The sequence below is a fragment of the Phaeospirillum tilakii genome, assembly GCF_042683125.1.
GTDB classification, from domain to species: domain Bacteria; phylum Pseudomonadota; class Alphaproteobacteria; order Rhodospirillales; family Magnetospirillaceae; genus Phaeospirillum; species Phaeospirillum tilakii.
On the sequence record NZ_JBHUIY010000011.1, the window covers coordinates 52,677 to 105,829 of the forward strand.

Here is a 53,153-nt window from a genome sequence, read left to right on the forward strand (position 1 = left end):
GTTCGTGATGATGGACCCGACCCTGGCCGAGGCCCAGCGCGAGCGGATCGCCGCGATCTATCACGCCGGCAGCCATCTGCTCGAACTGATCAACGACATCCTCGATCTTGCCCGGGTCGAGGCCGGCCGGATCGACCTGACGCTCGATCGGGTCGAACTGGTGCCGGTGCTGCGGGAATGCGCCGACCTGATCCAGCCGCTGGCGCGCGAGCGCGGCGTCAGCGTCGAGCTGGCCGCCGGTGCCGATCTCGCCGCCCGGGCCGACCGGCTCAGGCTGCGTCAGGTGCTGGTCAACCTGCTGTCGAACGCGGTCAAATACAATCACCAGGGCGGCTCGGTCCGCCTGTCGCTCGGCCGCGATCCCACCGGCCGGGTGCGGGTCAGCGTCGCCGATACCGGCCCCGGCATCCCGCCGGAACGGGTGGCGGAACTGTTCACCCCGTTCAACCGCCTCGGCGCCGAACGCTCCGGCATCGAGGGCACCGGCATCGGCCTCGCCCTCAGCCGCCGCATCCTTGAGGAGATGGAAGGCGCGGTCGGAGTCGAAAGCCGGCCCGGACGCGGCAGCCTGTTCTGGATCGATCTGCCCCCGGCCGTCCCGCCGTGAGGTAAGGTTACGCGGGCTCTGCCCGCCCCCGCCAAGGGCCGAAGGCCCTTGGAACCCTTTCCTTGCCCTTCGCGCGGCAAACATCCGCGCCCAAGCTGACAGGCCGCTCCGCGCCCGACCACCAAAGGGTTCCAAGGGCCTTGCGGCCCTTGGCGGGGGTGGGCGGAGCCCACATCACTCTGAACGGTGCATGTTCGCGCGCGAGGTTCAGTAGACCATCGTGCTCATGGTGATGTCCTGCCACACCTGCTTGACGGTCAGCGACATTTCGACCGCGCGGTCGGTGTAGTAGGTGTGCAGCAGCCCGTGCGCCTTCTCCGAATAGGGGGTGCCGAGGAAGTCGCGGTAGAGCGCCTGGATCTGCGGGTTGTTGTGCGACTGGCGCACCGGGGTGGCGCGGTCGATCGCGAACAGGGTCTCGCGCCGTTTGAGGGCGTAGGGCAGGTAGGCCTTCTTCGAGCGCAGGGTGCCGCCGCCATCGACGCAGCCGCCGGGGCAGGCCATGATCTCGATGAAGTCGAAATCGGCGGTGCCGGCCCGCACCGCCTCGCAGATCGCCCGGGTCGGGCGCAGGCCGTGGCACATCGCCACCTTGACCGTGCCGACCGCGCCGCCGACCGGGATGGTGGCGATGCGGGCGCCGTCGAAGCCGCGCAGCTGGTCCAACTCGATCTGGGGCAGTTCGCCGCCATTGACGAGGTGGAACATCGTCCGCACCGCCGCCTCCATCACCCCGCCGGTGGTGCCGAAGATCGCCCCGGCGCCGGAATAGGCGCTCATGTAGGGATTGTCGAAGCTCGACGGCGCCTGCTGGCGCAGATCGATCCCCTGGCGGCGCAGCAGGCGGGCGAATTCGCGGGTGGTCAGCACCACGTCGATCTCGGCCACCCCGTCGGCGGACAGTTGCGGCCGGGTGCGCTCGTCCTTCTTGGCGGTGCAGGGCATGATCGAGATCACCCGGATCCGCGCCGGGTCGATCCCCATCCGCTCGGGCAGGTAGGTCTTGGCGATCACCCCCAGGCATTGCTGCGGCGACTTGGTCGAGGACAGCAGCGGCAGCAAATCGGGGTAGTGGCGTTCGGCGAAATTGATCCAGGCCGGACAGCAGGAGGTGAAGGTCGGCCGCCGCTGCCCGCCCAGCCGGCGCAGCAGTTCGGCGCTTTCCTCCATCACCACCAGATCGGCGGCGAAATTGGTGTCGAGCACGATGTCGGCGCCCAGCCGGCGCAGCGCGCCGATGATCTGGCCCTCGACATTGGTGCCGGGGGGCAGGCCGAATTCCTCGCCGAAGCCGACCCGCACCGCCGGGGCGAACTGGACCACGGTGACGATCTCGGGATCGAACAGGTAATCGAGCACCCGCTCGGTCTCGTCGCGCTCGCCCAGCGCCCCGGTCGGGCAGACCAGCACGCACTGGCCGCAGGCGACGCAGCTCGACTCCCGTTGGCTGAGGCCGTGATGCAGCCCGATCGCGGTATCCTGGCCGGTGCCGGTCACCACCAGCGCATCGACGGTCTGGCCGTCGCGGCAGACGGTGACGCAGCGTTGGCAGCGGATGCATTTGGTCATGTCGCGGATCATCGCCGGCGACGTATCGTCGATGCCGCGCCCGAAGGTGCGGGCGCGGTCGAAGAAGCGGTTGCCGGTCACCCCGACATGCTGGGCGACGTCCTGCAATTCGCAATTGCCGTGGCGGACGCAGGTGGCGCAATCCTGATTGTGGTCGGCCAGCAGCAGTTCGACCTGGAGCCGCTGGGCGTCGCGCACCCGGCGGCTGCGGGTGCGCACGCTCATCCCGGCCCGTACCGGGGTGGCGCAGCTCGCCACCAGCTGGCCGGGCTCGTGGCCGGGGCTGTCGATCTCGACCACGCAGACCCGACAGGTGCCGGGGGCGTGGTCGATGTCGTTCATCTCGCACAGGGTGGGGATGATCACGCCGTGGCGGCGGGCGCAGGCGAGGATGGTCTCCTCCGGCCGGGCGGTGACGGCGCGCCCGTCGAGGGTCAGGCCGATCGCCCCCGCGCCGACGGGGGCGGCGGTTTCGGCCGGCGGGGTCGGGGTCGGGCTCATCAGGCGGCTCCTTCCGGGATCGGTTGCGCGGTGATCGCCGTGTAGATGCGGTAGCAGCGCATGCAGCGGCGGGCTTCGCGGTAGGCCTCCTCGTCGGAGATGGTCGCCTCGACCTCCTCGAACATGGTGCGGCGCACCTCGGGATCGAGTTCGGGGTGGTGGACGCGATATTCCAGCCGCACCGGCACCTCGACGCAATCGGCCGCCAGCAGCCTGTGCTCGGTCAGGATCTGCCGCATGCGCGAACGCGGGAAGAAGCGGGGATGGCCCAACTGGAGGTAATCGTCGATGTTGCGCGCCGCCTTCAGCCCGGCCGCCATCGCGTGGATCAGGGTCGAGGGGCCGGAAACGCAGTCGCCGCCGGCGAACACCCCCGGCCGGGCGGTGGCGAGGGACTCGGACTCGGTCTCGACCCCGCCCCAGCGCGAGCGGCCGACCCCGTCCTCGGGGCGCAGGGTGCCCTGGCTGACCTGCTGGCCGATCGCGGCGATCACCAGGGTGCAGTCCATCCGCCGCTCGCTGCCGGGGATCGGCTCGACGTTGCGGCGGCCCTTGGCGTCGCGCTCGGTCTGGCGCATCGACACCACCTCGACCCCGCTGACCCGGCCGGTCGCGTCATACAGCACCCGGGACGGGTTGGTGAGGTAATGGACCAGCACCCCCTCGGCCTCGGCGGCGTCGATCTCCTCGCGGTCGGCCGGCATGTCCTCGCGGGTGCGGCGATAGAGCAGGTGGACCCGCGCCGCCCCCATCCTGAGCGCCGAGCGGACGCAATCCATCGCCACGTTGCCGCCGCCGACCACCACCACGTCGCCCTCCAGCCGGGTCGGCCGCACCCCGGCGATGTGGTCGTGGACCTGGAGCAGGAAGCTGATCCCGGTCTGATAGCCGGGGGCGTCGGCGCGCTCGTCGGCGACGCCCATCGGCGCCCCCTGCTGACAGCCGAGGCCGAGGAACACCGCGCGGTAGCCCCGGGCGAACAGGTCGTCGATCGAGAAATCGCGCCCGAGCGCCTGATCGTAGAGGAAGCGCCCGCCCAGGGTGGCGATGATGTCGGTCTCGGAATGCAGCACGTCCTTGGGCAGGCGATAGCTGGGGATGCCGATCGCCGCCATCCCGCCGGCCTCGCCGCGCGCCTCGAGGATATCGACCGGGTAGCCGTGCAGCAGCAGGTGATAGGCGCAGGACACCCCGGCCGGGCCGGCGCCGACCACCGCCACCCGCAGCTCGGCCGGCTGGGAATGGGCGATCAGGTCGCGGGTGAAGCGCAGGGCGTTCGGCCCCTTCTGGTGGTCGGCGACATAACGCTTGAGGGTCTTGATCCCCACCGCCTCATCGACCAGGTTGCGGCGACAGGCCATCTCGCAGAACCGCACGCAGACCCGGCCGCAGGTGGCGGCCATCGGATATTTCTGCAGGATCACCCCGAGCGAGTGCTCGGGCTTGCCGTCGCGGATGTAATCGATGTAGCGCGGCACGTTGATCTTGGACGGACAGGCCTCGATGCAGGGTGCGGTCATGTAATCGAGCCCGGGCTGTTCGGGCTGCGCCCCGCCCCGGGCGATCTCGGCCTCGATCTCATCGCGGAAATGGGCCAGCGCCGCCAGCAGCGCCACCGGGGTGGTGCGCCCCAGCCCGCACAGCGAGGTGTCGGCCATCTGCCGGGCCAGGGTCTCGATCAGCTCAAGCCCGATCGCCGCCGGCTCGCCCCGCGCCAGCGCCGCCAGCGCGTCGCCGATCAGGGTCGAGCCCATCCGGCAGGGGGTGCATTTGCCGCAGGATTGCTCCAGCGCCTTGACGAACTGGCGGCGCAGCGCGTCGAGCAGGCTGACGCCCCGGTCGAACACCAGGAAACCGCGGTCGCCGATGAAGGCGCGGATCGGATTGCCCGGATTGAATTCCCCAAATCCGGCCAGCGCCGGCAGATCGCCGTCGGCCTCGCCGTTGCCGTCGCGGTGGTCGATCGCCGCGCCGTCCCACACGCCATAGACGATGGTCGCCATCTGCCTCCCTTTCCCTGCTCCGCCCCCCCGGGGGAATGGTCGCGAAGTGCCGGGGCCGATCATGAAGCAGGCGGCGGGGTCTGTCCATCGGCGACGGCGGCGGGGGCGGTCCTGGGGTCGGACCATCTCCCTAAGATTGTAGGTATAATTTCATTGCGTGTTTTGCGACTCAAATAACCATAAATTCTCCTAATCGGCGGTGTACATGATATGATGCTTCACCTCCAGCCGTGGGGCTGGTTTCGGGACCGGGAGGTTTCCCATGAGTGATGCGCAACGGACGGTACAAGCCGGACATGTTTTCACCATCGACCTGTCGTCCTATGACCCCGGTTCGACCGGGTTCCTGTGGGGGGTGAGCCGGATCTCCGGCCCGATCGTGCTGGTCGAGACCAGCCAGAGCCGGGCGGTGTCCGGGCTGCCGGGGGGGACGGTGATCACCCACTTCACCCTCTTCGCCGCCAAGGCCGGTGCGGCGGAGGTGGATTTCGAGCTGATCCGGCCGTGGGGTCCGGGCGAGGTCGCCGACCGGCGCCACATCAAGATCGCCGTGGTGGCGACGCCGGACGAGGCGCTGGTCGCCGCCGCCGGCCAGGAAAGCTTCCCCGCCCTGCTGTTCGCCGAATGTGAGGGCGAGCATGCCGGCAAGGTGACCCTGCCCAGCCGCACCAACTGCATCCAGCCCTATGGCGTGCTGGCCGGTGGCGGCGGCGGGGTCAAATACGGCTTCCCGATCACCCCGCTCTACAACGTCCGCGCTCCGGCGGAGGGGCACACGCCGCCGATCATCGCCTTCTACATGGCTCAGCCGCCCCGCTGATCGCGGGCGGCCCGACCCGACCATTCCTTCGGCCGGCCCCGGTCCGTGGGGCCGGGCCGGCCGGCTTCCAGGGAGTAACGAGGATGAACGCGAGCGAAAAGACGGTGGTCGCCAGCCATGTTTTTTCCATTCCGCTGCCCAGCCATGACGGAACCGGCTTTGTGTGGGGGGTGAGCCACCTGATCGGCCCGGTCGTGCTGGTCGGGGTGACGGCGCGCCCGGCCCTGACCCAGGTCGGCGGCGCGACGATCACCACCTTCACCTTCTTCGCCGCCAAGGCGGGGGAGGCCGAGGTCACCTTCGAACTGATCCGGCCGTGGGGCCAGGGCGAGGTCGCCGACACGCGCAAAGTCCACATCAAGGTGGCGGCCGCGACCGACACGGCGATGGAGGCGGCGGCCGGTCTGGACAGCTTCCCGGCGCTGGCCTTCGCCGAATGCGAGGGCGAGCATGCCGGCCAGGTCTCCCTGCCCAGCCGCCACAACTGTATCGCCGAATATGCGGTGTTCCCGGGCGAGAAGGCCGCCGGCTGCGTGCTGAAATACGGCTTCCCGATCCATCCGCTCTACGCCGTGCGGCCGCCGACCGGCCAGCTTTACAACGTGCCGCCGCCGTTCGACTCCTCCGGGCCGATCATCGCCCGCTACATGGCGCAGCCGCCGGCCGGCAAATAGCCGGACGGCACGCGCCGCCACGCCCCGGCCGGATCCGGGGCGCGGCGGCGCGATCGGGGCAGGATCGAACGGGCCGCCGGCCGGGCGCCGGGGCGGGAGGAACGAGATGGAACATCAGGCGATCACCTGCGTGTGGGAAGTCACCATGGGCTGCAACATGCGCTGCAAGCATTGCGGCTCGGCCTGCACCCATCCGCTGCCCGACGAGCTGACCCCGGACGAAGGGCTCGATCTGTGCGACCAATTGGCCGATCTCGGCCTGGAATGGGTCACCCTGTCCGGCGGCGAGCCGTTTCTGCGGCCGGATTGGGAGCAATTGGTGCGCCGGCTGCGCCAGCGCGGGGTGATCCCCAACATGATCAGCAATGGCTGGCTGCTCGGCCCCGAGCTGATCGCCCGCGCCCGCGACGCCGGGATCGGCACCCTGGCGATCAGCCTCGACGGGGTGGGGGAAACCCATGATTACATCCGCAAGCCGGGTTCGTTCGCCCGCAGCACCGCCGCGCTGCGGGAGATGATCGCCCAGGGGGTCGCCGCCGGGGTGATCACCACCGTCCAGCGCCGCAACATCGACCAGTTGCCGGCGATCCTCGCCCTGCTGCTGGAGATCGGCATCGACAATTGGCAGGTGCAGATCGGCCTGCCGATGGGCAGCTTCGCCGATCCGGCCAACCGCGACATGCTGCTGCCGCCCGAGGCGGTGGACCGGGTGATCGCCTTCATCCACGCCCACAGCGACGATCCGCGCATTCACATCTATCCGGCCGATTGCATCGGTTACTACAATCGCAAGGAAATCGAAGCGCGCAGCCGGGCCTTCCGCAGCGCCGAGCCGGTCTATTGGCGCGGCTGCAACGCCGGCAAGCGCAGCTTCGGCATCCTGCATAACGGCGACGTGCTGGGCTGTACCTCGATCCGCGACCGCGCCTTCATCGAGGGCAACCTCCGCCAGCGGACGCTGCGGGCGATCTGGGAGGATCCCGAGCGTTTCGCCTGGAGCCGTTCGCTGCGCAAGGAGGATCTGGCCGGAACCTGCCGCTCCTGCCGCTATGGCGCGCTGTGCCTGGGCGGCTGTCCCAATACCCGGCTGACCATCCGCGGCGACATTCACGCCGACAATCCCTATTGCTCCTATGCCGTCGCCCTTGACCGCGCCGCCGCCGAACTGGCGCCGGTCGAGGATGTCGAGGAAATGCGGGCGATGGCCGAGCGGCTGACCGGGCGCGGCGAATACCAACTGGCCGGGATGGTGCTGGAAAAGCTGCTGGAACGGCGGCCCGACGACGTCGCCGCGCTGGCCGCCTATGGCTATGTCAGCTACCGCCTCGACAATCTCGACCGCGCCCGCGCCGCTAACGAACGCGCCCTGGCGCTCGATCCCGACAACATCTACGTCACCAAGGGGCTGGGGGTGGTGATGCACGCCCAAGGGCGCAGCGAGGAGGGCATCGCCCATCTGCGCCGCGCGGTGGCGCTGGGCGGCGAATCCCCCGACCTCGATTCCTATCACGATCTCGCGGTGGTCTATCTTCAGAGCGGCCGCGAGGACGAGGCGCGCGACCTGCTCGATCAGGTCGATCGGCTGGCTCCCGGCTTCCGCGCCGCCCACCCCGAACTCGATCCCGCCGTTCGGGTCTGACTCCTCGGACGGGGCTGCCGCCCCGTCCCCCCGCTCGGGGAGCGAGGCTCCCCGAACCCCTCCTTTTTTATCGATGAAAATCAAGGGGGTCCGGGGCATCGCCCCGGCCGGGCCCGCGGGCGGGAGCCCGCGTCACTGATTCAATTGAGCGCGCGAAGCGCGCGGGCGGGAGCCCGCGTCAGGCGTCAGTGCCAGCCGGTGGTGCCGGTGATCATCTGATAGAGGGTCAGCACGATCTCGACCAGGATCAGGAACACGATGTACCACTCGACCTTCATGCTGGAGCGGGTCTGGATCAGGTCGAGCAGGGTTTCGGCGGTATCGGAGATCACTTCGAGCTTGCGGTCGAGGGCGCGGTTGCGGGCGGACAGGTCGTATTCGCGTTCGAGCCGGACGAACAACCGTTCCAGTTCGGGTTTGACCCACAGCACCTCGGGGCTTTCCAGCAATTCGACGCGGCCGACCATCCGGTGTTCGGCCAGCAGCACCTCGCCGATCTGGGCCAGCAGGTCGCGCGGGCGCAGGTGGCGCAGGCTGCCGCGCCCGAGCGAGGCGGCCAGCGGCTCGATCGCGTCGAACACCCGGCCGATCCGGGTCTCGTATTGTTCGAGCACCAGATCGCGCGCCATCATCTCGGCGACCAGTTGCAGCCGTTCCGGGCAGCTGTCGCTGAGCGAGATCGCCCCGGCCTGATCGACCCGGTCTTCCTCGCCGGGGATGATGGTCAAATCGAGGGTGGTGCGGGCCTGCACCGGCAGCGGATCGGCCACCAGCTTCGACAGCGAGGCGAGGAAGATCGCTTCCTCCATCGGCTCCAGCCCGAACAGCACCGCGACGCCGTAGCGGAACAGCACGGCGAAGCCTTCCTTGCCGGCGCGGATGATCAGGGGGGCGGTGCCGAGCACCTGCCCCTCCTCCAGCCGGCGGGTGTCGAGCCGCTCGCCGATCAACAGGACCTGGGCGGTCAGCCGGCCGGTCCGGTCGGACGCGGCGGAGAGGGAAAGATCGACGGTCATGGCGGTCCGGGGGTTGGCAACAGGGGGGCTCCGACCATAGCATGGGGCGGCATCGGCGGGCTGTGCGATCCCGTCCGTCATCGAATTTTCATCGTTGGCGGCCGGCGGGTTGTCGCTGGCGTTCGCGCTGGGGGGTCGATATAGTCCTGCCCGAAGCTAGGGAGCCTTGGTGATGGATTACCGTTTTTCCGAGCAGGGTGGCGTCACCCATGTCGCGCTGGCCGGCCAATTGAACTTCGCCGCCAACGAGGATTTCCAGGCCATCGTCGAGCGGGTTACGAAGCTGCGCGGGGCCAAGGTGGTGTTCGACCTGTCCGGGCTGTCCCACATCGATTCGGTCGGGCTGGGCCTGCTCTACATCGCCCACGAGGAACTGGCTTCGGTCAATTCCAAGCTGGTGCTCCAGCATCCCCGCGACACCGTGCTGCGGATGCTGCAACTGACCGAGGCCGACGAAACCTTCGAGATCATTCTCTGAGTTCCGGCGGGTCGCCACGCGGCGACCCGCGTCACGCTTTGGCTCAGCCCCGCCGCGTCTCCAGCCGGCCATAGCCGGGCGAGACGGGCAGCGTCAGCCCCCACGCCGCCGCCAGCTCCTCCGGGCGGCGGATCACCGTCTCTCCCGCCGGGCCGGGGCTGTCCTCGATCACGATCGCGCCGTTCTCGATCGCCACCCGGCGCCACACCGGGTCGCCGAAGCCGACATGGCGGCCGAGGAAATCCGGGCCGAAGCGCAGCGCCGTCGCCTCGGCGCAATCCTCCAGCCGGAACGGGGCCAGCAGCCGGGCCGGTTCCTCTGCGTCCCGGCGCGGGGCGAAATGGGCCAGCACCGAGCGGTAGCGGTCGCGCGCGGTCAGATCCGAGGTGTAGACGTAGCTGCCGGGATCGCGCGCCCAGGCCACGCCGTCGATCTCGATCTCGACCGCGAGCTGGTCGTTGTGGGCGTGGCCGCCGCGCCCGTTCTGGCCGACCGGGCCACAGCGCACCGCGATCAGCGCGCGCGGGCCGCGCCACAGATACAGACCGAAATCGGCGAAGGCCTGCGGCACCAGCCCGTCCAGCGCGGTGGGGTCGGGCGGCAGGATCCGCGTCACCCGTCCCGCCGGCACGCTGTCCGCCGGCTGGGCCGGCAGCGCCGGCAAGGCCGGGGCGGTGGCGGCGAAGCGGGTGCCGCCGGCCAGCGCCTCGACCAGGGCGGTGGCGAAACCGGCCTCGGCCGGGGCGGGCGGCAGCCCCTCGGGCGCGACGGCGAACAGGCCGCGCCCGGCGGCGAGCAGCTCGGCCGGGTCGAGTTCGCGCTCGACCGGGCCGGCGGGGCCGGGATCGCACAGCGGCGCGGCGCGGACCATCCGCCCGGAATCGGTGTCGCCGATCTGGATCATCGCCCCCGACGGCAGGGTGGTGGCGGCGGCGAAGCGCAGGGCGGCGGCCAGCCGCTGCTGGGCCGCCTCCGACAGCGGCCGCCCCAGGCCGGCCAGCAGGGCGGCGGTGTAGAGCGCCATTTCCGCCGACAGACGGTGATAGGCGATCGAGGCCTCGAAACAGCCGCCATCGGGGGTGAACTGGCGCAGGATCTCGGCATCGAGTTCGTCGGCGGCGAAGCCGAGCCAGCTCTTGCTTTCCTCGGCCTCGGGCAGATAGGCGGCGACGAAGGCCAGCCCGCACAGATCGGCGAGGTAATGGTTGGCGCGGTAGGTCTCGTGCCACTCGATGTAGCGGAAGACGTACTGGCCGTGGGCGCGGGCGGCGGCGGCCAGCTCGGCCTCGAACGCGGCGTCGAATCGCACCCCCTGGGCGCGGAACAGGTCCCAGCCCAGCAGCAAATTGGCGGCGCGCAGGCCGACATCCATCGCGCAGGCCCAATTGACCCCCCAGCCGGGCGGGTTGGCGCCGAGGAAATCGAGCACCTGATGGCGGAACTCGGCCACCAGCCGCTCGGGCGGCGGAAAGCCGGGCAGCCCCTGCACCGCCAGGGCATGGGCCTGGGCCAGGGTGGCGGCATGCTGGAAGCGGGCCAGTTCCCACGGCAGCTTGACGTCGATGCCGGGCTGATGGCCGTAGACGATCGAGCGGCCCCAGGTCGAGACCTCCCAGCGATAGCCGGAGCGGAAATCGACCTGCCAGTCGATCGGCCGCCAGTCGGGATCGTCGATCAGGTCCAGGATCTCGCGCGCCGGCCGGCGGTTGCCGCGCCGGTGCTCGGCGACGATCGCCGCGCGCCAGTCGGCGGGCAGGGCCGGATCGGGCCCGTAACGATACTCGCCGAACCCGGGCGCGGTCTCGCCCCGCGCCACCGTGACCCAGCCCGAGCCGAGCAGGTCGAAGCGGTGGTCGAGATGCAGCGCGCACAGCGCCCGCAGGGTGTCGGCATTGGCGGCGGCGGCGGTGAAATCGATGGTGGCGAGCCGTGGCGTCGGCGCCCCCCCGGCGCTGTCGGGGTCGAGATAGGAACTGCTGCCGCCCGCCATCAGCCCCCGCACCGGCCGGCTCGCCTGCTTGACCAGGAACGACCAGGACTTGGCCAGGATCAAATCGGGCGACATGGTGCGGGCCACTTTCAGCAGCAGCGAAAGACGGCTCGGATTGGTGGCGGCGGGCGCGGTGCGGTCGGTGCTCATGGTGGCGGCGACTATACCCCGCGCGTCCTTCGGTGCCAATTTGGCTTTCGCCAAGCGGGCTGCCGCCCGCACCCGCTTGGGGCGATGCCCCAAACCCCCTTCTTTTTCAAAAACAAAGGGGGGCCGGGGCATCGCCCCGGTTGGGTTTGGGCGAAAGCCCAATCTGTTTCTACGGATTCCGCCGCCGCCGTGCCGGTTGGTGGCGCCAGGGGCGGTTGCCCTGGCTGGCGGCGACGCTCAGCACCTCGACTCCGTCCGGCCGCAGCCACAGCGCGTGGGTGCCGCCGCGCCACAGGTCGAACCGGTCGATCACGGTGGCGGGGCCGCGGCAGGCATGGCGCAGCGGCACCCGGCTGACGACGATCGCGGCCTCGGCGCAGGCGGCGGCGATGTCGCTGTCGTCGAGGATCAGCGCGACGGTACGGCCGTCGGGGCGCCAGCGGCAGCCGGCCGGGGTGCAGGACAGGCGGCTGTCGCGGGACAGTCCGTCCTCGGGCCAGGGTTCGTCGGCGGGCGGGCCGGCGCGGCGGCTCCAGCTGTCGCGCAGGATGCCGCCGCCCTTGCCGTTGAGCAGCAGGCTGCCGTCGGCGGTGCGCAGGGCGAAGGCGGCGGCATGGCCATCGACCAGCAGGTCGGGCGGGGCGGGCCAAGCCATCGTCAGCAGGGCCAGCCCCATCGCCGCCAGCCCCCAGCGGCGCCAGCGGCCCCGCCACAGGCACAGCCAGCAGCCGCCGAGGGTGAAGACCACCAGCCCGGCCAGCGGCAGGGGCGGGGTGGCGATGGCGGCTTCGGGCCAGGCGGCGACGGCGACGGCGACGCGGTTGACCAGCTCGACTCCCCAGCCCATCGGCACCAGCGCCACCGCCTCCAGCCCGAACGGCAGCAGCAGCGCCAGCGCCAGCGCCCACGGCATCACCCAGAACCCGGTCAGCGGGATGGCGATCAGGTTGGCCGCCACCGCCCACAGCGCGAAACGATTGAAATGGTAGATGGCGTAGGCGGCGGTGACCATGCCGGCGGTGAGGGTGGTCAGGCTGATGCCAACCAGATAGAGCCCGGCTGCGGCCAGCGGGCCGGGATGGGCGGCGCGCCACGCCGCCTGATGCGGCGCCCAGGCCTCGGCCAGGGCGATCAGCGCCACCACGGCGGCGAACGACATCTGGAAACTGGCCCCGGTCAGTTCCTCGGGCTGGAGCAGCAGCAGCAGGGCCGCCGCCAGCGCCACCGGCCGCATCGACAGCACCGCCCGGTCGAGCAGCACCGCCGCCAGCACCAGCACGATCATCAGCAGCGACCGTTCGGCCGGCACCGGCGAACCGGCCAGCAGGGTGTAGCCCCAGGCGGCGGCGATCGCCAGCGCCGCCGCCCATTTCTTGATCGGGTGGCGCAGCGCCAGCGGCGGGATCAGCGCCAGCAGGGTGCGCAGCCCGACGAACACCAGCCCGGCGGCGAGGCTGATGTGCAGGCCGGAGATCGACAGGATGTGGGCCAGCCCGGAATCGCGGTAGGCCTGCATCAGCGGGGCCGAGATCGGCATCTGGTCGCCGGTGATCAGCGCCGCCGTCACCGCGCCGCGATCGCCCGACAGCACCGCGACGATGCGGGCGGTGATGCGCTGGCGCAGGTCGTTGACGGCGACGGTGAGACTGCCGGGAGCGGCGGCGGCTTCGACCGGCTCGGGCGGGGACAAGGCGGTGCCGGTGGCGCCGAACTGCTTGAACCAGCAGAAGCGGGCGAAATCGAACCCGCCGGGCAGGGCCGGGGCGGCGGGGGGATTGAGCAGGGCGCGCAGGCGCAGGCGGTCGCCGACCGCGATCTCCGGCCCGCCGGGGCGCAGGCGCAGGCGGATCCGCGCCGGGGTGGGGCCGAGATCGTCGCGTTCGAGCGCGACCCGGTCGAAGGTGACGCGGCGGCCCTGGTCGGGCAGGCGCTCGATCTCGACCACCCGGGCGGTCAGCCACGCCGCCCCGGACCGCTCCAGCACCGGGGCGGCGACCCAGGCGGTGCGCAGGGCGGCGGCGGCGAAGCCCAGCGTCAGCGCCAGGGCCAGCGCGGCGGCGAGGATCGGCCCGAGCCGGTGGCGGCGCCAGGCCAGCACCAGCCCGGCCAGCGCGGCGGGCACGGGCAGGACGCCGGCCAGCGGTCCGGGTTCGACCGGCAGGGCGAAATAGAGGCCGATGCCGGTGCCGATCGCCACCGGCAGCCACAACGGCCAGCGTTCACGCTCGGCCAGGGCGGCGGCGGCGAACGCGGCGGCGGCGGCCTGGACCCGGGCGGCCAGCCCGAAGAGGAATGCATTGTGCGCGGGTGTGTCTCCAGCCATGCCGGCCAACACCAGGCTGTCACCGACCCCAGATTATGGTAAGCATAAGGCAACCCTGTCCCCTCCGGCAAAGGATGCCGAACCCCCATCATGACCGTCGTTACCCGCTTTGCCCCGTCGCCCACCGGCTTCCTTCACATTGGCGGAGGGCGGACGGCTTTGTTCAACTGGCTTTTCGCCCGCCACCATGGCGGCCGTTTCCTGCTCCGGATCGAGGATACCGACCGCGCCCGTTCGACCGAGGCGGCGGTGGCGGCGATCTTCGACGGGATCGAATGGCTCGGCCTCGACTGGGACGGCGAGGCGGTGATGCAATTCGCGCGCGCCGATCGTCACGCCGAAGTGGCGCAAAAGTTGCTTGAACAGGGGCGGGCCTATCGCTGCTACTGCACCCCGGAGGAGCTGGCGGCGATCCGCGAGGAACAGCGGGCCAAGGGCCTGCCGATGCGCTATCCCGGCATCTGGCGCGACCGCCCCGCCGCGGACGCCCCGGCCGGCGCCCCCTATGTGGTGCGGCTGAAGGCCCCGACCGAGGGCGAGACGGTGATCCGCGATCTGGTCCAGGGCGAGGTGCGCGTCGCCAATGGCCAGCTCGACGACATGGTGCTGCTGCGCGCCGACGGTACGCCGACCTACATGCTGTCGGTGGTGGTGGATGACCACGACATGGGGGTCAACCACGTCATTCGCGGCGACGACCATCTGACCAACGCCTTCCGGCAGATCCAGCTCTACCGCGCCTGCGAATGGGAGGTGCCGGCCCACGCCCATATTCCGTTGATCCACGGCCCGGATGGGGCCAAGCTGTCGAAACGGCATGGCGCGCTCGGGGTCGATGCCTATCGCGACATGGGCTTCCTGCCCGAGGCGATGCGCAACTACCTGTTGCGGCTGGGCTGGAGTCACGGCGACGACGAGATCATCTCGACCGAGCAGGCGATCGCGTGGTTCACCCTCGACACTGCCGGCCGCTCGGCCTCGCGGTTCGATTTCGTCAAGCTGACCCAGTTGAACGGCCATTACCTGCGTCAGGCCGAGGATGCCCGTCTGGCCGAGCTGATCGCCCCCCGGCTGGCGGCGGACCTGGGCCGGGAGATCGGCGCCGCCGACATTGCCCGCCTCACCGCCGGGATGGCCGGACTGAAGGAGCGGGCCAAGACCCTGGTCGAACTGGCGCAGTCGGCGCTGTTCTACCTGCGGGCGCGGCCGCTGGCGCTCGACGACAAGGCGGCCAAGCTGCTGGCCGACCCGGCGGCCCAGGCGGTGCTGGCCGCCTTCACCGCCCGCGTCGCCGCCCTGGCCGATTGGGGGCGCGAGCCGCTGGAGGCGCTGGCGCGCGACCTGTCGGTCGAGCAGGGGATCAAGCTCGGCGCGGTGGCCCAGCCGCTGCGGGCGGCGCTGGCCGGGGCGACGGTGTCGCCGCCGATTTTCGAAGTCATGGAGGTCCTGGGGCGCGAAGAAACCCTGGGCCGCCTCGGAGACGCGCTGGGCGGCGATCGGCCGCAGGGTTCGACGCCCGCCTGAACCGCGTCTTCGCCTGAAGTCCGATGACAAGAATAGGGAGCGCTGCGATGACCAATACCCCTCCGTCGCCGAGAGAGACGGTCACTCTCACCAACAACAGCACCGGACAGAGCGTGGAGTTGCCGTTGATCTCGGGCACGGTCGGCCCGAAAGTGATGGACATCCGCTCGCTTTATTCGGACCAGGGGGTGTTCACCTACGATCCGGGCTACACGTCGACCGGCTCGTGTAAATCGGCGATCACCTATATCGACGGTGACGCCGGGGTGTTGCTGCATCGCGGCTATCCGATTGAGGAACTGGCCGAGCATGGCGACTTCCTTGAGGTCGCCTATCTGATCCTCAAGGGCGAGCTGCCCAACGACGCCCAGCGCGAGAAGTTCGTCACCGACATCACCCGTCACACGATGGTGCACGAACAGATCAACTTCTTCTATCGCGGCTTCCGCCGAGATTCGCACCCGATGGCGGTGATGTGCGGCGTGGTCGGCGCGATGGCGGCGTTCTATCACGATTCGATCGACATCAACGACCCGCACCACCGGATGATCGCCAGCTACCGGCTGATCGCCAAGATGCCGACGGTGGTGGCCTGGACCTTCAAGTACGCGATGGGCCAGCCGTTCGTCTATCCGCGCAACGATCTCGATTACGCCGCGAACTTCCTGCACATGCTGTTCGCGACCCCGTGCGAGCCCTACAAGGTCAACCCGATCCTGTCGCGCGCGCTCGACCGCATCCTGATCCTGCATGCCGACCACGAACAGAACGCCTCGACCTCGACGGTGCGTCTGGCCGGCTCGTCGGGCGCCAACCCGTTCGCCTGCATCGCCGCCGGCATCGCCTCGCTGTGGGGCCCGGCCCATGGCGGCGCCAACGAGGCGGTGCTGGCGATGCTGAAGCAGATCGGCAGCAAGGAGCGGATCCCCGAATTCCTCAAGCGGGCCAAGGACAAGAACGATTCCTTCCGCCTGATGGGCTTCGGCCACCGCGTCTACAAGAACTACGACCCGCGCGCCAAGATCATGCAGCGGACGTGTCACGAGGTGCTCGACGAACTGGGCATCAAGGACGAGCCGCTGCTGGAACTGGCGATGGAGCTGGAGCGGATCGCGCTGTCGGACGAATATTTCATCGAGCGCAAGTTGTTCCCGAACGTCGATTTCTATTCGGGGATCATCTTCCAGGCGATGGGGATTCCGACCCAGATGTTCACCAGCCTGTTCGCGCTGGCGCGGACGGTGGGGTGGATCGCGCAATGGAACGAGATGCTGACGGATTCCGAGCAGAAGATCGGTCGCCCGCGCCAGCTTTACGTCGGTGCGCCGCCGCGCCATTATGTCCCGCTGCATCAGCGTGGCTAGGGCAGGCGGTCAGCAGAGTTCCCCGCGCCGGCGCCCTTCGCGGGCGCCGTTCCGGCGGATTCCGCCGCCGGCCAACGACAATGTCCAGCCCGGCGCCCGCCGGCGGATTCTGACGTTGGCGGCGGCGCTGACCATTCTTCTGGCGGCGGCGGCCCTGATCGGGCTGATCTGACCGCGTCGTGTTCGTGTTTCTGCCGCGTCCTCCCGTTGCTCGGAGGCGCGGCCGGTGGGGCCTGTAGCTCAATGGTTAGAGCCGGCCGCTCATAACGGTCTGGTTGCAGGTTCGAGTCCTGCCGGGCCCACCATCCTCAGTGAAATCAATGCGCTAGCTTTCGAATCTGGGTGTCTCGCATATCGGTTTTTCGTCGGTATGCCCATAAGAAGACGGTCGAGTGTAGCACTTGATGCTGGGAAGCCAATTCTCAGCACAAGTAATTTTAGTTGTGCGGCTGTTGAGGTGAGCAGAAGTCTATTTTTTGGACTTGAGAAGTTATGACTCAAAATTGCATTGGAGAATGCTGTGATTCGACCAATAATAGATTTAAATGTTAAGCTCATACCTAGCAATGTGAAGATTTGGCGAGTGTACCCTGGGACGAAGAAGGACTTCGTCAGACAGTTTGTGTCCGAAGGCTGCATTTTTCTTGAACTACCGGGTTTGGAACTGGAGGTCGCCGATTTCTCTAACCTTGAGAGGAATCATCTTCTACTCTCGAAGATAGCCCGAGCGAAGGCCTACGCATCGTGGCACCTGAAGGAATCAGATGCGCGAGGCTCCTATCCCTCGACTGATCTCCAAGACTATTTTGATGATGGGCGCAGTCGCTCGGCAGCCATGTCCTTTCGTAACTTCGAACGTTTGTTTCGAGTGGCAAAGGTTGGTGATATTATCATTGTTCCGGAGGACAACGGATTCCAATCAAAACTCTATATTGGAGAAATTTATAGTGATTTTGACATTGAAGATACCGCTCTAGTTAGGCAGTTTGGCAATCATCGGGTTCCGATCCGGAAGGTTCGCTGGCTCCGCAAGGACTTTGAGCGGCGCCTTGTTTCTGTGAGCCTGTCCAAGCAGCTTGGCGGTCGGCGCGCCGTTCGACCGGTGCCAACCGACACGTTCGGCTATCAGCTCTTTAAGTTGGCGTACCAAAATTTCATATTTGACGGGCAGGCTCAGTACGCATTCGCTGGCGAGAAGTACGATAACGATCCAGCAGCCACCGTGCCGGGCATTCAGTTGCTCACCTACGCCCTGGCTGCTGCCAACGCATCGCTATCGTGCCCCGATCTGATATCCAAACTTGGGCTGGACGAACTCCGTGATACCGGCCTTCACAGGAAAGGGCTGATCACTTTTGAGATTAAGTTTGCGTCTCCAGGTGGGTATGGTGTGTGGCAGCAATCGGCTCGGGTGCTACTGATTGCGCTATCGCTCGTCGCCCTTTCTGGTTGCGACTGGACAAGCGATGAGGCACAAGCCGCTAAGGTTGTCAATTCTGGTGGCGATCTATCTCCAGAAGAAATGCGGCAAATTCAAGACAGTTACCAGCATATAGTGTCCAATCTCTCCCCCTCAAAAATCGATGCTTTGAGGAATGAGCACAGAAAAGCAAAAAAAGGGGTTGGGTTTGAATCAAAAGTTAAGATTTCAAAATGAATGATGGAATTGGCCAAAAAAGCCGAGAACTAATCGGCTCAGCCATCATTGTACTAGTTACTGCTGCTGCAGGCGGCTTAGCTTCGTACATTGCGACATGGAACATTGAGGCGCAGAAAGCTCGCTTTGAAGCCAGCAAGAAGGTGCAGGATGACTTTCAGGGCGAATTGAGTAAAGCCCTACTTGCCGTTCGCAAGTTGTCTGATGGGCTTACCCGAACTAAGAAGATCGACCACAGCCTACGTTCTGAAGCCGTTTCTTGCCTGCTCAGTATGCAGATAATTTTTCATCCTAACAGTGGTCGCTGGCCTTCGGAGCATAAGCAAAAAGCGAAAGAAGTAATGGATGAACTTGAACGCTATCAGGTCGCCATTGACGTTGCTAGCAACGCGGCAGAAATAGATAAGGCAAGCGAAATATTGTACTCATTCTTTAAGAGAAAGGATGAACTGTTCTCCAGCATCAGCCGCGACACGGATCTTAGGATTTATCTTATTTCAGTTGATGCTAATAGATAGATCTGTGTCTAAATTGGCGTCGTAGATACTACAAATCTGCACGTCAAAACTTTGACTAAGCCCCTCATGGGAAGTCTCGCTGGTGCTTGTTACCCTACCAAAAGCCTCTAATACCGCCCGGCCCATGACCTGACCCGTTGAGTCATGTCAGGCCGAGACGGTGACGCTCAGGCGCCGCGCGGGCTGGCCGGCCGCCGCACGGATCATGGCAAAGGGCGGCTGGGATCATCGTCGAGGCGCTGAATTTCGGGGAGGCCGAGACCGGTGTCAAATACCCCCGTGTTGTTGCCCGCCAGGGCAAGGCCCCGCCGCAATATCCGCCCGAGGACTACGACGACGAGGCGGGCTGAGCCTCCGGGCCACCCGGCCCGACATAGTCGCAGAGGCGGCCCAGGGCTACCGTGATGACCCTTTCCGAGACTCGCCCAAAACCTTTGACCACCAAGCTGGCGTTGAGCGTCACCACCCGGTCGGTGCGAATCCAACTGGCGAGTGGCAGACTGCCCTGAACGAGGTCGGCGGCGGTGAGCGCGATTCCATGGTCGGTTTGCGGGCGGGAGGTCACCGCCAGGGCAATGAAGTCGCCATAGGCGTCCGGCCGGGTCAGCACCAGCACCGGCCGCTTCTTGCTTGTCGATAGATCGGAGAAGGGGAACGGGATCAGAAGGAGGTCGCCGCGCTCAAACACGATCCCAAGCCTGATCCTCGGGATTATCCCAAACCGCCTTCAGCGCGGATTCCTGGGCGTTGATCAGGTCGCGTCCCTGCTCGCGCTCCTGGCGTTCCGCCAAATAGCCGACGAAATCCAATACCTCCCGCGCCAAGTGGTCGGGAAGCTTCTTGCTTTGCTCATAAATCAAGTCAGCGATGGCCATGGGACCTCCTTCGACAGTCCAAGCCCTGAATCGCACTGTATCACGCGCTGGCGGCATTGCCCGACTCTCCGTTGGGTTCCGCCACCAGCTTCGCCGCCGCCTTGTGCTCGGGCGCCAGGGGAGCGTACCGCAACCTCATCCCAAGCCACGATGAGTTTTACTCACCGCGGCTTGGTATGATCCGTTCGGCGGCCGGTAAGCCTGCGCGGCGTTTGAGCGTCACCGTCCCGACCCCTGACCTGACCCAACGGGGTCAGGTCAGGGGTCGGGCGGTATCAGAGCCTCAGGCCGATTTCACCCCGAGCAGGAATTCGTCCACCACCCGCTTGAGGTCGGTGCTCTGGCTCAGCAGCGAGCGCGAGGCGGTCAGCACCTGACGGGCGCCGCCGCCGGTCTGGGTCGCGGCGTCGCGCACCCCGGCGATGGTCGAGGACACTTCCTGGGTGCCCACCGCCGCCTGCTGGACGTTGCGGGCGATTTCGCTGGTGGCGGCCGACTGCTCCTCGACCGCCGAGGCGATGGTGGTCGCGATCTGGTTGATCTCCTCGATCCGGCCGACGATCGCGGTGATCGCCTGGACGGTGTTGTTGGTCGCGCCCTGCACCGCGCCGACCTGGGCGGCGATCTCCTCGGTCGCCCGCGCGGTCTGGTTGGCGAGGTGCTTGACCTCGCCCGCCACCACCGCGAAGCCCTTGCCCGCCTCGCCAGCCCGCGCCGCCTCGATCGTCGCGTTCAGGGCCAGCAGGTTGGTCTGGCTGGCGATGTCGTTGATCAGATCGACCACCGCGCTGATCCGGCTCGACGATTCGGCCAGACCCTGGACCAGGTCGGTGGTCTGGCGGGCCTGATCGGCGGTGGCGTGCGACAGCCGCGAGGATTGTTCCATCTGGCGGCCGATCTCGATGATCGAGGCCGACAATTGCTCGGCGGCGCTGGCGACGGTCTGGACGCTGGCCGAGGCCTGTTCGGTGGCGGCGGCCACCGCGGTGACCTGACGGTGGGTCTGTTCGGCATTGGCCGACAGCATCTGGGCGGTGGTTTCCATCTCGTTGCAGGCCGACACCACCACCCCGATCACCGTGCCGACGCTGTGGTCGAAGCCCTGGGTCAGATGATCGACCGTCTGGGCGCGCCGTTCGCGCTCGGCGCGCTGGTGTTCCTGGTCGGCGCGCATCCGCTCGGCCTCGCGGGCGTTGTCGCGGAACACCTGGGCGGCGCGGGCGATGTCGCCGATCTCGTCGCGCCGCTCGGTGCCGTCGATGGCACAGGCGAGGTTGCCGGCGGTCAATTGCCGCAGCACCTCGATGATCCGCAAGATCGGCTCGACCAGACTGCGGCGCGAGATCAGCAGGCCGATCACGATCCCGGCGACGACGCCGAGCCCCGTGCCGCCGATCATGGCGAAGCCCAGGGTCCGGGCCATCGCGTTGGCGTCGTCGGCCACCGCGGTGCCCTCCTTGTCGAACGCATCGACCAGGGTCCGCATCCGCTGCAACAGCGGGTTGGCCTGGGCCCGCGACGCCCGCACGATCTCATAGAGCGCCCGCTGGTCGGCATCGAGCTGGCGGTTGGTCTGTTCCATCGCGGCGGCTTCGGTCCGCCGCGCGCTGTCGAGATAGCTCGAGAACGCGCTGCGGAAGGAGTCGAGATCCTGGCGATAGGCGGGCGGTGCGCTCGACAGCAACTCATCGAGCCGCTTGACGGCCGAATCCGCCGCCTCGCGCATCACCTTCGACGCCTCGCCGGCTTCGACCGGGTTGGCCGCCATCCGGTATTCGGAGCGGTTGATCACCAGCAGGTCCTGATTGAGCCGGGCGCCGTCCTTGACCAGATCGCCATAGGCGTCGATCCGTCGGGCCGCCGCCGCCATCTGTTGCAGGCTGTAGAATCCCAGTACGCTGATCAGCACCATCACGGTGGACAGGACGAGGATGACGATTCCGACTTTCTGGGAAATCCGCACATTCGCGAGCATGGGGCCTCCTGACCGGACCGGAGTGAGCTTGCGCGAACGTGGCTATTACCTATGGCATAGTCAAGGGTAGGTCGGGTCTTTTCCCGTCGGTTGCGGGCTTCGGCACGGGCCGGTGCCGCGATCAGGCGCGGAGGATCCGGCCGAGGAAGCGGCGGGTGCGCTCCTCGCGCGGGTTGGTGAAGATCTCGTCGGGCCGGCCGACCTCCACCACCTGGCCGTCGGCCATGAACACCACCCGGTCGGCGACGGTGCGGGCGAAGCCCATCTCGTGGGTGACGCAGACCATCGTCATCCCCGCCTCGGCCAGTTCGACCATCACGTCGAGCACTTCCTGGATCATCTCGGGATCGAGCGCCGAGGTCGGCTCGTCGAACAGCATCACCCGGGGACGCAGGCAGAGGGCGCGGGCGATCGCCACCCGCTGCTGCTGGCCGCCCGACAATTGGCTCGGATATTTGCCGGCGAGGTCGGCGATCCGCACCCGGTCGAGATGGCCGAGCGCCAGCGCGGCGGCCTCGCGTTTCGGGGTGTGCTTGACCCAGATCGGGGCCAGGGTCAGGTTTTCCAGCACGGTGAGGTGGGGGAACAGGTTGAAATGCTGGAACACCATCCCAACCTCGCGCCGCACCGCCTCGATCGCGCGCAGATCGTCGCCGACCTCGATGCCGTTGACCAGGATCCGGCCCGATTGGTGCCGCTCCAGCCGGTTGATGCAGCGGATCATGGTCGATTTGCCCGAGCCCGACGGCCCCGCCACCACCACCCGCTCCCCCCTTCCGACCGTGAGCGAGACGTCCTTCAGCGCCTGGAAGCCGCCATACCATTTGTTGACCTGCTCAAGGACGATGACCGGGGCATCCATCGGGGAGGGCTCCTGCTCAGGCGCGGCCGTGGCCGGAATCGAGGTGGCGTTCAAGGAACAGGCTGTAGCGCGACATCAGCAGGGTGAACAGGAAATAGAGCAGCGCCGCCACCAGATAGCCCTCGACGAAGAACGGCCGCCATTGCGGCTCGGCCAGGGCCAGCCGGGTGCTGCCGAGCAGGTCGTACAGCCCGATCACGATCACCAGCGAGGTGTCCTTGACGGTGGTGATGAACTGGCCGACCAGCGCCGGAATCGCCATCCGCAGCGCCTGGGGCAGCACCACCAGCCCGGTCTTGCGCCAATAGCCGAGCCCGAGCGCGTCGGCCGCCTCGATCTGGCCGGCCGGCACTGCCTGCAACCCGCCCCGCACCGCCTCGGCCAGATAGGCGGCGGTGAACAGCACGATCCCGGCCTCGGCCCGCAGCAGCTTGTCGACGCTGACCCCCTCGGGCAGGAACAGCGGGAACATCACCGAGGCCATGAACAGCACGCTGATCAGCGGCACGCCGCGCCACAGCTCGATATAGACCACGCAGCAGGCCCGCACCGCCGGCAGGGTCGATCGCCGCCCCAGCGCCAGCAGCACCGCCAGCGGAAAGGCCAGCCCCAGCCCGGCGAAGGACAGCGCCAGCGTCAGCGGCAGCCCGCCCCAGCGTTCATGCGACACGAACGGCAGGCCGAACAGCCCGCCCCACATCAGCCAGGCCAGCGCCGCCCCGCCCAGGCCCCACGCCAGCGCCAGCCAGCGCCGCCAGTGGGCGGGCCGTGCGCTCAGCAGCAGCAGCCCGACCAGCCCGGCCACCGCCAGGGTCGGCCGCCATTGCTGGTCGTAGGGATAGAGTCCGAACAGGATCACCCGGTATTTCTCGGCGACGAAGCCCCAGCAGGCGCCGCCGGCGGCGCGGCAGGCGGCCGGGTCGGGCGCGAGGCAGGCGTCGAGCACCGCCCAGCGCAGCAGCGGCGGCAGCACCGCCAGCAGCAGCCCCGCCGCCGCCACGGTCAAGGCGAGGTTGAGCGGGCTGGAAAACAGGGCGCGCCGGATCCGCGCCGCCAGCGGGGCGTCGTGCGTCATGGCCGGCCGCCCCGCAGCGCCACCCGGGCGTTGAACCGGTTCATCGCCAGCGACAGGCCGAGGCTGAGGGTCAGATAGACCGCCATCAGGATCGCCACGCCTTCGACCGCCTGTCCGGTCTGGTTGATCGCGGTGTTGCCGACGCTGACCAGATCGGGATAGCCGATCGCCACCGCCAGGGTCGAGTTCTTGGTCAGGTTGAGATACTGGCTGGTCAGCGGCGGCACCACCACCCGCAGCGCCTGGGGCAGCACCACCAGCCGCAGCACCCGGCCGCGCGACAGGCCGAGCGCCAGCGCCGCCTCGGTCTGGCCCGGCGGCACCGCCAGGATGCCGCCGCGCACGATCTCGGCGACGAAGGCGGCGGTGTAGACGGTCAGGCCGAACAGCAGGGCGGCGAATTCCGGGGTCAGCGTCACCCCGCCGGTGAAGTTGAAGCCGGCGAGGCGGGGCCGCTCCAGCGGCAGCTCGGCCCCGGCGGCGAGGAAGGCGGCCAGCGGCAGCCCGATCAGCAGGGCGGCGGCCAGCCGGAAGGTCGGCAACTGGCGGCCGCTCCTGGCGCGGATCCGCCGCGCCGCCCAGGCCAGCGCCATCACCGCCAGCGCCGCCGCCGCCACGGCGAGGCACAGCGCCGGGGTCGCCCCCGCCCACAGCGGCACCGGCAGCTTGAGGCCCCGGTTGGACAGGAACACGCTGTCGAACAGGGCGAGCGCCTGACGCGGCGCCGGCAGGCCCTCGGTGATCAGGGCGTACCACAGCAGCAATTGCAGCAGCAGCGGCACGTTGCGGACCGCCTCGACATAGCCGCCGGCCAGGGCGCGCACCAGCGGATTGGGCGACAGCCGGGCGGCGCCGATCAGGCCGCCCAGCAGGGTGCAGAACAGGATGCCGAGCGCCGACACCTCAAGGGTGTTGAGCAGCCCGACCACGAAGGCGCGCAGATAGGAATCGGCGGCGGAATAGGGGATCAGATGCTCGCCGATGCCGAACGCCGCTTCCTGGCCGAGGAAGGCGAAGCCGGTGGCGATGTGGCGGGCCTCGAGGTTGGCGAGGGTGTTGGCGATCAGGAACCAGGCCAGCCCGCCGAGGCCGGCCAGCAGCGCGGCCTGATAGAACAGGGCGCGGCCGCGCGCGTCGTTCCACCAGCGCGGGGCGGGGGGGCGCTCCATCCCGCCGCCGTCAGCGGATCGGCAGCGGGTACATCAGCCCGCCCTGACTCCACAGCGCGTTGAGGCCGCGTTCGAGCTTCAGCTTCGAGCCGGCGCCGAGATTGCGCTCGTAGCTTTCGCCGTAATTGCCGACCTGCTTGATGATGGCGTAGGCCCATTTGTCGTCGAGACCGAGGGCGCGGCCGGGGCCGGGGGTGACGCCGAGCAGGCGCTGGACGTTGGGATCGGGGCTGCGGGTCATCTGATCGACATTGGCCGAGGTGATCCCCAGTTCCTCCGCCGCCAGCATCGCCTGGAACACCCATTTGACCAGATTGAACCATTGGTCGTCGCCCTGGCGCACCGCGATCGCCAGCGGTTCCTTGGAAATGCGCTCGGGCAGGATGTCGTAGCCGGCCGGGTCGGGGGTCTGGTTGGCCCGCACCGCCGCCAGCTGCGAGGCGTCGGAGGTGAAGGCGTCGCAGCGGCCGGCGACGAAGGCGGCGGCGGCGGAGTCGAAGCTCTCGATGGTGACCGGCTTCAGCTCGATCCGGTTGGCGCGGGCGAAATCGGCCAGATTGAGTTCCGAGGTGGTGCCGGTCTGGACGCAGACGGTGGCGCCGTTGAGATCGCGCGCGCTCTTGACCCCAAGCTTTTTCGCCACCAGGAAGCCCTGGCCGTCATAGAAATCGATCCCGGCGAACAGCAGCCCGTTCGAGCCCTCGCGGGTCAGCGTCCAGGTGGTGTTGCGCGGCAGCAGGTCGATCTCGCCGGCCTGGAGCGAGGTCAGCCGCTGCTGGGCCGACAGCGGGACGTAGCGGACCCGGCCCGCATCGCCGAACACCGCCGCCGCGACGGCGCGGCAGACGTCGATGTCGAGCCCGCGCCAGACCCCCTTCTCGTCGGGGGCGCCGAACCCGCCCAGCCCGGTATGGGCGCCGCAGACCAGCTGGCCGCGCTTCTTGACGGTGTCGAGGGTCTGGCCGGCCAGCGCCGGGGCGGTGACCGCCAGGCCGAGCAGGGCGGCGATGGCGAGAGTCCAGGCCTTCATCGTGACGTTCCTTCCCCCAGCCCGGGCGGGCGGATCCCCTCCGGCGACGCACGCATGATGACGGCGCCGGCCGCCGCTGACAAGATTGGCGCGCCTTCGGCCGGTCCGGTGCGACCGCTCGGTGCGGTTCTAGCGACGCGGGGGCGCGAGCAGGGTGAGCAGGGATTCGGTCACCGCCGCGGCGGTGGTGGCGGCGGCGCGCGAGGCGAGCAGCGCCGGCAGATCGGCGCCGGGGGCGGGGCCGACCGACCCGGCCGCCGGGCCGGGCTGAAGGCGGGGGGCGCCATCGGGGGCGAAGGCGACGGTCCGGGTGCGGCCGTCGAGGGTCAGCGCCATCGTCCGGCCGGGCAGGGCCGGGGCAAGCGGGCCGGCGGCCGGCGGGGCGTCCTGGCGGCCCCGCCCGTCTTCCGCCCGGGCCGGCAGGACGGCGCCGGGGAACGGTATCGCGGCCGACATGGCCGGCCTAGACCGAGATGTCGACGCCGCCATCGGCGGACGCGGGGGTGGACAGCGCCGACAGGGCGGCGGCGAGGGCTGGATCGCCGCCATAGCCGCCGGATTCGCGTCCGCGCGGCTGGCCCTGACCCTGGTTCTGGCCCTGGCCGGCCGAGGCGTCGCGGTTGGCGGCCTGCTGCTGCTGCGACTGGGCGTCGCCGCGCAGGTTGAAGCTGGTGGTCGAGGAATCCGGCTTGAGGCCGGCATCCTGCAACGCCTTTTCCAGGCCGCGCTGGTCGTTCTGCAACATCGCCAGGGTTTCCCGCTTGTCGGCGGTGACGGTGGCGGTGACCTTGCCGTCGCTGGCCACCTCGAGCTTGATCTCGATCTTGCCGAGTTCGACCGGCTTCAACTGGATCTTGACGGTGTCGAGCCCGTCCTTGACCGCCTTGTCGATGTGGACGCTGATCTGCTCCAGCACCTGGGCCGGCAGGGTGCGCGGGGTGGTGGCGGTCGCGGTGGCCGGGGCGGCGGCCTGGGCGCGGCCCGGGTTGGCCAGCGGGGCCACCGCCGACAGGCCGGTGACCGGATTGGCCGGGGCGGTCTTGTCGGCGATGCCGGTGGCTTTGCTCTGGGCGGCCAGCAGGGCGGAGAAGCTGTCGCCGCTCTCGGCGGCGTGGGCGGCCTCGCCCTCGGACGCGGCGGCCGAGGCCTGCGCCAGGGCGGCGGCGGTGCCGCCATTGGCCGTCTGGCCGCCCTGGCCGCCGGAGGCGCCGGCATTCTGGTTCCCCTGGCCCTGGGCGGCGGCGGGATCGGCCTTCGCCACCGTTCCGGCGGCGGGCGGCGTCAGGCCGGGGGAAGGGGCGGTGCCGTCATCCTGGACCGCGATCGCCACGCCGGCGCCGGTCCCGGCCAGACGGGCGGCGAGATCGCTGCTCTGGGCCTGGCGGGGATCGGTGGCGTTGCCGCCGGCGGTCTGGGCCGCCTGCTGGGCCTGCTGCTGCGCCGTCTGTTCGGTCTGGGCGTCGAGCTGGGCCTGGGATTGCGCCGGCGCCTGCCCCTGGGGCTGGGCCGCGCCGCCCTGGCCCGGACCCGGCTGGGCCGGGCTGGCCGGGGTGGTGGCGACCGCCGGACTGGCCGGCGTGCCGGCGGCGGCATCGCCCGGGGCGGCGGCGGCCGGGACCACTACCTCCGGCGTCACCAGCGCCAGCGGCTGGCCCGTCTGGTCGGTGTCGTCCTTGTCCTGGTCCTGCCGGTCCTCGTCGTCGTGCCGCGCCACCGGGGCGGGGGCATCGTCGCGCGAGGCGGCGTCGGCGCGCTCGCTGGCGGCGCTGTCGTCGCTGGCGGCGCGGTCATCCTGGTCGCGGCGGACGCGGGGCGCGTCGTCGTCGCGGCGGGCGCGGGCGGCGCTGGTTGCCAGCGCGGTGGCGGTGCGGTCGGAGGCGGCGGTGGCCGTCGCCTGGGCCGAGGCGGCGGTGTCCTGGGTCTGGGCGCGCGAGGCGGCGGCGGCGGTGTCGCGGGCCTCGTCGGCGGCGGCGAGCTGGCCGGTCAGGCCCGATACCGCCGAGGCGATCGCGCCCTGGCCGGAATAACGCTGCGCCGATTGACGCACCAGGGCGAGGAAGGCCGCGCCGGACAGGCCCCCGCTCGTGGCCGATCCCGCCGGGGCGGTCTGGCTCGCGGCATCGTTGGCCGTCTGCTGGCGAATCGCTTGAACGGTCATGGCTTCGTCCCCGCACATAGGATCCCGGCGAGGGAAACGCAAAAGCCGGGCCACCGGGCGAACCGAGCCGGCGCGCGGCTCCGGCGGCGGCGGCCGGCGCGGCGGCCGGGAAAAAACTGCCGGGAGGCGGAAAAGGCTGCCGACCGCCGGGGTCAGTCGGTGGCGATCACGTCCGCCCCGGCCGCGGCGGCGAGGGCGCGGATCTCGGCGGCGATGCGGTCGAGCGCGGCGGCGTCGCGGCCGCGCGCCACCACCGCCACCCGGGGACCCTCGGCGCCGAAGCTGGGATAGGAGCCGATCTCGCTGTCGGGATGGGCGTCCTGGAGGGCGGCGAGGCGCTCGGCGATGTCGCCCTCGCGCACCGCCAGCGTCACCGCGCGCGACAGCAGCGGCGGCCCGGCGCGCAATTCGTCCCGCAGCGTCTCGAACATCGCCTGGAGCACGCTCGGCACCCCGGCCAGCACGAAGACGTTGCCGAGGCGGAAGCCGGGGGCCTGGCTGAGCGGATTGTCGATCAGACGGGCGCCGGCGGGGATCTCGGCCATCTTCAGCCGGGCCGGGTTGAGCGCCTCGGCGCCGTGGCGGGCGGCGAGGCGGCGCACCGCCTCGGCGTTGCGTTCGAGCCGGACCCCGAACGCCGCCGCCACCGCCGCCGAGGTGATGTCGTCATGGGTCGGGCCGATGCCGCCGCTGGTGAAGACATAGCCGTAGCGGTGACGCAGCGCGTCGAGCCCGGCGACGATCGCCGCCGGCTCGTCGCGGACGATGCGGACCTCGGCCACCGGCACCCCCAGCGCGGCGAGCTGGGTGGCGAGATAGGGCACGTTGACGTCGTGGGTGCGGCCGGACAGGATTTCGTTGCCGATCACCAGAATCGCCGCGTCGGTCATCGCCGGTCCTCCGTTGCTTCGGCCGATCATACCCGCCGGGGGGAAATTGACAACGCCGGGGCGGGAAAAGCGGAAAACCCCTGGGATCCAAGGGCCTTGCGGCCCTTGGCGGGTGTGGGCGGCGCCCACGTTTTTTTCCTGTCAGCCCTCTCCCCGCAGGAAGCCGCGCAGCAGGGCCGCCACCTCGCCCGGCCGTTCCAGCAGGCCGAGATGACCGGTGTCGAGCTCGGCATGGCGGGCGCCGGGAATCGCCGCCGCCACGGCGCGGGCCTGTTCGGCCGGCACCATGTGGTCGAGCCGCTGCCCCACCACCAGGGTCGGGCAGACGATCCGCGCCGCCGCCGCCGTGACGTCGAGGACCAGATCAAGCTCGACCTGCCGCGCCATCCCCTCCCAATCGTTGCCGTCGCGGATCAGCCCGAGCAGGTCGTCGAGCCCCGCCGCGCCGAGCTGGCTGACGAAGGCCGGGCTGAAGCCGGTCAGCACGATCAGCCGGGCCAGGGTGGCGCGGTCGCGCCCGATCAGGTCGCGCCACAGCCGGAATTCAAGCTGGAGACGCGGATCGGAAGCCGACAGCAGCGGCCCGAGCAGCACCAGCCGCCGCACCAGATCCGGCCGGTCGGCGGCGATCGTCGCCGCCACCGCCGCCCCGAGCGAGAAGCCGACCAGATCGAACGGCACCGCCCCCGCCGCCTCGGCCGCCGCCACCACCTGGGCGGCGAGGCCGGCGACCGTCAGCGGGCCGCCGCCGTCGCGGGTCTGGCCCGAGCCGGCGTAATCCGGCCGCACCACCGTCCAGTCCCGCGCCAGATCGGGGGTCAGCGCCGCCCAGTTGGTTTCGCCGTCGGCCCCGGTGCCATGCACCAGCACCAGCCCCGGCCCGCGCCCGTCGACCCGGTAGGCGATGCTGACCCCGTCCCGCTCGACCCGTGCGATCATCGCTCCCTCCCGTAGCGGTTCACACCCATTCCCGCAGCAGGGCGACCAGCGGGATGTCGGCCGGCGGCATCGGCAGGTCGCCCAGGCGGGCGGCGCGGACCCAGCGCAGGCTTTGCCCCTCGCGCGGTTGCGGGCTGCCGCGCCACACCCGCAGCACGTAGAGCGGCATCAGCAGGTGGAAGCTGTCGTAATCATGCGAGGCGAAGGCCAGCGGGGCGAGGCAGCTTTCGGTGGCGTCGATCCCCAGTTCCTCTTCCAGCTCCCGCACCAGCGCCTGTTCCGGGGTCTCGCCCGGGGCGACCTTGCCGCCGGGGAATTCCCACAGCCCGGCCATGCTCTTGCCGGGCGGGCGGGTGGTCATCAGCACCCGCCCGTCGCCATCGACCAGCGCGGCGGCGGCCACCAGCACTTGGGGGCGGGCGGCGTGGGCGGCGGCCCAGGTGGCGCGGTCGAGCGCGAAGCGCCGCACCGGGGCGGTGCCGCCGCGCGCCGGCATCGGCTGGACCGCCTCGCCCTGATCGCGCAACCCGAGCCGGGCCAGCACCCGTTGCGAGGCGAGGTTGTCGCGATGGGCCCAGGCGGTGACCCGCGCGAAGCCGAGATCCTGGAACAGGGCGCGCAGCAGCCGGCGCGCCGCCTCGGTGGCGTAGCCCCGGCCCCATTCCGCCCGGGCGATCCAGCAGCCGAGGTCGGGCTGGCCGTCGGGGCCGGGATCGAAGCCGATCCCGCCGATCGGGGCGCCGTCGCTGATCCGTTCCAGCACCAGCGCCGCGCCGCGCCGTGCCCGCCGGTTGGCCTCGGCCCCGGCGAGGAAGGAATCGAGGTCGGCGCGGCGGCAGGGCGAAGGAATCCGCGCGGTGAAGCGGCTGACCTCGGGGTCGTCGAGCAAGGGCACCAGCGCGTCGAGGTCGGCTGTCTCGGCCGGGCGCAGCCGCAGCCGCGCGCTGCGCAGCGGATAACCGTCCCACAAGGTGGCGGGGGTGCGGCAGCCGGCCCGATCGCTCACGATGCTTCCTCCTTGCCTGATCAAACGCGGCCGGCACCATAGCACGGCGCGGCGGTGCCGTGATGGGGGCAGCGTCGCTGCCGTGATGGGTGACAGCGGCGGCGGGGTTGGCTACTCTGCGCCCCTTCTCAGGAACCGAGCCGATGCCGCATCACCGTCCCAAGCCCGATCTGCCGCTCGGCCCCGCCTTCGCCCAGGCGATGGCGGCGTGGGAAAACGGCAATCTGACCGAGGCGCGCCGGCTGGGCCGGCGGATCGTCGAACGGCGGCCGGATTTCGGCGGCGGTCATTATCTGCTCGGCCTGATCGCCCAGCGCCAGGGCCTGACCCGCAAGGCGGTCGAGTTCCTCACCCAGGCGGTGGCGGCCGATCCGACCCAGCCGGTGCCGCGGCTGGCGCTGGGCCGGGCGCTGGAATCCCTCGGCGACGACGGCGCGGCGACGCGGGAATACCGCGCCCTGCTCGACGCCGACCCGGCCCATGCCGAGGCCCATGCCCGGCTGGGCGAGATCCTGGCCCGCCAGGGACGGCGCGACGAGGCGATCGCCGCCTGCCGCGCCGCCGTCGCCGCCCATCCCCGCCATGCCGAGGCGCTGTGCCGGCTGGGGGCGCTGCTGCACGAGGCCGGCCAGTCCGAGCTGGCGGCGGGGTTCCTCGAACGCGCCTTGGCGCTGCGGCCGGACTGGCCGACCGCGCTTTATGATTACGGGCTGGTGCTGGTCGCGCTCGGCCGCTTCGCCCCGGCCGAAACCATCCTGGCCGGCGCCGCCGAACTGCGGCCCGATCACGCCCCGACCGCCACCGCCCTGGCCGGGGTGCTGCGGCGGCAGGGCCGGCTCGACGCCGCCCAGGCCGAGGCCGAACGGGCGGCGCATCTGGCGCCGAAGGATCCGGCGGTGTGGCTGGAACTGGGGCAGGCCCGCGCCGCCCGCCGCCATCACGAGGGGGCGGCGGCGGCGTTCGAGCGGGCGGTGGCGCTGGCGCCCGGTCTGGCCGAGGCGCATTGGTGTCTGGCCGAAAGCTGTCGCGCCCTCGGTCAGGCCGGCCGCGCCGCCGAGCATTACCGCGCCAGCCTGCGGCTCGATCCCGACGACCGGGTCGGCGCCGCCCTCGGCCTCGCCCAGCTCGATGCCGCCGCCTTGCCCGAACGCGCCCCCGAGGCCTATGTCCGCCAGCTGTTCGACGATTACGCCCCGCGGTTCGATGCCGCCCTGGTCGGTCAGCTCGCTTATTGCGGCCCGGAACGGATCGGCGCCCTGCTCGATCTGCTGTGGCCCGACGCGCGCGGCCTCGCCGTGCTCGACGCCGGCTGCGGCACCGGGCTGGCCGGGCCGGTGCTGCGGCCGCGCGCGGCCCGGCTCGACGGGATCGACCTGTCGCCGGCGATGGTCGAGCGCGCCGCCCAGCGCGGCCTGTACGACCGGCTCGACGTCGGCGAACTGGTCGGGCTGCTGACCGAGCGGCCCGACAGCTACGACCTGATCGCCGCCGCCGACGTGCTGGTCTATTTCGGCGACCTCGCCCCGCTGCTCGGCGCGATCGCCGCCGCGCTGCGTCCGGGCGGGCTGTTCGTCGCCACCCTCGAACGCGCCGAGGGGGAGGGGGGCTACCGGCTCGGCCGGGGCAACCGCTATGCCCATGCCGCGCCCTATCTCGCCGCCGCCGCCACTGCCGCCGGGCTGGTGCCGCTGTGCCTCGACCCCACCGTCACCCGGCGCGAGGCCGGCGCCGACGTGCCCGGCTGGGCCTGGGCGCTGCGCCGGGCCTAAACTGAAAGACGTGTCGGCGCCCACCGACCAAGGGGTTCCAAGGGCCTTGCGGCCCTTGGCGGGGGTGGGCGGAGCCCACATCATCCCCCCCAAAAAAGCGCCTGGGCGTCCGCCTCGAATCAAGGGAGTCGCCGCATGTGCGGTTTCGCCGGTTTTCTCGATCTGACCCGTCCCACCCCCGAGCCGCGCGCGACGGCGGCGGCGATGGCGGCGACGCTGATCCATCGCGGCCCCGACGATGCCGATGCCTGGGCCGATCCGGCGGCGGGGATCGGCCTCGGCTTCCGCCGGCTGGCGATCCTCGACCTCAGTCCGCACGGCCGCCAGCCGATGCATTCCCATGACGGCCGCTGGGTGCTGACCTTCAACGGCGAGATCTACAACCACGCCGAACTGCGCGACCGGCTGGGGCGCGACCGGCCCTGGCGCGGCCATTCCGACACCGAGGCGCTGCTGGAGGCGATCGCCGCCTGGGGGGTGGACGAGGCGGTTGGCCGCGCCGACGGGATGTTCGCCTTCGCCGTGTGGGACCGCGCCCGGGGCGAGCTGACGCTTGGGCGCGACCGTTTCGGCGAGAAGCCGCTCTATTGGGGCGAAAGCGGCGGGGCGCTGCTGTTCGGCTCGGAACTGCGCGCGCTCAGGGTTCATCCCGGCTGGGACGGGGCGATCGACCGCGACGCGCTGGCCGCCTATCTCCGCCTCGGCTGGGTGCCGGCCCCGGCCACCATCCACCGCCGCGCCCGCAAGCTCGAGGCCGGCACCCTGCTGACCGTCGCCGCCGATGGCGCGACCCGGTCGCGGCGCTACTGGTCGGCGGCGGCGCGGGCGGCGGCGCTGGCCGGCAGCTTCGCCGGCAGCCGCGACGAGGCGGTCGAGCGGCTCGACGCCCTGGTGGCCGAGGCGGTGCGGCTCAGGATGCAGGCCGACGTGCCGGTCGGGGTGTTCCTGTCGGGCGGGATCGATTCCTCGCTGACCGCCGCGCTGATGAGCCAGGCCAGCGATGCCCCGGTCCATTCCTTCACCGTCGGCTTCGATCAGGCCGGGCTCGACGAGAGCGTCCATGCCCGCGCCGTCGCCGCCGAACTCGGCACCCGCCATACCGAGATCCGGGTCGACGAGGCGGCGGCGCTGGCGCTGGTGCCCGATCTGCCCCGCCTCTATGACGAGCCGTTCGCCGATCCGGCGGCGCTGCCGACCGTGCTGCTGGCGCGCGAGACCCGGCGGCGGGTGACGGTGGCGCTGTCGGGCGACGGCGCCGACGAATTGTTCGGCGGCTACGGCATCTACCGTTCGCTGCCGGGCGACTGGCACCGCCAGCGCCGGGTGCCCCGGCCGCTGCGCCTTGCCGCCGCCGGCGGGGCCGAGCTGCTGGCCGGGCCGGCCGAACTGCTGGCCGGGCTGGCCGGGCGGCTGCGGCGGCGGGCCAGCCATCCCGGCTATCGCCTGCGCCGGGGCGCCGAGGGCTGGCGCGCCGAGGGGCTCGCCGCGCTGCTGGCGCTGCATCACACCCGCTGGCGCGGCATGCCGGCGCCGGTCCGGCTGGCGGCGCCGCCGTCCCGGGCCGAATCGACCGAGATCGCCGCCCTGGCCGGGCGCGATCCGGCGCTGGCGCTGATGCTGGAGGATCTCGCCACCTATCTGGCCGACGATCTGTGCGTCAAGACCGACCGGGCGACGATGTCGGCCTCGCTCGAGGCCCGGCTGCCGTTCCTCGCCCCGGCGGTGGCCGAGTTCGCCTGGAGCCTGCCGCCCGAATTCAAGATCGACGGCGCCACCGGCAAGGCGGTGCTGCGCGAGACGCTCTATCGCCGCCTGCCGCGCGCCCTGGTCGATCGGCCGAAGATGGGGTTCGAGGTGCCGGTCGGGCGCTGGCTGCGCGGCGGGCTCCGGTCCTGGGCCGACGACCTGCTGTCCGAGGCGCGGCTCGACCGCCAGGGCTGGCTCGATGCCGGGCTGGTGGCCCGCTGCTGGCGCGAGCATCGCAGCGGCGCCAAGACGTGGCAGACCGAATTGTGGCACGTCCTGATGTTCCAGTGCTGGCTGGACGGGCAGGGCGGATGAGCGGCAGGATGGCGGCGGAGCTTGCCAGCGGGGGCGGTTTCGTGTTCCTGCTGTGCCGGGCGGCGCGGTCCGCCGTTCTCCCCCTTGGATCCGCGGGAGCGGAGTAGATGCGCCTGTCCCCCCTGTTGAGCGGCTACATCGCCCGCCAGTTCTCCGCCGCCCTGCTGTCGGTGCTGGGGGTGATCCTCGGCCTGATCCTGCTGTTCGACGTGATCGAGCTGATCCGCCGCGCGGCCAGCCATCCCGAACTGGGGATGGGGGTGATCCTGCTGCTGGCGCTGCTGAAGCTGCCGCAGATGCTGCACACCGTGCTGCCGTTCGCGATGATGATCGGGGCGATGGTGTGCTTCTGGCGGCTGACCCGCAGCCATGAACTGGTGGTGGCCCGCTCGGCCGGGGTGTCGGTGTGGCAGTTCATCGCCCCGGCGGTGGCGGTGGCGGTGGCGTTCGGCACGATCGAGATCACCGCCTTCAACCCGCTGGCGGCGGCGATGTACGACCGCTATGACCGGATGCAGGACGAATTGCTGAAGGGTACCCGCAGCGTGTTCGACCTGTCCGAGGTCGGGCTGTGGCTGCGCGAGCCGCACGATCAGGGCGAGATGGTGGTCCATGCCGGCACGGTGCGGCAGGAGGGCTTCACGCTCCATCTCGGCGACGCCGAATTCTTCCTCTACGACCGGCCCGACCATTTCACCCAGCGGATCAGCGCCGAAACCGCCGAGCTGGCCAACGGGGCGTTCGAGGTCCACCGCGCCTGGATGATGGAGGCGGGGCGGCCGTCGCGCTTCGTCGAATCGCTGACCATCCCGACCCAATTGACCCTGCAACGGATCCACGACAATTTCGCCGCGCCGGAAACCCTGTCGTTCTGGCATCTGCCCGGCTTCATCCATTTCTTCGAGCGTGCCGGCTTCACCGCCAACAAGCACCGGCTCTACCTCCATTCGCTGCTGGCCTCGCCGCCGCTCTATGGCGGGATGGTGCTGCTGGCGGCGCTGTTCTCGCTCAACCCCAACATCCGGGCCGGCGGGGCCGGCTCGCGCATCGCCGGCGGGGTCGCCGCCGGCTTCGCGGTCTATTTCTTCTCGCGGGTGGTCTACGCCCTCGGCCTGTCGGCCACCCTGCCGCAGGAGCTGGCGGCCTGGAGCCCGGCTCTGTTCGCCGGGCTGGTCGGGATGGCCGGCCTGTTCCATCTCGAAGACGGCTGACACGATGACCCCTCGCCTCCGGCGCGTCGCCGCCGTCGCGGTGTGGGCGGTGCCGCTCGCGCTGCTCGCCTTGCTGATCGCCGTCCCCGCGATCGAACTCGACCTCGCCGCCTGGTTCTTCGACCCGGCGCGGCGGGTGTTTCCCTGGCGCACCGCCCCGCTCGGCGAGTTCGTGCGCAAGGGTCTGCCGCTCGGGCTGTTCGCGCTGGCCGGTCTGGTGGCCCTGCTGGGCGGGCTGGCCGCGCTGCGCCGCCGGCCGCTGCTGGGGGTGGGGCCCCGGGTGGCGCTTTATCTGCTGGCGGCCTTGGCGCTCGGGCCCGGGCTGGTGGTCAATCTCGGTTTCAAGGACCATTGGGGGCGGCCGCGCCCCTCGACCCTGACCGAATTTCATGGCCCCAACCATTATGTCCGGCCGCTGGTTCCCTCCGACCAGTGCGACGACAATTGCTCCTTTCCCTCCGGCCATGCCGCCCTCGGCTTCTGGGCGATCGCCTTCGCCCTGCTCGCGCCGCCGCGCCGGCGAAGCCTCGCGGTGGCGGCGGCGGTGGGGTTCGGCGCCCTGATCGGGGCGGTGCGGATCGCCCAGGGCGCCCACTTCCTGTCCGACGTGATCGCCTCGGGACTGCTGGTGGGGTTGGTCTGTCGGCTAACGTACTACTGGTTGCTGGAGCGGCCCGGATTGCGCCCGGAAGGCGGGGTGGCGCGCCCGGCCCCGGCTCCGCTCCCGGGCGCGGTTTCTCCGCCCGACAAGACCTCGTCATGATGTTTTCTCGGGATGGTGTAAGAAATCCGGGCTAGGCGACAGGCCGTTCTTCAGGTAATGATATCGGCTCAGACTGACCTGGGAGCGAATGTCCGGGCGGAATGCCCTCGTGCCGACGCGAGGGACGTGTTTAGCTTTTGATGAGAACGACACAATGGCATGGAACCGAGATAATCATGGCAGCCGCTCCAGGGATCGGGGGCGGCGGGACGACTTCGGCGAGCCGGCGTATGAGCCGCGCCCGACCCGCTCTGTCGGCCCCAGCTCCTTCGACCGTCAGGTGGTCAGTCAGGCCAACGTCACCGCAACGGTGAAGTGGTTTAACTCTTCCAAGGGCTTCGGCTTCGTCGCTCCCGCGGACGGCACCCCGGACGCCTTCCTGCACATCTCCGCGCTGGAGCGGGCCGGTCTCACCCAGGTCGCCGAAGGCGCCACCCTGGTGTGCGACCTGGGCCAGGGCCAGCGCGGCCCGCAGGTGGTGACGGTGCACGAGGTCGACAGCTCGACCGCCACCCCGCGTGCGGCGGGCGGCGGCGGCGGCATGGGCGGTGGTCGTCGCGAAGAGCGCGGCCCGACCCAGACCGTCGAGGGCGTGGTGAAGTTCTTCTCGGCGGAGAAGGGCTTCGGCTTCGTTGCCTGCGACGAGGGCGGCAAGGACGTGTTCGTCCATGCCAAGGCGCTCGAACGCTCCGGCATCGCCACCCTGGAATCCGGGCAGCGCGTGCGTGTCACCACCACCCTCGGCCTCAAGGGGCCGCAGGCGGACACCGTCGCCCTGATCTAAATCCAGCCGGGCCGGGGCGCGCGTCGCCCCGGCCCGTGCCGATGCCGGCAGCGGCATCGGCGCCGGCGGATTGCCCGTGGCGCGGGCCTGGCGCCGTTTCCCTGTCTGGGGAGCGGCTCTGGGCCGGCGTGACGCCTCCTTTGGCAGGCGGCACGGCGCGTTCGCAGGTTGGTGGTTTCTTTTCCCTCGGCGCTGTCGGGTGGAAAGGCCGCGCCAGTGCGCGTCCAGGTTCGGCCGAACCGGGGCGTGTCCTGGAGCCTGTTGTTTTAGCGGATCAACACGCCATGATCTCGCGATCATGCCGCGGTTCGCTTGCGGCCGGGACCAATCGTCCCTGTCGCCTCGGTTCGTTTCCCTTGCCATTCCTGTCATCGTGAACTGACCGCAACCGGGCCTCCGCGGGCGGGTCGGCGTCGCCGTCCTGCCCGCCCCGGCACCCCCGCCGCGCCGAAACGGCGCGGGTCACCGCGCCGGCGCCGTGGCAGACTGACCGCTCCCCGAGTCCCTGTTCGAGGAGGCGCGCTTGTCCCGTTCCGCCATTGCCCCGCCACCGCGCATCTTCGGCCTGACCGTCTGCCCGCTGCCCGCCGTCGCGGTCGCGGCGCGGCTGCTGGACGCCCCCCGTTCCCCCGCCGCCGGGGTCGGGCTGGTGGTCACCCCCAACATCCAGCACATCGCCCTGCTGCGGCGCGATCCCGCCCTGCGCGCCGCCTGCGCCGAGGCCGAGATCATCCTGTGCGACGGCTTCCCGGTCTATTATTACGCCCGGCTGCGCGGCTGTGCCGTGCCCGGCCGGGTCACCGGCCGCGAGGTGGTGGCCGAACTGTTCGCCGTGCCGCAACGGCTGGCCGGCCAGCGTCTGTTCTGCGTGGTCGATGGCGAGCAAACCGCCGCCGCCCTGGCCGAATGGGCCGGGCGTCACGGGCTGGCCGACAGCGTCGCCGCCGCCATTCCGCCGTTCGGGTTCGAACGCGACGCCGGCTATGGCCGCGCGCTGGCCGACGCGATCCGCGCCCATCGCACCACCCTGCTGCTGATGGCGGTCGGCGCCCCGCGCAGCGAGGTGTTCGTCGCCACCCACCGCGCCCTGCTGCCGCCCTGCTGGGCGCTGTGCATCGGCCAGTCGATCAAGATCGCCCTCGGCCTCGTTCCGCTGCCGCCGCGCTGGGTGCAGCGGCTCAATCTGGAATGGCTGTGGCGGGTCGGGCTCGAACCGGGGCGGATGGGGCGGCGCTATCTCGGCTCGCTGTTCGGGTTCGCCGTCGCGATCCTCGCCGATCTGCGGCGCGGACCGGCGGGGTAGGGGGCGGCCGGCCTTGCGTCGCGGCCGGCGACGGCGCCATCATCCCGCCATCACGCCGCGTCAGGATGGCGTCTGCCCCGGGTCGCGCCCGGTTTTCGCATGAGGTCTGTCATGGTCCGTTCCCTTCCCGTCGCCCTCGGCGCCCTGCTGGCGCTGTCCGGCTGCGCGGCGACCCCCACCAATCCGCATGTGCTGGTGATGCCCGGCGCCAACAAGCCGTTCGAGCAGTTCCAGCAGGACCAGTATCTCTGCAAGCAGTACGCCTCCGAGCAGGTCAGCGGTCAGGCCCAGTCGGCCAATGAGCGCGCGATCGGCGCGGCCCTGATCGGCGGCGCCCTCGGCGCCGGGCTGGGGGCGGCGGCGGGCGGGGGCCATGGCGCGGCGATCGGGGCCGCCGGGGGCGTCGCCGCCGGCACCGCGGTCGGGGCCGGCAGCTCCTATCACAGCCAGTCGGGCATCCAGCGCCAGTACGACAACGCCTATCTGCAATGCATGGCGGCCAAGGGCAACCACACCCCGCAGCCGACGGTGGTCTATACCCCGCCGCCGACCGTGGTCTACACCCCGCCGCCGGCGGTGGTCTACACGCCGCCGCCCGCGGTCTATTACCCGCCGCCGGCGGTCTATTATCCGCCGCCCGCCGCCTATCCTCCGCCGCCGGCGGCTTACCCGCCGCCGCCCTGAGTCCCGCGCCGCCAGCGGTGCGAGCACAGCAGCCCGGCGGCGATCGCGGCGATGCCGGCGGCGTGGTAGGGCTGCGGCCGTTCGCCCAGCAGCAGCATCGACAGCAGCACCCCGTAGACCGGCATCAGATGGATGCTGAGCCCGGCCAGCGCCGGCCCGAACCGCTGCACCGCGTGGGCGTAGAGCAGGTAGGCCAGCACCGAGGGGAACAGCCCGACATAGAACAGGGCGGCCAGGGTGGTGGTGTTCCAGTGCGTCGCCCCGCCGCCGATCTGCTCGGCCAGCAGGAACGGCAGCAGTTCGACCAGCGCCACCACGATCTGCACCCCCATCAGCCCGATCCGGTCGAGGTCGGCGGGCAACTGGCGCAGCCACAGGGTATAAAGCGCCCAGCACAGCATCGCCGTCAGCACGATCGCGTCGCCCGGCACCAGGGTCAGGCTGCCCCATTCGGTCCAGTGCCCCTGCAACACCAGGGTCAGCGCCCCGGCCAGGGACAGCGCCAGCCCGATCCGCTGCCCGGCCTGGAGCTTCTGGCGGTAGAGCAGGGCGCCGAGCAGCACGATCAGCAGCGGGATCAGGGTGTTGAGCAGCAGGCCGTTGGTCGCGGTGGTGGTGCGCAGGCCGAGATAGACCAGCGAGTTGAAGGCAGCGACCCCGACCGTCGCCACCCCCAGCACCCGCCAGCGCAGCGCCCAATAGCGCGGCCAGTCGCGCCGCATCGGCCCGAGCGCGAACGGCAGCAGGCAGAGCAGCGCGATCACCCAGCGCCCGAACGACAGCATCATCGGATCGATCTCGCCGCGCACCGCCCGGCCGACGATGAAATTGCCGGCCCACAGCAGGGGCGGCAGCAGCAGTGCGGCCAGCGCCATAATTCGGGGGGTGGCTGGTGGCATCGGCGGAACACCTCGCGGGCGGTATCGTGGTGTTCTTTTATAGGCTCATTTCGGTCTGGCAAAGGCCGCAGGATTGGGCTTTCGCCCAAACCCAACCGGGGCGATGCCCCGGACCCCCTTGATTTTCAAAAATAAGGGGGGGTCGGGGGCTTCCCCCGAGCGGGTGCGGGCGGCAGCCCGCCATTGCCGGGGGTTGCCTGGGCCCGGTCGCGCCGGATATGAAAGGCGCGGTCATTGCCAGGAGCCCCCCATGGACGATCTGTCGCCTCTGCCGATCGGGATCTTTGATTCCGGGGTCGGCGGCCTGACCGTGCTGAAGGCGGTGCGCGACCGGCTGCCGCGCGAATCCCTGATCTATCTCGGCGACACCGCCCGGCTGCCCTACGGCACCAAGAGCGCCCAGACCGTCGCCGCTTATGCCCTCGAAGCCTCGCGCCGGCTGGTGTCCTACGGCATCAAGCTGCTGCTGGTCGCCGACAACACCTCCTCCGCCCATGCCCTTGATGCGCTCAGGGCCGAATTCCCCGGCCTGCCGGTGGTCGGGGTGGTCGAGCCCGGCGCCGCCGCCGCCGCCGCCGCCTCGGCGCGCGGCCGCATCGTCGTCGCCGCCAGCGAAAGCACGGTCCAGGCCGGGGTCTATCCCCGCGCCATCCTCCATTCCCGCCCCAATGCCCGGGTCACCGCGCTGCCCTGTCCGCTGTTCGTGGCGATGGTCGAGGAAGGGCTGACCGAGGGGCCGATCGCCGAGCAGATCGCCCGCCATTATCTCGATCCGCTGTTCACCGGCCCCGACGCCGCCGATTGCCTGCTGTCGGGCTGCACCCATTTCCCGGCGCTGGCGCCGTTGTTCCACCGCCTGCTCGGGCCCGAGGTGGCGGTGGTCGATTCCGCCACCACCACCGCGATGGTGGTCGAGGATCTGCTGGCGCTACGCCATCTCGCCAATCGCGGCGATGGTCCCGTCACCCTGCGCACCCTCGTCACCGACGCTCCCGAACGCTTCGCCCGGGTCGCCCGGGTGTTCGTGCCCTGGACGATCGACCCGGCCGAGGTCGAACTGGTCGATCTGGGCTGATCCACGATGCGCCGCCGTCCAGGAGTGCCGTCATGATGGAAGGGGCCGCCGGCGCGGTCGATCTCGAACCGGCGCGGCGGCTGCTGCGCTCGGTGTTCGGCTTCGACGCCTTCCGCGCCCGCCAGGAAGAGATCGTCGCCGCCATCCTCGCCGGCCGCGATGTGCTGGCGATCCTGCCCACCGGCAGCGGCAAGTCGCTGTGCTACCAGCTGCCGGCGCTGCTTAACGGCGGGCTGACCGTGGTGGTGTCGCCGCTGATCGCCCTGATGCGCGATCAGGTCGCCCAGCTCGACGCCCTCGGCATTCCCGCCGCCAGCCTCAATTCCAGCACCAGCCCCGACGAGGGCCGTCGCATCCGCCGCGCCCTGGCCGACGGCGCGTTGCGGCTGCTCTATGTCGCGCCGGAACGGCTGGTCCGCCCCGACACCATCGACCTGCTGCGCCGCTCTGGCCTGCGCACCCTGGCGGTGGACGAGGCCCATTGCGTCTCGCAGTGGGGCCACGATTTCCGCCCGGAATATCTCGCCCTGCGCGAGGTGTGCGACCAGCTCGACGGGGTGCAGATCGTCGCCTTCACCGCCACCGCCGACGCCGCCACCCGCGCCGACATCGCCCAGCGCCTGTTCGCCGCCCCGCCGACTCTGTTCATCGCCGGGTTCGACCGCCCCAACCTGCATCTGGCGATGCGGCCGAAGGGCGGCGGGCTCAAGCCGATGGTCGATTTCGTCCTCGCCCATGCGGGCGACAGCGGGGTGATCTATTGCGGCACCCGCGCCCGCACCGAGGAGGTGGCCGAGCTGCTGGTGTCGCGCGGAGTCGCCGCGCTGGCCTACCATGCCGGGCTCGATCAGGCGACCCGCTCCGAGCGTCAGGACCGCTTCCTTCAGGAGGACGGGGTGGTGATGGTCGCCACCGTCGCGTTCGGGATGGGGATCGACAAGCCCGACGTCCGCTTCGTCGGCCATACCGACATGCCGAAGAGCATCGAGGCCTATTACCAGGAGATCGGCCGCGCCGGCCGCGACGGGCTGCCGGCCGACACCCTGACCCTCTACGGTTTCGACGATCTGCGCCTGCGCCGGGGCCAGATCGAGAGCAGCCAAGCCTCCGACGAACAGAAACGGGTCGAGCATCGCCGGCTCGACGCCCTGCTGGCGCTGTGCGAGGCGCCGCGCTGCCGTCGCCAGACCCTGCTGGCCTATTTCGGCGAGACCCGGACCGAGCCCTGCGGCCATTGCGATCTGTGCCAGACCGGAGTCGCGGTCTATGACGGCACCGTCGATGCCCAGAAGCTGATGTCGGCGATCCTGCGCACCGGCCAGCGTTTCGCCACCGAGCATCTGGTCAACATCCTGGTCGGCACCGAAACCGACGCGGTGCGGCAGTGGAACCACCAAAGCCTGCCGACCTTCGGCGTCGGCGCCGACCGCACCCGCGAGCAATGGCGCTCGATCGTCCGCCAGATCTACGCCGCCGGGCTGATCGTGCCCGACATGGTCGAATGGGGCCGCTGGTCGCTGACCCCGGTCGGGCGCGAGGTGCTGCACGGCCGCGCCCGGGTCGAACTGCGCGCCACCGCGCTGACCCCGCAGACCGGCCGCAAGCGCGCCGCCGCGCCGCCGCCGGCCGCCGCCGCCAACGCCGATCCGACCCTGCTCGCCGCCTTGAAGGCGCTGCGCTCCCGCCTCGCCGCCGAGGAGAAGGTGCCGGCCTATGTGGTGTTCCCCGATCGCACCCTGATCGAGATGGCCGCCCATCGCCCGGCCAGCCTCGCCGCGCTGGGCGAGATCCACGGCGTCGGCGAGCGCAAGCTGGCCCGCTTCGGGCAGGCGTTTCTTGAGGTGATCCGGGAACAAAAATAACGCGGGCTCTGCCCGCACCCGGAAGGCAGCCAGCGGCTCCTGGACCTGCTTCGGTCTATTCCGTCATCTCGACCCAGCCGTTGCGGGCGAAACAGCCGCGCGTCACCTGCTCGCGCAGCGGCGCATTGGTGTCCTCCTGCTGCCAGGTCGGCGGGGTGACCCGTTCATAGGTGCTACAGGAGCGGCCCTTCTTGTCGCAATTGGTCGAGCTGTAGGAACTGCCGGGTTGCAGACGGTAGGTCAGGGCGACCGGCACCTGACGCGAGGCTTCGAGCAGACAGGCGGCCTTGACCTGTTCCCACTCGGAGGGGGTGGCGCCGGGCTTGACCCAATAGGTTCGGACACAGCCCGACAGCGCCGTCGCGACCGCCAGGACGGCCAAGCTTGCTCCCACTCTCACCCGCGCCCGCTCCCTCTGGTTCCGCGCAGCAGGATAGCCCGGATTCCTCAAGGGTTCCAAGGGCCTTTCGGCCCTTGGCGGGTGTGGGCGGCGCCCACCCAAGCGCCGTCAGGCGCTCTTGGGCCGCACCCCCAGGATGTGGCAGATCGCGTAGACCAGATCGGCGCGGTTGAGGGTGTAGAAGTGGAAATCCTCGATCCCGTTGGCGGAGAGGATGCGGCATTGCTGGGCGGCGACGGTGGCGGCGACGAGGCGGCGGGTTTCCGGGTCGTCGTCGAGTCCCTCGAACAGGTCGGCCATCCAGCCCGGCACCGAGGTGCCGCAGGCGTCGGAGAAGCGTTTGACCTGGGCGAAATTGGTCACCGGCAGGATGCCCGGCAGGATCGGCGCGGTGATGCCGGCGGCGGCGCAGCGGTCGCGGAAGGCGAGGAACAGCGCCGGGTCGAAGAAATACTGGCTGATCGCCCGGGTGGCGCCGGCGTCGAGCTTGCGCTTGAGATTGTCGATGTCGAACGCTGCCGAGGGGGCATCGGGATGGGTCTCGGGATAGGCCGCGACCGAGATCTCGAAATCGGCGATCCGCTTCAGGCCCTCGACCAGATCGACCGCGTAGGCATAGCCCTGCGGATGGGGCACATAGGTGCCGCGGTCCGGGCTGTCGCCGCGCAGGGCGACGATGTGGCGGATCCCCTCGTCCCAGTAGCGCCGGGCGATGTCGTCGATCTCGCCGCGCGAATGGCCGGCGCAGGTCAGATGGGCGGCCGGGCGCAACGCGGTGTCGCGGGCGATCCGGCTGACGATCTCGTGGGTGCGGTCGCGGGTGCCGCCGCCGGCGCCATAGGTCACCGAGACGAAATCCGGCGCCAGCGGTTCCAGCCGCCGCACCGCCTCCCACAGCGCCTCCTCCATCTTGTCGGTCTTGGGCGGGAAGAATTCGAACGAGACGCGGACCGGGCGGCGCACCGCGGCGGCGATCGGCAGTTCAAGAGACGGGACGGGGCTCACGCGCAAACTCCTGTTGATCGCGAGGGGCGGAAAGGGGCGGGGCGGCCGGGCGGGTGGCGGTCCACACCACCACCGTCAGCGGGCCGCCCGGCAGGCGGGTGATCGGGCCGGGGGTCAGGCCGGCGCTCTCCAGCCAGGCCGCGACCTCGCCATCGGCGAAGCCGAGGCGGCGGTGGGCGTGGCGGTCGCGCAGGATTTCCTGGTCGTGCGGGGCGAAATCGACGATCGCCACCAGCCCGCCCGGGGCGAGGATCCGCGCCGCCTCGGCCACCACCCGGGCCGGCTCGGCGGCGAAATGCAGCACCTGATGGATCGTCACCGCGTCGGCGGCGGCCTCGGCCAGCGGCAGCCGGGTGATGTCGCCCTGGCGCACGGTGCAGTGGCTGAGCCCGGCGCGGTCGAGATTGGCGCGGGCCACCGCCAGCATCTCGCGCGACAGGTCGAAGCCGATGGCGTGTTCGACCCGGGGGCCGAACAGTTCCAGCAGCCGGCCGGTGCCGGTGCCGAGATCGACCAGGGTGGCGGGGGCGCGATCGGCGAAGACCGCGAGCAGGGCGGCCTCGACCTCGGCCTCGTCGATCTGGAGCGAGCGGATCCGGTCCCAGCGGGCGGCGTTGGCGCTGAAATAACGCTGGGCCTTCTCGGCGCGGTCGGCCCGCACCGCGTCGAGCCGTTCGCGGTCGAGCAGCAGGGTGGGATCGCCCGGCGGCAGCAGGCCGAGCAGGGCGCGGGCCAGCGCCGCGCCCGGGCCCTGGGCGGCGAGGCGGTGGAACACCCAGGCCCCCTCGGGGAAGCGGTCGGCCAGCCCGGCCTCGCACAGCAGCTTGAGGTGGCGCGACACCCGCGGCTGGCTCTGGCCGAGAATCCGGGTCAGTTCGGTGACGGTCAGGTCGCCTTCCGCCAGCAGATGCAGCAGGCGCAGCCGGGTCGGCTCGGCGGCGGCACGCAAACCGGTCAACAGCGTTTCCACCGCCTCTCCCCATGCAGAAACATATAAACATGTCTTTATACGAACCGGCCGCCGCCGTCCAGCGCCGATGGCGCGGAACGATCGTCTGCCGCATTCTTGTGCTGGCGGCGTTATGCGCCCATATCTGGGGCAGGGAAGCCATTCCCACCCCGTTCGCCACCGTCGAGGTCGTCGCCCATGAGTGAGATCGAAACCCTGAAGGCCGAAATCCGCGTCTTGTCCAGCCAGGCCACCCAGGCCAAGATGGATCTGCACGATCTGTCCGAGGAACTGCCGATCGGCTGGGAACGCATTCCCGAGGTCGCGGCCCACTGCCATCAGCTCTATGCCAAGCTGGCCGAGGCCCGCCGCCGCCTCGCCCAGGTTCCGGCCTAAGGCCCGCTTTTCCCCGCCGGGCCGGGCGATCCGCCGGCCCGGCGGGCTCCCTCCGGTCGGCGCGTCCGTGCCCATTGTGGCGGCGGTGGCTACACTCATCGCTGGTCATTTCTTTTGCAAAAGAGCATGATCACGGCTCAAACTTCCGTCCATTCCGGGCGGGGGGGATGGTTTTCGTCTGAACTGAAGGGCGTGGGAGCGACCATGACGAAGTGGGTCTACGGTTTTGGCGGCGGCAGGGCCGAAGGGCGGGCCGACATGAAGAACCTGCTCGGCGGCAAGGGGGCCAACCTCGCCGAAATGAGCAATCTGGGCATCCCGGTGCCCCCCGGATTCACCATCAGCACGGAAGTCTGCACCTATTACTATCAGAACGGCGAGACCTACCCCGACACCCTCCGCGACGAGGTGATGGCGGCGCTGGCCAAGATCGAGGAGACCCTCGGCCGCCGCTTCGGTTCGGTCGAGGATCCGCTGCTGGTGTCGGTGCGCTCGGGCGCCCGCGCCTCGATGCCGGGGATGATGGACACCATCCTCAATCTCGGCCTCAACGACCAGTCGGTCGAGGGGCTGGCCCGGCGCGCCAACGACGCCCGCTTCGCCTATGACAGCTACCGTCGCTTCATCCAGATGTACTCGGACGTGGTGCTCGAGATCGACCACCACAATTTCGAGGAGATCCTCGACGAGGCCAAGGAAGACAAGGGCGTCACCCAGGACACCGAGCTTGACGCCGAGGACTGGAAGAAGGTCATCGCCCGCTACAAGGACAAGGTCGCCGACCTGCTCGGCAAGCCGTTCCCCCAGGACGTGCACGAGCAGCTGTGGGGCGCGATCGGCGCGGTGTTCGGCTCGTGGATGAACCAGCGCGCGATCCGTTACCGTCAGCTCAACGACATCCCGGAAAGCTGGGGCACCGCCGTCAACGTCCAGGCGATGGTGTTCGGCAACATGGGCAATGATTGCTCGACCGGCGTCTGCTTCACCCGCAATCCCTCGACCGGCGACAACGAGTTCTACGGCGAGTTCCTGGTCAACGCCCAGGGCGAGGACGTCGTCGCCGGCATCCGCACCCCGCAGCAGATCACCATCCTCGGCAAGGAAGCCCAGCGCTCGACCCTGCCGGCGATGGAGGAATGTCAGCCGGAGGTGTTCAAGGAGCTGAACGCGATCCGCCACAAGCTCGAAGCCCATTACCGCGACATGCAGGACATGGAATTCACCGTCCAGCAGGGCCGGCTGTGGATGCTCCAGACCCGCACCGGCAAGCGCACCACCAAGGCGGCGCTGAAGATCGCTGTCGACATGGCGCGCGAGGGGCTGATCACCCGCAAGGAGGCGATCCGCCGCATCGATCCGGTGTCGCTCGACCAGCTGCTCCACCCGACCCTCGATCCCAAGGCGCCGCGCACCCTGCTGACCCGCGCGCTGCCGGCCTCGCCCGGCGCCGCCGCCGGCAAGGTGGTGTTCACCGCCGAGGAGGCCGAGGCCTGGGTCAACGACAAGAAGGAAAAGGTGATCCTGGTCCGCGTCGAGACCTCGCCCGAGGATATCGGCGGCATGCATGTCTCGGAAGGCATCCTCACCACCCGCGGCGGCATGACCAGCCACGCCGCGGTGGTGGCGCGCGGCATGGGCACCCCCTGCGTCGCCGGGGCCGGTGACATCCGCATCGATACCGCCGCCAAGATCATGCGCGTCGCCGGCAAGGAAATCCGCGAGGGCGACGTCATCACCCTCGACGGTTCGACCGGCGAGGTGTTCCTCGGCGCGGTGCCGACCATCCAGCCGGAAATGACCGGCGATTTCGCCACCCTGATGGAGTGGGTCGACACCATCCGCACCCTCAAGGTCCGCGCCAACGCCGAGACCCCGCTCGACGCCGCCACCGCCCGCAAGTTCGGCGCCGAGGGCATCGGCCTGTGCCGCACCGAGCACATGTTCTTCGATCCCAAGCGCATCATCGCGATGCGCGAGATGATCCTGGCCGACAATGAGGAAGGCCGCCGCGCCGCCTTGGCCAAGCTGCTGCCGTTCCAGCGCCAGGATTTCATCGAGCTGTTCGAGATCATGCGCGGCCTGCCGGTGACCATCCGCCTGCTCGATCCGCCGCTGCACGAGTTCCTGCCCCACACCGAGGCGGAAATCGCCGAGGTGGCCCGCGAGGCCGGGGTCGAGCCCGAGCTGGTGCGGTCGCGCAACGCGGCGCTGCACGAGGCCAACCCGATGCTCGGCCATCGCGGTTGCCGTCTCGGCATCACCTACCCCGAGATCTACGAGATGCAGGCCCGGGCGATCTTCGAGGCGGCGGTCCACGTCTCGCGCGAGACCGGCCGCAGCGTGGTGCCCGAGGTGATGATCCCGCTGGTCGGCGCCCGCAAGGAACTCGACCTGCTGAAGGCGGCGATCGACAAGGAAGCCCAGGCGGTGTTCGCCGAGCAGAATTACGCGGTCCATTACACCGTCGGCACCATGATCGAACTGCCGCGCGCCGCCCTGCTCGCCGGCGAGATCGCCGAGACCGCCGCGTTCTTCTCGTTCGGCACCAACGACCTGACCCAGACCACCTTCGGCATGAGCCGCGACGATAGCGGGCCGTTCATCGGCGTCTACCGGGCGCGCGGCATCTATGAGCGCGATCCCTTCGCCAGCCTCGATCAGGCCGGCGTCGGCGAGCTGATCCGCATCGCCGCCGAGCGCGGCCGGGCCACCCGGCCCGGGCTCAAGCTCGGCATCTGCGGCGAGCATGGCGGCGATCCCGCCTCGATCGCCTTCTGCCAGAAGGCCGGGCTCGATTACGTCTCGTGCTCGCCCTACCGCGTGCCGATCGCCCGCCTCGCCGCCGCCCAGGCGGCGCTGGTGGACTGAGGTCCAGCCGGGACGATGTGAAGAAGGGGAGGGGGCGTCGCTTTGCGGCGCCCCCTTTTCCGTGGGCTCTGCCCACACCCGCCAAGGGCCGGAGGCCCTTGGAACCCGTCGCGAAGGGGAGGGGAGCGATGGACGCGCCGGAGGTGGCCGCGACCTATGCCAAGGTCGATCGGCGGATCATTCCGTTTCTGTTTCTCTGCTACATCCTGGCCTATCTCGACCGGGTCAATATCGGTTTCGCCAAATTGCAGATGGCCCAGGATCTGGCCCTCGGCGATGCCGCCTTCGCGCTCGGGGCGGGGATCTTCTTTCTCGGCTATTTCTGTTTCGAGGTGCCCAGCAACCTGCTGCTGCGCCGGTTCGGGGCCCGGCGCTGGATCGCCCGGATCATGGTCAGTTGGGGGCTGGTATCCGCCGCCACCCTGTTCGTCACCAACGAGGCCGAGTTCTACGCGATGCGCTTCATCCTCGGGCTGACCGAGGCCGGGTTCTTTCCCGGGGTGATCTATTATCTGACCCTGTGGTATCCGTCCGAGCGGCGGGCGACCCGGCTGTCCTGGTTCGTCTCGGCGGTGGCGCTGGCCGGGGTGATCGGCAATCCGCTGTCCGGGCTGATCATGGATCTGTGCTCCGGCCTCGGGGGCTTGGCCGGCTGGCAATGGCTGTTCCTGCTCGAAGGTCTGCCCTCGGTCGCGGTCGGGATCTGGGTGCTGTTCTATCTCGACAGCTCGATCGCCGAGGCCCGCTGGTTGAGCCCGGCCGAACGGGCGCTGCTGGCGGGGCGGATCGCCGCCGAGGAGCGGGACAAGCCCGCGACCCGGCTGAGCGACGCCTTCAAATGCGGCAAGGTCTATGCCCTCTGCGCGGTCTATTTCACCCTGACCCTGGGGCTGTACGGCATCGCCTTCTGGCTGCCGACCACCATCAAGGCGCTTGGCGTCAGCGGCTATCTCCAGATCGGGCTGGTCTCGGCCCTGCCTTATGGCGTGGCGGTGCTGGGGATGCTGTTGATCTGCCGCCATTCCGACCGCACCGGCGAGCGGCGCTGGCATTACGCCTTCACCATGGGGCTGGGCGCGCTCGGGCTGGTGCTGAGCGGCCTGTGCGCCGACCAGCCGGTGCTGGCGATCCTGTTCCTGTCGCTCGGCACCCTCGGCACCATCGGCGCGATGCCGCTGTTCTGGCCGATCCCTGCCGCCTTCCTCGGCGGCACCGCCGCCGCCGCCGGGATCGGCATCATCAATTCGATCGGCAATCTCGGTGGCTATGTCGGCCCCAACCTGCCGATCTGGGCGCGCCGGTTCTCCGACTCGCCGCAAGTCGCGCTCGACCTGATCGCCCTGGCGCTGCTGGCCGGGGTGGCGCTATTGCTGGCGATCCCCCGGCGCTGAAAAAGAAGGGGGTCCGGGGCATCGCCCCGGCCGGGTGCGGGCGGGAGCCCGCTTAACCTCACGGCAGACGCGGAGAACCATCGATGTTCGACCTGCTGCGGACCTCCCGCGACGTGCGGGCCTTTGCCGGGATCCGCGCCGGAATGGCCCTGGCCACCCAGCTCCAGGCGGTGGCGGTCGGCTGGCACGTCTACGACCTGACCGGCGATGCCTGGGACCTCGGCATGGTCGGGCTGGTGCAGTTCCTGCCCGGGGTGCTGCTGTTCCCGCTGATCGGGCTGGTGGCCGACCGTTTCGACCGCCGCCGGGTGGTGGCGCTCGGGCTGTGGACCCAGGCGCTGGCCAGCCTCGGTCTGGTCTGGCTGGTCACCCGCCCCGATCTCGGCCTTGCCCCGCTGTTCGCGCTGATGGCGGTGCTGGGCGGCGCCCGTGCCTTCATCCTGCCGGCGCTGTCGTCGCTGCTGCCCAATCTGGTGCCGCGCGGGATCTTCCAGCGGGTGGTGGCGCTTGGCAGCTCGATGGCCCAGTTCGCCACCATCTTCGGTCCGGCGGCGGGCGGGGTGCTCTATGCCGCCGATCCGCTGGCGCCGTTCGCCCTCGCCGCGCTGGTGGCGGTCGGCTCGGCGGCGCTGGCGCTCGGCCTGTCGCCGGCCAACGCCCCCGTCGCCCGGGACGGCGGCGATGACGGCGTGCTGGCCGGGCTGCGCTATCTGCGCGCTCATCCGGTGTTGCTGGGGGCGATCTCGCTCGATCTGTTCGCGGTGCTGCTGGGCGGCGCCACCGCGCTGCTGCCGATCTATGCCCGCGACATCCTGATGGTCGGGCCGGTCGGGCTCGGCCTGCTGCGCTGCGCCCCGGCGGTGGGGGCGGCGCTGGTCGGCTTCCGTCTCGCCCGCCGCCCGCTCGGCCGCCACGCCGGGGCGGTGATGCTGGCCTGCGTCGCCGGGTTCGGCCTCGCCACCATCGTCTTCGCCCTGTCGCGCTCGATGGCGCTGTCGCTGGCGGCGCTGGTGGTGCTGGGCGGCTGCGACATGGTCAGCATGGTGGTGCGCCAGACCCTGGTGCAGATCGGCACGCCCGACGCGATGCGCGGCCGGGTCAGCGCGGTCAGCTTCCTGTTCATCGGCGCCACCAACCAGTTGGGCGAGTTCGAATCCGGCGCCACCGCCGCCTGGCTCGGGGTGGTGCCGGCGGCGCTGCTGGGCGGAATCGGCACCCTGGCGGTGGTGGCGCTGTGGGGCGTGCTGTTCCCCGCCCTGCGCCGGATCGACCGCCTGAGCGACGCGGCGCCGCGCTGAGGGCGGCGCCGCTGGGCCGGGGTTACTGACCACTCCAGGGCATGATCGGCACGGTCGAGATCGAGTTCTTCGGCGAGCCGTCGATCACCTTGTCGGAATAGCTGAGATAGACCAGGGTGTTGTTGGGCTTGTCGTAGAAGCGGACCACCTGGAGCTTCTTGAACAGCCAGGAGCGGCTTTCGCGGAACACGTCCTCGCCGTCCTTCAACTCGCCCTGAATGCGGATCGGCCCGACCTGACGGCAGGCGATCGAGGCGTCGGAGGTGTCCTCGGCCAGACCGACCGCGCCCTTGACCCCGCCGGTCTTGGCCCGGCTGACATGGCAGACCACCCCCTCGACCTTGGGGTCGCGGAAGGAATCGATACAGATCTTGTTGTTCGGCCCGATCATCTTGAAGGTGGTCGAGACGCAGCCGACTTCCTCGGCCGCCGCCGGCAGAGCGGCAAGGCTGGCCAGGGCGACGAGAGCGGCACACAGGGAACGGGTCATCGATACCTCTTGGCTGGAGAAGGCCGGATCAGGCCCGGTCAGGCCGGGGCCACGGCGCCCGCCCAGGGTAACGGGTGCCGTCGGCCAGAGGTATCAGGGAAAGCCGGGGGCGGGGAGGGGAAAACGCGCCCCGGCCGCGATCAGAACGGACGGTAGGCGTAGTCCGAGGCCGAATGGTGCCGGTAATCCCCCATGAAACAGTCGATCGCCTGGGCCAGATCGGACGACACCGCCCCGAACGAGATCCGCAGATGGTCGTCCGCGGTCCCGACCACCCGGCCCCGCACCGGGATCTGTTGGGCGGCGCCCTCGTCCTCGTTGGTGTGGATCAGCAGGAAATCGATTCCCTTGGTGGTCGCCCAGCCCCCCGGGCGGGCAATGCGGACCCCGGCCACCGAGATGTTGAGCACATCGACGGTTTCCTCGCCCACCACAGCCAGGAACCGGTCGCCGCGAAAGCGAGGAAACGCCCGCCGTTCGTTCGCAAAAGCCATGGCAGCACTCCTTCTGAAAGCCGTTGTCTGTCGTTATCGTCACATTTCTGTATCCTTTCAATCGAAAACAAGATGAAAAATGCATGTTTAACGTTGGTTATTAATGCATTTACATCCGTGACGAATTGTCATTGTGACTGCCGCCGTTTTATCCGGAAAGCGCCCCCGTGCCGGCGTGCATGCCCGCGCGCGCGATACCGCCCCAATGACCGCAACGGCGGGGGAGGGCGGTTTTCATTTTTTTGTAAAAAGCGGTTGACGGGGGCGGCTGGGAGGCCTAGAAAGCGCCCCTCGCCGCGACGGACCGAGTGGTTCCGAAGCGACGGGGGCCTCGAAGAAGGCCGCTGCCACCGGGTCGCACCGGCGGCGTAAAAAAGCGGTTGACACGGGGTTCGGCGCTGAAGTAGAAACGGCGCCCTTGCCGCTCCGGACTTTCCGGCGGCGGCGAAAAAAAAGAGATTGACACGGCCGGCCGGGCCGAGTAGAAACCGGCCTCCCGCTGCGGCGGGCCCCGCCTCCGAGCGGGACGGAAGACGGAAACGTCCTCCTGCTGTTTGACAAGTGAAGAGACAGGAAGGGATGCGCAGGCGGCGCCGGTCCGGTTCACGGACCGACCAAAGTCAAGCGCATCTCAGCTAA

At 70.0% G+C, this 53,153-nt stretch carries 46 protein-coding genes, 1 tRNA gene and 1 pseudogene (1 of these 48 only partly in view); 24 read left to right on the top strand and 24 right to left on the bottom strand.

Annotation, left to right across the window (positions count from 1 at the left end; genetic code table 11):
* Positions 1–607: the 3' portion of a PAS domain S-box protein gene (locus ACFSNB_RS07425; protein ID WP_377315454.1), read on the top strand. It extends 2,174 nt beyond the left edge of the window; 607 of the gene's 2,781 nt are visible here — the last part of the coding sequence; its start codon lies off the left edge, out of view; it ends in the stop codon at positions 605–607.
* A 207-nt stretch (positions 608–814) separates the two neighbouring features.
* On the opposite strand, the gene ACFSNB_RS07430 is transcribed toward ACFSNB_RS07425, so the two are convergent.
* Positions 815–2,677 (bottom strand): [FeFe] hydrogenase, group A, encoded by a 1,863-nt coding sequence (locus ACFSNB_RS07430; RefSeq protein ID WP_377315456.1) that lies wholly within the window; start codon positions 2,675–2,677, stop codon positions 815–817.
* Complete coding sequence (locus ACFSNB_RS07435; RefSeq protein WP_377315457.1) at positions 2,677–4,680, bottom strand: FAD-dependent oxidoreductase; 2,004 nt, start codon at positions 4,678–4,680, stop codon at positions 2,677–2,679. Before ACFSNB_RS07435 ends, ACFSNB_RS07430 begins: the two co-directional genes overlap by 1 nt.
* A gap of 262 nt (positions 4,681–4,942) precedes the next feature.
* Between ACFSNB_RS07435 and ACFSNB_RS07440 the strand changes: the two genes are divergently transcribed.
* The 3 genes from ACFSNB_RS07440 (at position 4,943) to ACFSNB_RS07450 (ending at position 7,813) form a co-directional block, all read left to right on the top strand.
* Positions 4,943–5,500, top strand: coding sequence for a protease inhibitor I42 family protein (locus ACFSNB_RS07440; RefSeq protein ID WP_377315459.1), 558 nt, complete (start codon positions 4,943–4,945; stop codon positions 5,498–5,500).
* 83 nt (positions 5,501–5,583) lie between these two features.
* Entirely contained in the window at positions 5,584–6,174 is a 591-nt protein-coding gene (locus ACFSNB_RS07445) for a protease inhibitor I42 family protein (RefSeq protein WP_377315461.1), read from the top strand.
* A gap of 106 nt (positions 6,175–6,280) precedes the next feature.
* A complete protein-coding gene (locus tag ACFSNB_RS07450; RefSeq protein ID WP_377315463.1) occupies positions 6,281–7,813 on the top strand; it encodes a radical SAM protein in 1,533 nt (510 codons plus the stop codon).
* A 185-nt stretch (positions 7,814–7,998) separates the two neighbouring features.
* Here the strand turns inward: ACFSNB_RS07450 and ACFSNB_RS07455 are convergent, their stop codons facing one another.
* Positions 7,999–8,829, bottom strand: a complete 831-nt coding sequence (locus tag ACFSNB_RS07455) for an RMD1 family protein (RefSeq protein WP_377315465.1) — start codon at positions 8,827–8,829, stop codon at positions 7,999–8,001.
* Between the two features lie 172 nt (positions 8,830–9,001).
* Here ACFSNB_RS07455 and ACFSNB_RS07460 point away from each other — a divergent pair, with 172 nt between their 5' ends.
* Positions 9,002–9,307 carry an STAS domain-containing protein gene (locus tag ACFSNB_RS07460; protein ID WP_377315467.1) on the top strand — a complete coding sequence of 102 codons (306 nt, stop codon included), beginning with the start codon at positions 9,002–9,004 and terminating at the stop codon, positions 9,305–9,307.
* Positions 9,308–9,350: 43 nt separating this feature from the next.
* Here the strand turns inward: ACFSNB_RS07460 and ACFSNB_RS07465 are convergent, their stop codons facing one another.
* Together ACFSNB_RS07465 and ACFSNB_RS07470 are read right to left on the bottom strand one after the other, a co-directional pair.
* Entirely contained in the window at positions 9,351–11,447 is a 2,097-nt protein-coding gene (locus tag ACFSNB_RS07465; RefSeq protein WP_377315469.1) for a heparinase II/III family protein, read from the bottom strand.
* A 169-nt stretch (positions 11,448–11,616) separates the two neighbouring features.
* A complete protein-coding gene (locus ACFSNB_RS07470; RefSeq protein WP_377315470.1) occupies positions 11,617–13,770 on the bottom strand; it encodes a ComEC/Rec2 family competence protein in 2,154 nt (717 codons plus the stop codon).
* Between the two features lie 90 nt (positions 13,771–13,860).
* On the opposite strand from ACFSNB_RS07470, the gene gltX reads away from it, so the two are divergent.
* From gltX to ACFSNB_RS07495, 5 genes are all read left to right on the top strand, one after another.
* Positions 13,861–15,294: a glutamate--tRNA ligase gene (gene gltX / locus ACFSNB_RS07475; RefSeq protein WP_377315471.1), complete on the top strand. Its 1,434-nt coding sequence runs from the start codon at positions 13,861–13,863 to the stop codon at positions 15,292–15,294.
* 47 nt (positions 15,295–15,341) lie between these two features.
* Positions 15,342–16,658, top strand: coding sequence for a citrate synthase (gene gltA, locus ACFSNB_RS07480; RefSeq protein ID WP_377315472.1), 1,317 nt, complete (start codon positions 15,342–15,344; stop codon positions 16,656–16,658).
* A 229-nt stretch (positions 16,659–16,887) separates the two neighbouring features.
* A tRNA-Ile gene (locus ACFSNB_RS07485) sits at positions 16,888–16,963 on the top strand.
* A gap of 278 nt (positions 16,964–17,241) precedes the next feature.
* A complete protein-coding gene (locus ACFSNB_RS07490) occupies positions 17,242–18,315 on the top strand; it encodes a hypothetical protein (protein ID WP_377315474.1) in 1,074 nt (357 codons plus the stop codon).
* The gene (locus tag ACFSNB_RS07495) at positions 18,312–18,833 is read left to right on the top strand and encodes a hypothetical protein (protein WP_377315475.1); all 522 of its coding nucleotides are present in this window, start codon (positions 18,312–18,314) and stop codon (positions 18,831–18,833) included. Before ACFSNB_RS07490 ends, ACFSNB_RS07495 begins: the two co-directional genes overlap by 4 nt.
* A gap of 328 nt (positions 18,834–19,161) precedes the next feature.
* Here ACFSNB_RS07495 and ACFSNB_RS07500 read toward each other — a convergent pair whose 3' ends face one another.
* From ACFSNB_RS07500 to ACFSNB_RS18880, 13 genes and pseudogenes are all read right to left on the bottom strand, one after another.
* Positions 19,162–19,521 (bottom strand): type II toxin-antitoxin system PemK/MazF family toxin, encoded by a 360-nt coding sequence (locus ACFSNB_RS07500; RefSeq protein WP_377315476.1) that lies wholly within the window; start codon positions 19,519–19,521, stop codon positions 19,162–19,164.
* Positions 19,514–19,708, bottom strand: a complete 195-nt coding sequence (locus tag ACFSNB_RS07505) for a DUF2281 domain-containing protein (RefSeq protein ID WP_377315478.1) — start codon at positions 19,706–19,708, stop codon at positions 19,514–19,516. The genes ACFSNB_RS07500 and ACFSNB_RS07505 overlap by 8 nt, the downstream gene beginning before the upstream one ends.
* A gap of 283 nt (positions 19,709–19,991) precedes the next feature.
* On the bottom strand, positions 19,992–21,683 hold the full coding sequence (locus tag ACFSNB_RS07510; RefSeq protein ID WP_377315479.1) for a methyl-accepting chemotaxis protein: 1,692 nt from the start codon (positions 21,681–21,683) through the stop codon (positions 19,992–19,994).
* A gap of 121 nt (positions 21,684–21,804) precedes the next feature.
* The gene (locus tag ACFSNB_RS07515; protein ID WP_377315480.1) at positions 21,805–22,545 is read right to left on the bottom strand and encodes an amino acid ABC transporter ATP-binding protein; all 741 of its coding nucleotides are present in this window, start codon (positions 22,543–22,545) and stop codon (positions 21,805–21,807) included.
* A gap of 16 nt (positions 22,546–22,561) precedes the next feature.
* Positions 22,562–23,620, bottom strand: a complete 1,059-nt coding sequence (locus ACFSNB_RS07520; protein WP_377315482.1) for an amino acid ABC transporter permease — start codon at positions 23,618–23,620, stop codon at positions 22,562–22,564.
* On the bottom strand, positions 23,617–24,789 hold the full coding sequence (locus tag ACFSNB_RS07525) for an amino acid ABC transporter permease (protein WP_377315483.1): 1,173 nt from the start codon (positions 24,787–24,789) through the stop codon (positions 23,617–23,619). Before ACFSNB_RS07525 ends, ACFSNB_RS07520 begins: the two co-directional genes overlap by 4 nt.
* A gap of 10 nt (positions 24,790–24,799) precedes the next feature.
* Positions 24,800–25,819 (bottom strand): amino acid ABC transporter substrate-binding protein, encoded by a 1,020-nt coding sequence (locus ACFSNB_RS07530; RefSeq protein WP_377315484.1) that lies wholly within the window; start codon positions 25,817–25,819, stop codon positions 24,800–24,802.
* Between the two features lie 129 nt (positions 25,820–25,948).
* Complete coding sequence (locus ACFSNB_RS07535; protein WP_377315486.1) at positions 25,949–26,275, bottom strand: hypothetical protein; 327 nt, start codon at positions 26,273–26,275, stop codon at positions 25,949–25,951.
* Positions 26,276–26,282: 7 nt separating this feature from the next.
* Positions 26,283–27,977: a flagellar hook-length control protein FliK gene (locus tag ACFSNB_RS07540; protein ID WP_377315488.1), complete on the bottom strand. Its 1,695-nt coding sequence runs from the start codon at positions 27,975–27,977 to the stop codon at positions 26,283–26,285.
* Between the two features lie 152 nt (positions 27,978–28,129).
* Positions 28,130–28,867 (bottom strand): competence/damage-inducible protein A, encoded by a 738-nt coding sequence (locus tag ACFSNB_RS07545; protein WP_377315490.1) that lies wholly within the window; start codon positions 28,865–28,867, stop codon positions 28,130–28,132.
* Positions 28,868–29,008: 141 nt separating this feature from the next.
* Positions 29,009–29,806, bottom strand: coding sequence for an alpha/beta fold hydrolase (locus tag ACFSNB_RS07550; protein ID WP_377315491.1), 798 nt, complete (start codon positions 29,804–29,806; stop codon positions 29,009–29,011).
* A gap of 19 nt (positions 29,807–29,825) precedes the next feature.
* Entirely contained in the window at positions 29,826–30,302 is a 477-nt protein-coding gene (locus ACFSNB_RS18875) for a (deoxy)nucleoside triphosphate pyrophosphohydrolase (RefSeq protein WP_417629365.1), read from the bottom strand.
* A 36-nt stretch (positions 30,303–30,338) separates the two neighbouring features.
* Positions 30,339–30,857, bottom strand: a pseudogene (locus ACFSNB_RS18880) (GNAT family N-acetyltransferase); the annotation flags it as partial.
* Between the two features lie 98 nt (positions 30,858–30,955).
* Between ACFSNB_RS18880 and ACFSNB_RS07560 the strand changes: the two are divergent.
* From ACFSNB_RS07560 to ACFSNB_RS07590, 7 genes are all read left to right on the top strand, one after another.
* Entirely contained in the window at positions 30,956–32,581 is a 1,626-nt protein-coding gene (locus tag ACFSNB_RS07560; RefSeq protein WP_377315495.1) for a tetratricopeptide repeat protein, read from the top strand.
* Positions 32,582–32,716: 135 nt separating this feature from the next.
* Positions 32,717–34,642, top strand: coding sequence for an asparagine synthase (glutamine-hydrolyzing) (asnB, locus tag ACFSNB_RS07565; RefSeq protein ID WP_377315496.1), 1,926 nt, complete (start codon positions 32,717–32,719; stop codon positions 34,640–34,642).
* 107 nt (positions 34,643–34,749) lie between these two features.
* Positions 34,750–35,853, top strand: coding sequence for an LPS export ABC transporter permease LptG (gene lptG / locus ACFSNB_RS07570; RefSeq protein ID WP_377315497.1), 1,104 nt, complete (start codon positions 34,750–34,752; stop codon positions 35,851–35,853).
* A gap of 4 nt (positions 35,854–35,857) precedes the next feature.
* Complete coding sequence (locus ACFSNB_RS07575) at positions 35,858–36,616, top strand: phosphatase PAP2 family protein (RefSeq protein WP_377315498.1); 759 nt, start codon at positions 35,858–35,860, stop codon at positions 36,614–36,616.
* 154 nt (positions 36,617–36,770) lie between these two features.
* Positions 36,771–37,400, top strand: coding sequence for a cold-shock protein (locus ACFSNB_RS07580; RefSeq protein ID WP_377315500.1), 630 nt, complete (start codon positions 36,771–36,773; stop codon positions 37,398–37,400).
* A gap of 523 nt (positions 37,401–37,923) precedes the next feature.
* On the top strand, positions 37,924–38,703 hold the full coding sequence (locus tag ACFSNB_RS07585) for a WecB/TagA/CpsF family glycosyltransferase (RefSeq protein ID WP_377315502.1): 780 nt from the start codon (positions 37,924–37,926) through the stop codon (positions 38,701–38,703).
* Positions 38,704–38,814: 111 nt separating this feature from the next.
* A complete protein-coding gene (locus ACFSNB_RS07590; protein ID WP_377315504.1) occupies positions 38,815–39,387 on the top strand; it encodes a glycine zipper family protein in 573 nt (190 codons plus the stop codon).
* Here the strand turns inward: ACFSNB_RS07590 and ACFSNB_RS07595 are convergent.
* The gene (locus ACFSNB_RS07595) at positions 39,369–40,286 is read right to left on the bottom strand and encodes a DMT family transporter (RefSeq protein ID WP_377315506.1); all 918 of its coding nucleotides are present in this window, start codon (positions 40,284–40,286) and stop codon (positions 39,369–39,371) included. The two genes, ACFSNB_RS07590 and ACFSNB_RS07595, sit on opposite strands and share 19 nt — an antisense overlap.
* Positions 40,287–40,536: 250 nt before the next feature.
* Here ACFSNB_RS07595 and murI point away from each other — a divergent pair, with 250 nt between their 5' ends.
* Positions 40,537–41,361 carry a glutamate racemase gene (murI, locus tag ACFSNB_RS07600; protein WP_377315508.1) on the top strand — a complete coding sequence of 275 codons (825 nt, stop codon included), beginning with the start codon at positions 40,537–40,539 and terminating at the stop codon, positions 41,359–41,361.
* A gap of 32 nt (positions 41,362–41,393) precedes the next feature.
* Positions 41,394–43,223 carry a DNA helicase RecQ gene (gene recQ, locus ACFSNB_RS07605; protein ID WP_377315510.1) on the top strand — a complete coding sequence of 610 codons (1,830 nt, stop codon included), beginning with the start codon at positions 41,394–41,396 and terminating at the stop codon, positions 43,221–43,223.
* Positions 43,224–43,278: 55 nt separating this feature from the next.
* On the opposite strand, the gene ACFSNB_RS07610 is transcribed toward recQ, so the two are convergent.
* From ACFSNB_RS07610 to ACFSNB_RS07620, 3 genes are all read right to left on the bottom strand, one after another.
* Positions 43,279–43,605 (bottom strand): hypothetical protein, encoded by a 327-nt coding sequence (locus tag ACFSNB_RS07610; RefSeq protein WP_377315512.1) that lies wholly within the window; start codon positions 43,603–43,605, stop codon positions 43,279–43,281.
* Positions 43,606–43,731: 126 nt separating this feature from the next.
* On the bottom strand, positions 43,732–44,628 hold the full coding sequence (metF, locus tag ACFSNB_RS07615; protein ID WP_377315513.1) for a methylenetetrahydrofolate reductase: 897 nt from the start codon (positions 44,626–44,628) through the stop codon (positions 43,732–43,734).
* A complete protein-coding gene (locus tag ACFSNB_RS07620; protein ID WP_377315515.1) occupies positions 44,606–45,598 on the bottom strand; it encodes an ArsR/SmtB family transcription factor in 993 nt (330 codons plus the stop codon). Before ACFSNB_RS07620 ends, metF begins: the two co-directional genes overlap by 23 nt.
* Before the next feature lie 29 nt (positions 45,599–45,627).
* Between ACFSNB_RS07620 and ACFSNB_RS07625 the strand changes: the two genes are divergently transcribed.
* The 5 genes from ACFSNB_RS07625 to ACFSNB_RS07645 all read left to right on the top strand — a co-directional run bounded on the left by ACFSNB_RS07625 (position 45,628) and on the right by ACFSNB_RS07645 (position 51,530).
* The gene (locus ACFSNB_RS07625) at positions 45,628–45,783 is read left to right on the top strand and encodes a hypothetical protein (RefSeq protein ID WP_377315516.1); all 156 of its coding nucleotides are present in this window, start codon (positions 45,628–45,630) and stop codon (positions 45,781–45,783) included.
* Positions 45,776–45,973: a CCE_0567 family metalloprotein gene (locus ACFSNB_RS07630; RefSeq protein WP_377315518.1), complete on the top strand. Its 198-nt coding sequence runs from the start codon at positions 45,776–45,778 to the stop codon at positions 45,971–45,973. The genes ACFSNB_RS07625 and ACFSNB_RS07630 overlap by 8 nt, the downstream gene beginning before the upstream one ends.
* Positions 45,974–46,177: 204 nt before the next feature.
* The gene (ppdK, locus tag ACFSNB_RS07635; RefSeq protein ID WP_377315520.1) at positions 46,178–48,841 is read left to right on the top strand and encodes a pyruvate, phosphate dikinase; all 2,664 of its coding nucleotides are present in this window, start codon (positions 46,178–46,180) and stop codon (positions 48,839–48,841) included.
* A 128-nt stretch (positions 48,842–48,969) separates the two neighbouring features.
* Positions 48,970–50,232 (top strand): MFS transporter, encoded by a 1,263-nt coding sequence (locus tag ACFSNB_RS07640; RefSeq protein ID WP_377315521.1) that lies wholly within the window; start codon positions 48,970–48,972, stop codon positions 50,230–50,232.
* Positions 50,233–50,315: 83 nt separating this feature from the next.
* Complete coding sequence (locus tag ACFSNB_RS07645) at positions 50,316–51,530, top strand: MFS transporter (RefSeq protein WP_377315522.1); 1,215 nt, start codon at positions 50,316–50,318, stop codon at positions 51,528–51,530.
* 22 nt (positions 51,531–51,552) lie between these two features.
* On the opposite strand, the gene ACFSNB_RS07650 is transcribed toward ACFSNB_RS07645, so the two are convergent.
* Together ACFSNB_RS07650 and ACFSNB_RS07655 are read right to left on the bottom strand one after the other, a co-directional pair.
* Positions 51,553–52,020 carry a CreA family protein gene (locus ACFSNB_RS07650; RefSeq protein WP_377315523.1) on the bottom strand — a complete coding sequence of 156 codons (468 nt, stop codon included), beginning with the start codon at positions 52,018–52,020 and terminating at the stop codon, positions 51,553–51,555.
* A gap of 140 nt (positions 52,021–52,160) precedes the next feature.
* Positions 52,161–52,514, bottom strand: coding sequence for a hypothetical protein (locus tag ACFSNB_RS07655; protein WP_377315525.1), 354 nt, complete (start codon positions 52,512–52,514; stop codon positions 52,161–52,163).
* Between the last annotated feature and the right edge of the window lie 639 nt (positions 52,515–53,153).

What these genes read in the sequence shown, in the direction of transcription:
- ACFSNB_RS07435 (WP_377315457.1), bottom strand. Translation starts at nt 4,680, where the DNA reads ATGGCGACCATCGTCTATGGCGTGTGGGACGGCGCGGCGATCGACCAC.
- ACFSNB_RS07450 (WP_377315463.1), top strand. Translation starts at nt 6,281, where the DNA reads ATGGAACATCAGGCGATCACCTGCGTGTGGGAAGTCACCATGGGCTGC.
- ACFSNB_RS07535 (WP_377315486.1), bottom strand. Translation starts at nt 26,275, where the DNA reads ATGTCGGCCGCGATACCGTTCCCCGGCGCCGTCCTGCCGGCCCGGGCG.
- ACFSNB_RS07460 (WP_377315467.1), top strand. Translation starts at nt 9,002, where the DNA reads ATGGATTACCGTTTTTCCGAGCAGGGTGGCGTCACCCATGTCGCGCTG.
- ACFSNB_RS07595 (WP_377315506.1), bottom strand. Translation starts at nt 40,286, where the DNA reads ATGCCACCAGCCACCCCCCGAATTATGGCGCTGGCCGCACTGCTGCTG.
- ACFSNB_RS07545 (WP_377315490.1), bottom strand. Translation starts at nt 28,867, where the DNA reads ATGACCGACGCGGCGATTCTGGTGATCGGCAACGAAATCCTGTCCGGC.
- ACFSNB_RS07470 (WP_377315470.1), bottom strand. Translation starts at nt 13,770, where the DNA reads ATGGCTGGAGACACACCCGCGCACAATGCATTCCTCTTCGGGCTGGCC.
- ppdK (WP_377315520.1), top strand. Translation starts at nt 46,178, where the DNA reads ATGACGAAGTGGGTCTACGGTTTTGGCGGCGGCAGGGCCGAAGGGCGG.
- ACFSNB_RS07575 (WP_377315498.1), top strand. Translation starts at nt 35,858, where the DNA reads ATGACCCCTCGCCTCCGGCGCGTCGCCGCCGTCGCGGTGTGGGCGGTG.
- lptG (WP_377315497.1), top strand. Translation starts at nt 34,750, where the DNA reads ATGCGCCTGTCCCCCCTGTTGAGCGGCTACATCGCCCGCCAGTTCTCC.
- gltA (WP_377315472.1), top strand. Translation starts at nt 15,342, where the DNA reads ATGACCAATACCCCTCCGTCGCCGAGAGAGACGGTCACTCTCACCAAC.
- ACFSNB_RS07445 (WP_377315461.1), top strand. Translation starts at nt 5,584, where the DNA reads ATGAACGCGAGCGAAAAGACGGTGGTCGCCAGCCATGTTTTTTCCATT.
- ACFSNB_RS07655 (WP_377315525.1), bottom strand. Translation starts at nt 52,514, where the DNA reads ATGGCTTTTGCGAACGAACGGCGGGCGTTTCCTCGCTTTCGCGGCGAC.
- ACFSNB_RS07580 (WP_377315500.1), top strand. Translation starts at nt 36,771, where the DNA reads ATGGCATGGAACCGAGATAATCATGGCAGCCGCTCCAGGGATCGGGGG.
- ACFSNB_RS07495 (WP_377315475.1), top strand. Translation starts at nt 18,312, where the DNA reads ATGAATGATGGAATTGGCCAAAAAAGCCGAGAACTAATCGGCTCAGCC.
- ACFSNB_RS07430 (WP_377315456.1), bottom strand. Translation starts at nt 2,677, where the DNA reads ATGAGCCCGACCCCGACCCCGCCGGCCGAAACCGCCGCCCCCGTCGGC.
- ACFSNB_RS18875 (WP_417629365.1), bottom strand. Translation starts at nt 30,302, where the DNA reads ATGCCGGCGCGCGGCGGCACCGCCCCGGTGCGGCGCTTCGCGCTCGAC.
- asnB (WP_377315496.1), top strand. Translation starts at nt 32,717, where the DNA reads ATGTGCGGTTTCGCCGGTTTTCTCGATCTGACCCGTCCCACCCCCGAG.
- ACFSNB_RS07590 (WP_377315504.1), top strand. Translation starts at nt 38,815, where the DNA reads ATGGTCCGTTCCCTTCCCGTCGCCCTCGGCGCCCTGCTGGCGCTGTCC.
- ACFSNB_RS07640 (WP_377315521.1), top strand. Translation starts at nt 48,970, where the DNA reads ATGGACGCGCCGGAGGTGGCCGCGACCTATGCCAAGGTCGATCGGCGG.
- ACFSNB_RS07440 (WP_377315459.1), top strand. Translation starts at nt 4,943, where the DNA reads ATGAGTGATGCGCAACGGACGGTACAAGCCGGACATGTTTTCACCATC.
- ACFSNB_RS07455 (WP_377315465.1), bottom strand. Translation starts at nt 8,829, where the DNA reads ATGACCGTCGATCTTTCCCTCTCCGCCGCGTCCGACCGGACCGGCCGG.
- murI (WP_377315508.1), top strand. Translation starts at nt 40,537, where the DNA reads ATGGACGATCTGTCGCCTCTGCCGATCGGGATCTTTGATTCCGGGGTC.
- ACFSNB_RS07650 (WP_377315523.1), bottom strand. Translation starts at nt 52,020, where the DNA reads ATGACCCGTTCCCTGTGTGCCGCTCTCGTCGCCCTGGCCAGCCTTGCC.
- ACFSNB_RS07540 (WP_377315488.1), bottom strand. Translation starts at nt 27,977, where the DNA reads ATGACCGTTCAAGCGATTCGCCAGCAGACGGCCAACGATGCCGCGAGC.
- ACFSNB_RS07525 (WP_377315483.1), bottom strand. Translation starts at nt 24,789, where the DNA reads ATGGAGCGCCCCCCCGCCCCGCGCTGGTGGAACGACGCGCGCGGCCGC.
- gltX (WP_377315471.1), top strand. Translation starts at nt 13,861, where the DNA reads ATGACCGTCGTTACCCGCTTTGCCCCGTCGCCCACCGGCTTCCTTCAC.
- ACFSNB_RS07530 (WP_377315484.1), bottom strand. Translation starts at nt 25,819, where the DNA reads ATGAAGGCCTGGACTCTCGCCATCGCCGCCCTGCTCGGCCTGGCGGTC.
- ACFSNB_RS07625 (WP_377315516.1), top strand. Translation starts at nt 45,628, where the DNA reads ATGTCTTTATACGAACCGGCCGCCGCCGTCCAGCGCCGATGGCGCGGA.
- ACFSNB_RS07465 (WP_377315469.1), bottom strand. Translation starts at nt 11,447, where the DNA reads ATGAGCACCGACCGCACCGCGCCCGCCGCCACCAATCCGAGCCGTCTT.
- ACFSNB_RS07520 (WP_377315482.1), bottom strand. Translation starts at nt 23,620, where the DNA reads ATGACGCACGACGCCCCGCTGGCGGCGCGGATCCGGCGCGCCCTGTTT.
- ACFSNB_RS07560 (WP_377315495.1), top strand. Translation starts at nt 30,956, where the DNA reads ATGCCGCATCACCGTCCCAAGCCCGATCTGCCGCTCGGCCCCGCCTTC.
- ACFSNB_RS07510 (WP_377315479.1), bottom strand. Translation starts at nt 21,683, where the DNA reads ATGCTCGCGAATGTGCGGATTTCCCAGAAAGTCGGAATCGTCATCCTC.
- ACFSNB_RS07550 (WP_377315491.1), bottom strand. Translation starts at nt 29,806, where the DNA reads ATGATCGCACGGGTCGAGCGGGACGGGGTCAGCATCGCCTACCGGGTC.
- ACFSNB_RS07630 (WP_377315518.1), top strand. Translation starts at nt 45,776, where the DNA reads ATGAGTGAGATCGAAACCCTGAAGGCCGAAATCCGCGTCTTGTCCAGC.
- ACFSNB_RS07515 (WP_377315480.1), bottom strand. Translation starts at nt 22,545, where the DNA reads ATGGATGCCCCGGTCATCGTCCTTGAGCAGGTCAACAAATGGTATGGC.
- ACFSNB_RS07505 (WP_377315478.1), bottom strand. Translation starts at nt 19,708, where the DNA reads ATGGCCATCGCTGACTTGATTTATGAGCAAAGCAAGAAGCTTCCCGAC.
- ACFSNB_RS07645 (WP_377315522.1), top strand. Translation starts at nt 50,316, where the DNA reads ATGTTCGACCTGCTGCGGACCTCCCGCGACGTGCGGGCCTTTGCCGGG.
- recQ (WP_377315510.1), top strand. Translation starts at nt 41,394, where the DNA reads ATGATGGAAGGGGCCGCCGGCGCGGTCGATCTCGAACCGGCGCGGCGG.